The sequence below is a fragment of the Pseudomonas sp. genome (genome assembly GCF_050739935.1).
In the GTDB taxonomy this organism is placed as follows: Bacteria; Pseudomonadota; Gammaproteobacteria; order Pseudomonadales; family Pseudomonadaceae; genus Aquipseudomonas.
In genome coordinates this window covers 1-57,134 of sequence record NZ_JBOICF010000019.1, presented here as the reverse complement: position 1 = coordinate 57,134, position 57,134 = coordinate 1, and the positions used below count along the sequence as shown (strand labels likewise).

The 57,134-nt window shown below is 60.3% G+C and carries 50 protein-coding genes (1 of these 50 running past the window's edge); 19 read left to right on the top strand and 31 right to left on the bottom strand.

All coding sequences use genetic code 11. The features are described from left to right. The 8 genes from ACRER8_RS02570 to ACRER8_RS02535 form a co-directional block, all read right to left on the bottom strand. Positions 1 to 1,263 carry the 5' portion of a DHA2 family efflux MFS transporter permease subunit gene (locus tag ACRER8_RS02570; RefSeq protein WP_431744796.1) on the bottom strand. The gene continues 132 nt to the left of window position 1, outside the view, so 1,263 of the gene's 1,395 nt are visible here — the first part of the coding sequence; it begins with the start codon at positions 1,261 to 1,263; its stop codon lies beyond the left edge, outside the window. A gap of 322 nt (positions 1,264 to 1,585) precedes the next feature. Then, the gene (locus tag ACRER8_RS02565; protein WP_431744795.1) at positions 1,586 to 2,257 is read right to left on the bottom strand and encodes a TetR/AcrR family transcriptional regulator; all 672 of its coding nucleotides are present in this window, start codon (positions 2,255 to 2,257) and stop codon (positions 1,586 to 1,588) included. A gap of 172 nt (positions 2,258 to 2,429) precedes the next feature. Beyond that, positions 2,430 to 3,317, bottom strand: a complete 888-nt coding sequence (locus ACRER8_RS02560; protein WP_431744794.1) for a DMT family transporter — start codon at positions 3,315 to 3,317, stop codon at positions 2,430 to 2,432. Between the two features lie 172 nt (positions 3,318 to 3,489). Further along, the gene (locus ACRER8_RS02555; protein ID WP_431744793.1) at positions 3,490 to 5,712 is read right to left on the bottom strand and encodes an ATP-binding protein; all 2,223 of its coding nucleotides are present in this window, start codon (positions 5,710 to 5,712) and stop codon (positions 3,490 to 3,492) included. Beyond that, on the bottom strand, positions 5,709 to 6,269 hold the full coding sequence (locus ACRER8_RS02550) for a biliverdin-producing heme oxygenase (protein WP_431744827.1): 561 nt from the start codon (positions 6,267 to 6,269) through the stop codon (positions 5,709 to 5,711). Before ACRER8_RS02550 ends, ACRER8_RS02555 begins: the two co-directional genes overlap by 4 nt. Positions 6,270 to 6,638: 369 nt before the next feature. Continuing rightward, positions 6,639 to 8,264: an NADP-dependent glyceraldehyde-3-phosphate dehydrogenase gene (locus ACRER8_RS02545; RefSeq protein ID WP_431744792.1), complete on the bottom strand. Its 1,626-nt coding sequence runs from the start codon at positions 8,262 to 8,264 to the stop codon at positions 6,639 to 6,641. A gap of 197 nt (positions 8,265 to 8,461) precedes the next feature. After that, positions 8,462 to 9,490, bottom strand: coding sequence for a UV DNA damage repair endonuclease UvsE (gene uvsE / locus ACRER8_RS02540; protein WP_431744791.1), 1,029 nt, complete (start codon positions 9,488 to 9,490; stop codon positions 8,462 to 8,464). Positions 9,491 to 9,700: 210 nt separating this feature from the next. Continuing rightward, on the bottom strand, positions 9,701 to 10,402 hold the full coding sequence (locus ACRER8_RS02535) for a TerC family protein (RefSeq protein WP_431744790.1): 702 nt from the start codon (positions 10,400 to 10,402) through the stop codon (positions 9,701 to 9,703). Positions 10,403 to 10,679: 277 nt separating this feature from the next. Here ACRER8_RS02535 and msrA (ACRER8_RS02530) point away from each other — a divergent pair, with 277 nt between their 5' ends. Then, entirely contained in the window at positions 10,680 to 11,186 is a 507-nt protein-coding gene (gene msrA / locus ACRER8_RS02530) for a peptide-methionine (S)-S-oxide reductase MsrA (protein WP_431744789.1), read from the top strand. Positions 11,187 to 11,189: 3 nt separating this feature from the next. On the opposite strand, the gene ACRER8_RS02525 is transcribed toward msrA (ACRER8_RS02530), so the two are convergent. The 4 genes from ACRER8_RS02525 to ACRER8_RS02510 form a co-directional block, all read right to left on the bottom strand. After that, positions 11,190 to 12,056 carry an ABC transporter substrate-binding protein gene (locus ACRER8_RS02525; RefSeq protein WP_431744788.1) on the bottom strand — a complete coding sequence of 289 codons (867 nt, stop codon included), beginning with the start codon at positions 12,054 to 12,056 and terminating at the stop codon, positions 11,190 to 11,192. 1 nt (position 12,057) lies between these two features. Further along, positions 12,058 to 12,879 carry an ABC transporter permease gene (locus ACRER8_RS02520; RefSeq protein ID WP_431744787.1) on the bottom strand — a complete coding sequence of 274 codons (822 nt, stop codon included), beginning with the start codon at positions 12,877 to 12,879 and terminating at the stop codon, positions 12,058 to 12,060. Beyond that, positions 12,876 to 13,745 (bottom strand): ABC transporter ATP-binding protein, encoded by an 870-nt coding sequence (locus ACRER8_RS02515; RefSeq protein WP_431744786.1) that lies wholly within the window; start codon positions 13,743 to 13,745, stop codon positions 12,876 to 12,878. Before ACRER8_RS02515 ends, ACRER8_RS02520 begins: the two co-directional genes overlap by 4 nt. A gap of 189 nt (positions 13,746 to 13,934) precedes the next feature. Beyond that, positions 13,935 to 14,969 carry an ABC transporter substrate-binding protein gene (locus tag ACRER8_RS02510; protein WP_431744785.1) on the bottom strand — a complete coding sequence of 345 codons (1,035 nt, stop codon included), beginning with the start codon at positions 14,967 to 14,969 and terminating at the stop codon, positions 13,935 to 13,937. A gap of 589 nt (positions 14,970 to 15,558) precedes the next feature. Between ACRER8_RS02510 and ACRER8_RS02505 the strand changes: the two genes are divergently transcribed. Beyond that, entirely contained in the window at positions 15,559 to 16,932 is a 1,374-nt protein-coding gene (locus ACRER8_RS02505) for an LLM class flavin-dependent oxidoreductase (protein ID WP_431744784.1), read from the top strand. Between the two features lie 164 nt (positions 16,933 to 17,096). On the opposite strand, the gene ACRER8_RS02500 is transcribed toward ACRER8_RS02505, so the two are convergent. Then, a complete protein-coding gene (locus ACRER8_RS02500; RefSeq protein WP_431744783.1) occupies positions 17,097 to 18,008 on the bottom strand; it encodes a LysR family transcriptional regulator in 912 nt (303 codons plus the stop codon). Positions 18,009 to 18,107: 99 nt separating this feature from the next. Here ACRER8_RS02500 and ACRER8_RS02495 point away from each other — a divergent pair, with 99 nt between their 5' ends. From ACRER8_RS02495 to ACRER8_RS02480, 4 genes are all read left to right on the top strand, one after another. Further along, a complete protein-coding gene (locus tag ACRER8_RS02495; protein WP_431744782.1) occupies positions 18,108 to 19,118 on the top strand; it encodes a zinc-dependent alcohol dehydrogenase family protein in 1,011 nt (336 codons plus the stop codon). Positions 19,119 to 19,504: 386 nt separating this feature from the next. After that, positions 19,505 to 20,242, top strand: coding sequence for an SDR family NAD(P)-dependent oxidoreductase (locus ACRER8_RS02490; RefSeq protein ID WP_431744781.1), 738 nt, complete (start codon positions 19,505 to 19,507; stop codon positions 20,240 to 20,242). A gap of 28 nt (positions 20,243 to 20,270) precedes the next feature. Next, the gene (locus tag ACRER8_RS02485) at positions 20,271 to 21,107 is read left to right on the top strand and encodes a CmcJ/NvfI family oxidoreductase (RefSeq protein WP_431744780.1); all 837 of its coding nucleotides are present in this window, start codon (positions 20,271 to 20,273) and stop codon (positions 21,105 to 21,107) included. A gap of 520 nt (positions 21,108 to 21,627) precedes the next feature. Further along, on the top strand, positions 21,628 to 22,602 hold the full coding sequence (locus tag ACRER8_RS02480; protein ID WP_431744779.1) for an aliphatic sulfonate ABC transporter substrate-binding protein: 975 nt from the start codon (positions 21,628 to 21,630) through the stop codon (positions 22,600 to 22,602). Positions 22,603 to 22,733: 131 nt separating this feature from the next. Here ACRER8_RS02480 and ACRER8_RS02475 read toward each other — a convergent pair whose 3' ends face one another. From ACRER8_RS02475 to ACRER8_RS02455, 5 genes are all read right to left on the bottom strand, one after another. Then, on the bottom strand, positions 22,734 to 23,567 hold the full coding sequence (locus ACRER8_RS02475) for a transporter substrate-binding domain-containing protein (RefSeq protein WP_431744778.1): 834 nt from the start codon (positions 23,565 to 23,567) through the stop codon (positions 22,734 to 22,736). Beyond that, positions 23,564 to 24,325 carry an amino acid ABC transporter ATP-binding protein gene (locus ACRER8_RS02470; RefSeq protein ID WP_431744777.1) on the bottom strand — a complete coding sequence of 254 codons (762 nt, stop codon included), beginning with the start codon at positions 24,323 to 24,325 and terminating at the stop codon, positions 23,564 to 23,566. Before ACRER8_RS02470 ends, ACRER8_RS02475 begins: the two co-directional genes overlap by 4 nt. Then, on the bottom strand, positions 24,322 to 24,981 hold the full coding sequence (locus ACRER8_RS02465; protein ID WP_431744776.1) for an amino acid ABC transporter permease: 660 nt from the start codon (positions 24,979 to 24,981) through the stop codon (positions 24,322 to 24,324). The genes ACRER8_RS02470 and ACRER8_RS02465 overlap by 4 nt, the downstream gene beginning before the upstream one ends. Beyond that, entirely contained in the window at positions 24,962 to 25,627 is a 666-nt protein-coding gene (locus tag ACRER8_RS02460) for an amino acid ABC transporter permease (RefSeq protein ID WP_431744775.1), read from the bottom strand. Before ACRER8_RS02460 ends, ACRER8_RS02465 begins: the two co-directional genes overlap by 20 nt. A 236-nt stretch (positions 25,628 to 25,863) precedes the next feature. Then, complete coding sequence (locus ACRER8_RS02455; protein ID WP_431744774.1) at positions 25,864 to 26,790, bottom strand: LysR substrate-binding domain-containing protein; 927 nt, start codon at positions 26,788 to 26,790, stop codon at positions 25,864 to 25,866. A 103-nt stretch (positions 26,791 to 26,893) separates the two neighbouring features. Between ACRER8_RS02455 and ACRER8_RS02450 the strand changes: the two genes are divergently transcribed. Both ACRER8_RS02450 and tauA read left to right on the top strand, forming a co-directional pair. Continuing rightward, a complete protein-coding gene (locus ACRER8_RS02450) occupies positions 26,894 to 28,111 on the top strand; it encodes an MFS transporter (protein ID WP_431744773.1) in 1,218 nt (405 codons plus the stop codon). 166 nt (positions 28,112 to 28,277) lie between these two features. After that, a complete protein-coding gene (tauA, locus tag ACRER8_RS02445; RefSeq protein WP_431744772.1) occupies positions 28,278 to 29,264 on the top strand; it encodes a taurine ABC transporter substrate-binding protein in 987 nt (328 codons plus the stop codon). A 178-nt stretch (positions 29,265 to 29,442) separates the two neighbouring features. Here the strand turns inward: tauA and ACRER8_RS02440 are convergent, their stop codons facing one another. From ACRER8_RS02440 to ACRER8_RS02425, 4 genes are all read right to left on the bottom strand, one after another. Next, on the bottom strand, positions 29,443 to 29,748 hold the full coding sequence (locus ACRER8_RS02440) for a DUF1883 domain-containing protein (RefSeq protein ID WP_431744771.1): 306 nt from the start codon (positions 29,746 to 29,748) through the stop codon (positions 29,443 to 29,445). A 132-nt stretch (positions 29,749 to 29,880) separates the two neighbouring features. Further along, the gene (locus tag ACRER8_RS02435; RefSeq protein WP_431744770.1) at positions 29,881 to 30,573 is read right to left on the bottom strand and encodes an RES family NAD+ phosphorylase; all 693 of its coding nucleotides are present in this window, start codon (positions 30,571 to 30,573) and stop codon (positions 29,881 to 29,883) included. Next, complete coding sequence (locus ACRER8_RS02430) at positions 30,567 to 30,971, bottom strand: antitoxin Xre-like helix-turn-helix domain-containing protein (RefSeq protein ID WP_431744769.1); 405 nt, start codon at positions 30,969 to 30,971, stop codon at positions 30,567 to 30,569. Before ACRER8_RS02430 ends, ACRER8_RS02435 begins: the two co-directional genes overlap by 7 nt. A gap of 65 nt (positions 30,972 to 31,036) precedes the next feature. Continuing rightward, positions 31,037 to 31,762 (bottom strand): GntR family transcriptional regulator, encoded by a 726-nt coding sequence (locus ACRER8_RS02425; RefSeq protein WP_431744768.1) that lies wholly within the window; start codon positions 31,760 to 31,762, stop codon positions 31,037 to 31,039. Positions 31,763 to 31,919: 157 nt separating this feature from the next. On the opposite strand from ACRER8_RS02425, the gene ACRER8_RS02420 reads away from it, so the two are divergent. Continuing rightward, the gene (locus ACRER8_RS02420) at positions 31,920 to 33,131 is read left to right on the top strand and encodes a pyridoxal-phosphate-dependent aminotransferase family protein (protein WP_431744767.1); all 1,212 of its coding nucleotides are present in this window, start codon (positions 31,920 to 31,922) and stop codon (positions 33,129 to 33,131) included. A 101-nt stretch (positions 33,132 to 33,232) separates the two neighbouring features. Continuing rightward, a complete protein-coding gene (locus tag ACRER8_RS02415) occupies positions 33,233 to 34,531 on the top strand; it encodes an MFS transporter (RefSeq protein ID WP_431744766.1) in 1,299 nt (432 codons plus the stop codon). A 112-nt stretch (positions 34,532 to 34,643) separates the two neighbouring features. Here ACRER8_RS02415 and ACRER8_RS02410 read toward each other — a convergent pair whose 3' ends face one another. Then, positions 34,644 to 35,351: a CerR family C-terminal domain-containing protein gene (locus ACRER8_RS02410; RefSeq protein WP_431744765.1), complete on the bottom strand. Its 708-nt coding sequence runs from the start codon at positions 35,349 to 35,351 to the stop codon at positions 34,644 to 34,646. A gap of 97 nt (positions 35,352 to 35,448) precedes the next feature. Between ACRER8_RS02410 and ACRER8_RS02405 the strand changes: the two genes are divergently transcribed. Genes ACRER8_RS02405 through ACRER8_RS02395 form a run of 3 tightly spaced genes read left to right on the top strand, consistent with a single transcriptional unit; the run spans position 35,449 to position 39,552 of the window. After that, a complete protein-coding gene (locus tag ACRER8_RS02405) occupies positions 35,449 to 36,558 on the top strand; it encodes an HlyD family secretion protein (protein WP_431744764.1) in 1,110 nt (369 codons plus the stop codon). After that, positions 36,551 to 38,131 carry a DHA2 family efflux MFS transporter permease subunit gene (locus ACRER8_RS02400; protein WP_431744763.1) on the top strand — a complete coding sequence of 527 codons (1,581 nt, stop codon included), beginning with the start codon at positions 36,551 to 36,553 and terminating at the stop codon, positions 38,129 to 38,131. Before ACRER8_RS02405 ends, ACRER8_RS02400 begins: the two co-directional genes overlap by 8 nt. Beyond that, entirely contained in the window at positions 38,128 to 39,552 is a 1,425-nt protein-coding gene (locus ACRER8_RS02395; RefSeq protein WP_431744762.1) for an efflux transporter outer membrane subunit, read from the top strand. Before ACRER8_RS02400 ends, ACRER8_RS02395 begins: the two co-directional genes overlap by 4 nt. A 277-nt stretch (positions 39,553 to 39,829) precedes the next feature. Here ACRER8_RS02395 and ACRER8_RS02390 read toward each other — a convergent pair whose 3' ends face one another. Next, entirely contained in the window at positions 39,830 to 41,221 is a 1,392-nt protein-coding gene (locus ACRER8_RS02390; protein ID WP_431744761.1) for an aldehyde dehydrogenase family protein, read from the bottom strand. Positions 41,222 to 41,371: 150 nt separating this feature from the next. On the opposite strand from ACRER8_RS02390, the gene ptrR reads away from it, so the two are divergent. Then, on the top strand, positions 41,372 to 42,262 hold the full coding sequence (ptrR, locus tag ACRER8_RS02385) for a putrescine utilization regulator PtrR (RefSeq protein WP_431744760.1): 891 nt from the start codon (positions 41,372 to 41,374) through the stop codon (positions 42,260 to 42,262). A 17-nt stretch (positions 42,263 to 42,279) separates the two neighbouring features. Here the strand turns inward: ptrR and ACRER8_RS02380 are convergent, their stop codons facing one another. From ACRER8_RS02380 to ACRER8_RS02370, 3 genes are all read right to left on the bottom strand, one after another. Next, the gene (locus ACRER8_RS02380) at positions 42,280 to 42,966 is read right to left on the bottom strand and encodes a dihydrofolate reductase family protein (protein WP_431744759.1); all 687 of its coding nucleotides are present in this window, start codon (positions 42,964 to 42,966) and stop codon (positions 42,280 to 42,282) included. Between the two features lie 603 nt (positions 42,967 to 43,569). After that, on the bottom strand, positions 43,570 to 43,767 hold the full coding sequence (locus ACRER8_RS02375) for a YbdD/YjiX family protein (protein ID WP_346831135.1): 198 nt from the start codon (positions 43,765 to 43,767) through the stop codon (positions 43,570 to 43,572). Continuing rightward, positions 43,767 to 45,827, bottom strand: a complete 2,061-nt coding sequence (locus ACRER8_RS02370; RefSeq protein ID WP_431744758.1) for a carbon starvation CstA family protein — start codon at positions 45,825 to 45,827, stop codon at positions 43,767 to 43,769. Before ACRER8_RS02370 ends, ACRER8_RS02375 begins: the two co-directional genes overlap by 1 nt. 665 nt (positions 45,828 to 46,492) lie before the next feature. Here ACRER8_RS02370 and ACRER8_RS02365 point away from each other — a divergent pair. Continuing rightward, the gene (locus ACRER8_RS02365; protein WP_431744757.1) at positions 46,493 to 47,851 is read left to right on the top strand and encodes a cache domain-containing protein; all 1,359 of its coding nucleotides are present in this window, start codon (positions 46,493 to 46,495) and stop codon (positions 47,849 to 47,851) included. A 34-nt stretch (positions 47,852 to 47,885) separates the two neighbouring features. Then, positions 47,886 to 48,518, top strand: coding sequence for a response regulator (locus ACRER8_RS02360; RefSeq protein ID WP_431744756.1), 633 nt, complete (start codon positions 47,886 to 47,888; stop codon positions 48,516 to 48,518). A gap of 179 nt (positions 48,519 to 48,697) precedes the next feature. Here ACRER8_RS02360 and ACRER8_RS02355 read toward each other — a convergent pair whose 3' ends face one another. Next, complete coding sequence (locus ACRER8_RS02355; protein ID WP_431744755.1) at positions 48,698 to 50,191, bottom strand: sensor histidine kinase; 1,494 nt, start codon at positions 50,189 to 50,191, stop codon at positions 48,698 to 48,700. Next, entirely contained in the window at positions 50,188 to 50,928 is a 741-nt protein-coding gene (locus ACRER8_RS02350) for a response regulator transcription factor (RefSeq protein WP_431744754.1), read from the bottom strand. Before ACRER8_RS02350 ends, ACRER8_RS02355 begins: the two co-directional genes overlap by 4 nt. Before the next feature lie 193 nt (positions 50,929 to 51,121). On the opposite strand from ACRER8_RS02350, the gene msrB reads away from it, so the two are divergent. The 3 genes from msrB to msrA (ACRER8_RS02335) all read left to right on the top strand — a co-directional run bounded on the left by msrB (position 51,122) and on the right by msrA (ACRER8_RS02335) (position 54,377). After that, positions 51,122 to 51,640: a peptide-methionine (R)-S-oxide reductase MsrB gene (gene msrB / locus ACRER8_RS02345; RefSeq protein WP_431744753.1), complete on the top strand. Its 519-nt coding sequence runs from the start codon at positions 51,122 to 51,124 to the stop codon at positions 51,638 to 51,640. A gap of 150 nt (positions 51,641 to 51,790) precedes the next feature. After that, entirely contained in the window at positions 51,791 to 53,617 is a 1,827-nt protein-coding gene (locus ACRER8_RS02340; RefSeq protein WP_431744752.1) for a cytochrome c biogenesis protein DipZ, read from the top strand. A 25-nt stretch (positions 53,618 to 53,642) separates the two neighbouring features. Next, entirely contained in the window at positions 53,643 to 54,377 is a 735-nt protein-coding gene (gene msrA, locus ACRER8_RS02335) for a peptide-methionine (S)-S-oxide reductase MsrA (protein ID WP_431744751.1), read from the top strand. Positions 54,378 to 54,679: 302 nt separating this feature from the next. Here msrA (ACRER8_RS02335) and ACRER8_RS02330 read toward each other — a convergent pair whose 3' ends face one another. Together ACRER8_RS02330 and ACRER8_RS02325 are read right to left on the bottom strand one after the other, a co-directional pair. Then, positions 54,680 to 55,561, bottom strand: a complete 882-nt coding sequence (locus ACRER8_RS02330) for an NAD(P)-dependent oxidoreductase (protein WP_431744750.1) — start codon at positions 55,559 to 55,561, stop codon at positions 54,680 to 54,682. Positions 55,562 to 55,688: 127 nt separating this feature from the next. Continuing rightward, a complete protein-coding gene (locus tag ACRER8_RS02325) occupies positions 55,689 to 57,044 on the bottom strand; it encodes an MmgE/PrpD family protein (RefSeq protein ID WP_431744749.1) in 1,356 nt (451 codons plus the stop codon). Positions 57,045 to 57,134: the final 90 nt, after the last annotated feature.

The window sequence follows — 57,134 nt, the reverse complement described above, 5'->3', positions numbered from 1 at the left end:
ATTGCCATGCAGGTACATCGAACCGCGCAGCAGCAACGCAGCGATTGCCACGCCCAAGCCCATGCTGAGCTGAAAAAACATGCTGAACATGGTGGACGCATCGCTCATCTGCGGTTTCGGCACATCGGCGAAACCCAGCGTGTTGAAGGCCGTGAACTGCATCGAGCGCGACAGGCCGCCGACGAAAAGAATCAGCAGGATCATCGGCCAGCCCATCTGTTCGTCGAGCATGGCGCAGGCAGCGATGGCGATTACCCCGATGAACCCGTTGATCATCAACACTGAGCGAAAGCCCCAGCGCTGCATGATGATGCTGGTGAACGGCTTCATCGCGAGGTTACCCGCGAAAACGCCCAGTACCAGCAGGCCGGAATCGAACGCCGACAGCCCAAAGCCCAGCTGAAACATCAACGGCAGCAGAAACGGCAAGGTGCTGATGGCAATGCGAAACAGCGACCCGCCGAAAAGGCTGACACTGAAGGTGCGAATACCAATCACGCTGACGTTCATCAACGGCTCGGCACGTCTGCGCATATGCGCCCAGGCCAGTGCACCGCTGACGACACCGATTCCGGTGACCAACAGCCCCGGCCACTGGCTGTCGCGCCCTTGCCCGAGCATCTCCATGCCGTACAGCAGCGCCGTACAGGCCACGCCCAGCAGCACGAAACCGCCGAAATCGAAAGCCCGGCGACCGACTTCATTGCGGCGCGGAATCAGCACCCACGTGGCAATCAAAGCCATCGCCCCCAACGGCAGGTTCAGATAGAAAATCCACGGCCATGAGGCGTGGGTGACGATAAAACCTCCCAGCGGCGGCCCGAGTATCGGCGCGACCAGACCAGGCCAGGTAATCAGCGAAATGGCGCGCACCAGGTCCTTTTTCTCGGTCGCGCGCATGACGGCCAGCCTTCCGACGGGGACCATCATCGCTCCGCTTACACCCTGCAACACTCGCGCGGCAACAAAGGTTTCAAGACTGGAACTCACGCCGCACATCAAGGATGAAAGGGTAAACAGCACAATGGCGCCGCCGAACACCAGCCGCGAACCCAAGCGGTCCGCCAACCAGCCACTGATAGGAATGAACGCCGCAATCGCCAGCATATAGGCACTCATACCGATGTTCAGATCGACCGCCGCCACGCCGAATGTCCTGGCCATTTCCGGCAGTGCGGTCGCGATCACCGTCGCGTCGAGGTTTTCCATGAAAAACGTGACCGCGACCAGCAAAGCGATCAGCGTCGATTGGCGTTGCGACATCAGCAAGCTTCCTTGAGTGAATATGGCAGGCAGCGCTCTAGAGTAGCTGTTTCAAGGTGTTTCGCGCAGATCGAAATGACCTCAGGGATTACCGGGCTGCCGCACGCGAGGCGGCAGCACCACGGCAGCGTTTCAGGCGGTCAGGGCATTCGAATCATTTACCGGTCACAACGCTGATGCAGAACGGATGCAAGGTTTTTTCAGATCGCTTGATCTCCGATCTTCCTGCTGTACGGGACTTGTAGCAGAAGGGCTTGCTAACGCAGCATGCAACGACGCCACCGCCGGCAAGCCGTGTTGCTACAGGGACGTCACCGGAAATTCAAGGCAGCAGATATCGCGTCACCGAGTCACTCACCATCGCCCTGTGCCGCGCCTTGACCTGAGGGTCTTCCAGCTCGATCTGAAAAATTTCCGAAAAGGTATGGCGGTTGGACACGCGATAGAAACAGAACGAGCTGATCAGCATATGCAGGTCAACGGCCTGCACGCCCGACCGAAACACCCCCGCTTTCTCGCCACGACGCAGGGTTTCGTCCAGCGCCTGCAGCACGTGTTGGCTGAGCGTCCGAATCGTCGGCGATTGCTTGAGGTTCTCGCCGTTGTGAATGTTTTCAATGCAGACAATGCGCACGAAATCAACGTTGCGATCATGGTGATCGAAGGTGAATTCCACCAGCCGCTGAATCGCCGCCATGGGCTCCAGCACATCCAGTTTCAGGCTGCTCTCGGTGTGGCGGATATCGCCGTACAACTTCTCCAGCACTTCGCTGTACAGCTGTTCCTTGCTGTTGAAGTAGTAATAGATCATCCGTTTGGAGGTTTGCGTGCGCTCGGCGATGGCATCGACTCGTGCGCCCGACAGTCCTTGGGCAACGAACTCGGCGACGGCGGCCTGAAGGATGCCATCGCGGGTCTTTTCCGGGTTGTTCTTGCGGCTCTTGCGTGGCGACTCTACGGACGCTTCGAGCAGAGTCTCATCGACAGTTTTCATGCTTGGCTCACGACCACGGGGAATCGCGCAATTATGAGCCGCGGCGCCCCGTTACGGAAGCGGCATATGCCAGCATTCCATCAGTCGTTCACAGACGCGCCTTTGCGCGACTTGCGTGCGGATGAACGCGGTTAAGTCTGTGAGAGGGAATCCGACGAAGTCGGACCAAACCTCATCCCCCCTTCTTGCGCTGCTGCCAAGCCGCCGCCAGACCACTCAGACAAATAATCGCAATCCCCGCCTGTGCCGTCAGCGACGGCGCATGATTGAACACGATGAACCCCCAAAGCCCTGCAAACACAATCTGGCAATAACCAAACGGCGCCAGCAAGGCCGGCGCGGCGAACCGAAACGCCTGGGTCAGCATCAAATGCGCAACCATCCCGCACGTCCCCAGCGCCAGCATGAACGGAATATGCTTCCACTGCGGCGACTGCCAGAAGAACGGCACGATCGCACTCATCAGCAGGCTATTAAACAGCCCCGCGAAAAAGTTGCTGGTGGTCGGACTGTCATGAGCGGCGACCAATCGAGTCAACAGCTGGTAAAAGGCAAAGCACAGCGCCGAGCCCAAAGGCAGCAGTACCGCTGGGGTAAACAGCTCGCCTCCCGGATGCACGATAACCATCACCCCGCTGAACCCCACCAGCACAGCAATCCACTGCCCGCGCGACACCGTCTCCTTGAGCAACGGCACCGACAGCGCCGTCACCAACAGCGGCGCGAGGAAGTTGACCGCGGTGGCTTCGGCAATCGGGATGAACATCAGGCCGCTGGTAAACAGCAAACTGGTACCCAGCAGGCAACCAGCCCGCAACGCCTGCAAACCGGGCCGTTTGGTGCGCAGTACGCGCAGCCCCGCCGACGGCATGAAAATGCACGCCATCAGCCCGGTATGCACCACATAGCGCACCCACACCACCATCATGATCGGGTAAATGCCGGAGAGGTATTTGGACAAGGTGTCGTGACTGGAAAACAGGAACGTTGCCAGGACAATCAGTGCGATGCCCTTGAGTGGCTGGTTGACGCCGGAGAGCGGCGTGCTGGTGGTACTCATCAGCTTTCCTTTGGTCTTGCGTGGGTGCGGGTCGGCGCCCTGCCTCTGTGGGCATCAGGGTAGACACGGAAAGAATATAGACGCTGTCGTCAGATCACCAAACAAACCGCAAACATTGCCGGTTTTCCGGATGATTCGCGGCAATGACGGAATCTGACGCGCATGTCGATGTTCACGGCAATGTCGCCAACGGCACCGTAAAGCGGAACACACTGCCTACGCCCGGCTCACTGCTGGCGGTCAACTCACCACCGTGAGCCCTGACGATCCCGCGAGAAATGTACAGACCGAGGCCGGTGCCGGTCGGATTGCCCTCGCGAATGCGCCAATAACGTTCGAACACATGTGGCACCTGATCCGGGGCTATACCCACGCCGGAATCGGTAACGCTGATCACTGCGGCGTCACCTTCGATCACTGCGGCGACACTGATACGCCCCTGCCTGGGAGTGAATTTGATCGCGTTGCCAATCAGGTTCGACAACACCTGAAACATCCGCTCCGGGTCGCCCATGATTTTCAGCGTAGGCTCAGTGGCAAACGTCAGGTCGATGAACTTGCTCTGCGCCACGGGAGTGAGCAACGACCAGGCGTCCTCGAACAGTTGGCTGACTTCCACAGGTTGCGGCGAGATCGAATAGCGCCCGGCCTCGATTTTCGAGATATCGAGCAAGTCCTCCAGTAGATGCGTCATACGTGCGGTGGCGCGTTGCAAGGTTTCGATGGCCGAGTGCAGTCGTTTCGACGTGGGGCTGGCATCCGCCACCACCAGGCGCTGCATCATCCCGCATTGCATGACGATGGCTGTCAGCGGACTGCGCAGGTCATGGGAAACCACCGCGACCAGTTCATCCCGCGCGTGCACCGCATCTTTTTCGCGCAGCACCTGACGTGAAAGGTCGTACTCCAGGGCCGAGCGGCGCAGGTCCGACACCGCATACACCTCGCCAACGGTCCACTGCAGTGACGTGCCGTCGACCTGCTGCTTCCAGGCTTCAAAGGACTCCCGCGGCTGTAACCGGTTCGCTACCACGACCTTCGATGCGTCCGGATTGCCGCTCCATTGCACGTTGCCCTTGACCTCGGGGCGAAACCACAACACGGCATTGTCGACCGGCTTGGGCAGGCTGAAGGCCAACAGGCCGCTGGCGACCGATTGGTAATCGCGCGCTTCGGGAAACAGCACACTCAGGCATGAGGTTTCGACCACCGGCCCCGGTTGCTGTTGTACCCAACGCTGCAGCGACCTCACCAGCTTCGCTGGCGGGCACTGACCGAATAGCTGTATCCGGCCTTCGATGATCACCGCCGCGCCATCGGCGCCAGCCACGGCCAACAACGCTTGTGGATGCTGGATCAGCCCGTGATAGACGTCGCCGTCGGCTTCGGCCATCGCACTGGCAAGAGAGGTAAGCAGACCGCCCTTGGCCTCGCGCTGACGCTGCGCCTGCAGTTCCTCCAAGACGCTGATCTGCATCGACAACACCTGGCCGATGGTTTGGCAGGCGGCACGTAGCGCATGGGGCACTTGCAGCGGCTGGCGATTGCCGCAGCTGATCAGGCCCCACAGGCGGTCTTCCTTGAGCAGGGAAATACTCATGGATGACAGCACGCCCATGTTCTGCATGTACTGACAGTGAATCGGCGAGACGCTGCGCAGGACGGCGTAACTCATGTCCAGCGGCTCGCCGTTGTCCGGACGCAGCGCAGGGACCATCGGCACCGGCACATAAGCGGCATCGGGGATGATCCGCAACCAGTTCAGGCGGTACAGCTCGCGCGCCTGTTCGGGAATGTCGCTGGCCGGAAAAAACAGGCCTTGGTAGGTATCGAGTTCGGGGGCTGCGGATTCGGCGATGACCTGGCCATGACCCTGCTCTTGAAAGCGGTAGATCAGCACCCGGTCGTATCCGGTCAGCGCACGGATCTCATTGACGCTGATTTCATAAAGCTCAGGCAGGCTTTTCGCCGAGTGCAGGCGGCGCAGGGTCCGGCTGAGATTTTGATTCAACGATGGCGTCGGTGCCTCATCTACGGCTCGCTCCAATTCGACGAACAGCAAGCCGTCGTGGCGATGGATCAAACCATCCAGCGCCTGACCTCCGCAGCGCAAGGGCAACGGATCGAGGTCCTCCAGCGGACCGCTGGCCACCGCTTCGCGCAAGGTCTGCGCCTGATCCTCACCAAGCCATGCTGACAGCGGCTGGCCCGCACGCAGGTTATCGGTGCCGCCGAGCAGCAGAAAAGCGTTGGCGCTGGCCTGTTGTACGGTCCACGACAACTCGTCGACCGTCAGCAACACGCCGTGGGGCTGGATAGCACCGGGGATACGGATCGGCTCATCGGCGCAGTTCTGCAACAATGCGTTCAGATTCTGTTCGGTGGTGGAGGTCACGACAGCACTCCCGCGCGGTCCAGCCAACTTTCGAAGCAGGCGAAAGTGGCGCACGCTGCGTCCACCACTTGATTGTTGTGCTCAGGGTGGTCGAAGTCGGCCAGCTGTTTCAGAAAAGCTTTCCACAGGCGGCCTGTGTCACGGCCGTAGACATCGAGAAACTCGCCGCCGCTGTCGGCGTGAATTCCCAACCTGTCGGCGATGATCCGGCGCAATACCTGACCGCCCAGTGTCGCGCCTTCCATGACGTACATGATGCCGAGCAGCTGTGCCTGAGTCTCCAGAGTGGGCAACGTCATGCACAGCGGCAAGGTCCCGATCTGCGGATCGTTCAGGCCAAGCGCGCGTAAATCCTTGATCAGCGCCGCAACCTTCCGCCGCTCGGGGGCTGTGGACCGAGGGCCGAGGAATTGCTCGATTTTGCGCTGCAGCGGCGCGTGAAACCCGTAATAGGCTTCGATGATTTTCGTGTAGGTGGCGCGGTCGAGATCGGGATGAGTCAAAGGCAATCGCGCCTCCAGTGCCCTGTGTTGCGCGGCGGTGGCGGCGCGCAGCATGTGCAGAACGCTGGTGGGCAGTGCCGGGGCAGCGGTGGTGGATGTCGACTCGCAAGTAACTTCAACCAAGGGCAGCGGTATCCAGTGGGGTATGAAGAATTCGGGTACGCAGACATCCGCTGGTTCAAGGCAAATGGCTACCGCGCACACTAATGGACGCGGTGCCCGGGTGTAAACATGCGGATGGATAGCGCGACAGGTTGCGGCGCGCCCGTTCAGGCGCGTCGCAGATGGCCATTCGCTGGCGATTCACGGTATCGCCGCCTACCCCTTAGCAGTCCGCCTTGCCAGCGGCAGCGACCTTACTAACGCCACCGCCGGCAAGCCGTGCTGCTACGGAGGCTAAGCCTGAGCGATCGATGGCAGCTGTCAGAAGATGTAATCGGTGGTCAGGAAGCTCGACTCGCGGTTGTGGATGATGTCGCTGATCAATTCCTTGTTGCTCTCCTGGAACTTGGTCGCCACCAGCGTACGGATCGAGAACACGCGCAGCGCGTCATCCACCGACAAGGTCCCCTCTGCCGAGTTCTTGCGTCCGTTGAAGGGGAAGCTGTCCGGGCCGCGCTGGCACTGGGCATTTATATTGATGCGCCCCACCTGATTGGCGAACGCATCCACCAGCCGCCCGACCTGCTTGGAGTCGTTGCCGAAGATGCTCAACTGCTGACCAAAGTCCGAATCCAGCACGTATTCGATGACCGTCTCCAGGTCGCGATAAGCCACTACCGGGACCACGGGGCCGAACTGCTCCTCGTGATAGACGCGCATTTGCGGGGTTACCGGATACAGCACGGCTGGGTAGAAGAACTGATGATTGGTGGCCCCACCGCCTTCGTTGACCACTCTGGCGCCCTTGCTCACCGCATCGTCCACCAGCCCTTGCAGGTAATCGGTCTTGCCTGGCTCAGGCAGCGGGGTCAGCGAAACACCCGGTTCCCACGGCATGCCCGGCTTGAGTTGCGCCAGTTTTTCCTCGAATTTCTCAAGGAAACTGCCGACCACGTTCTCGTGCACGAACAGGATCTTCAACGCCGTGCAGCGCTGGCCATTGAACGACAGCGAACCTGTAACGGCCTCGCTGACCGCATTGTCCAGATTGACGTCGGGCAGCACGATACCGGGGTTTTTGGCGTCCAGCCCCAGCGCTGCGCGCAGACGATGCGGTTTTGGGTGGAGCTTTTTCAGGGCGCTGGCAGCCTTGTTGGTGCCGATGAAAGCGAAGACGTCGATCTTGCCGCTGGCCATCAGCGCACTGACCGTCTCGCGGCCGCTGCCGTAGATCACGTTGATCACGCCGGCCGGGAAACTGTCGCGGAAGGCTTCGAGCAATGGACGAATCAGCAGTACGCCGAATTTGGCGGGTTTGAAAACCACGGTATTGCCCATGATCAGCGCCGGGATCAGCGTGGTGAAGGTCTCGTTCAGTGGGTAGTTATAAGGCCCCATGCACAGGGTTACGCCCAGAGGGACGCGGCGGATCTGGCCGAGAGTGTCCTGTTCCAGCTCGAAACGGCTGGAGCGACGATCCAGTTCCTTGAGTGCGTTGATGGTGTCGACGATGTAGTCGCAGGTACGGTCGAACTCTTTCTGCGAGTCCTTGAGGTTCTTGCCAATCTCCCACATCAGCAGGGTGACCACGGCATCGCGCTGTTCGCGCATGAGCTTGAGGAAGGTCTCGACATGATGGATACGCTCGACAACGCGCATGGTCGGCCAGGCGCCCTGCCCTCGGTCATAGGCTTTCACGGCCGCGTCCAGCGCGGTCATTGCCGTGTCGGCGTCCATCAGGGGCGTGCTGCCCAATACCACCGATTCCAGCCCCGCATCAGTCTTCAGCGACACCGGACTGAGCACCGGCGCCAGTGGTCCTTGCCACTGACGAAGCTCACCATTGACCAGATACTCGCGCTGCTCGATGGCGGGCCCTGCGCGGAACTGCTCAGGAATTTCATCGGCGCTCGGGTACAGGTTGTCCAGGCGGTTTTGCAGGGTCATCTCTCTTTACCTCTTCCAGTCGGCAAACGTGCGAACACACTACGCCACAGCTGCGCCGGAATGAAAAGAGTTGAGATGAATGTCACGGTGGCGTGACGAAAATGGCTCGCCGAGAATCAAAATCAGACCAGGGCATGTCATACCCCGGCCTGGCGTGCTGAAAGAACGCGCGGCGTTTTTTCAGCCTCGTCCAGCCGTTAAACAGCGGAAGCCAGAAAACGCTGATAAAACCCTTCGGCAGCCAGATTCTTGTCCTTGGCTTCGAGCATGATGTCGAAGCGATCAAGGAATTGCAGGGCGTAGGTGTTGGTCCAGTCGTTCCACATGCGATCGCTGTGCAGATACAGATCGCGCTTGTTGACCACCTTCAACAGATCCTCCATTTCCAGTTTCTGCTCTGCAGTGAACCCCAGCTGCTGAAGGCTTTCCGGCGGCTGGGAGTAATGCATGACCGGCCGCACGCCACGCCAGCTTTCGATAATGCGCTCCACACGCGGATCGTCGGGCGAGATATAGCTGTTTTCGTGAATCCAGCAGTGGTGGATGTCCAGCACTACGGGCGCCAGATCCGCCAGTTGCAGGCAGTCGTCGACGCCGTAGGTTTTCTCGTCGTTTTCGAAGGTGATGCAGTTGCGCGCCACTTCTGACAACCGTGGCCATACCGCGCGCACGCCTTCGCCCCCCTGGCGTCCGGCGATATGCACGTTGCACTTGAAATCCTGAAAGCTTCGGCCGTAGCCCATCATGCGGATCATGTCGGCGTGATATTCGAACTCGGCGAGGCTGTTCTCGACCACCTCGGGGCGATCCGAGCCGAGCACGCAAAACTGGCCAGGATGGAAAGACAACCGGATATCGCCTTTACGTGCCGTTTCACCAATCATCGCAAACAGCTGCTCCAGGCGCGCCATGACGGTTCGCGCCTGGTAAAACTCTGCCACTTTCGGATGGCTATAGAACGGCAGCAGGTCACTGCTCAAACGCAGCATTCGTCTGGCCTGCGGCAGCTGCGCCACGTAGCCCAGCAGCCGAATCTGCGCGGCAAGGTTGTGCTCGACGATGTCCAGCAGCTTTTCCTGCGCCACCTGCAAGGTCACGCTGTCCATCCAGCGCAAAGTGGTGGTCCGCGGGTTATAACCGCCCTCCAGAGCCTTGAGCTCCTTGAGCGACAACTCGCGCTCGTGATGGCGATACATGCAGGCGAAACCAATGCGGGGTGTGTTCACGAATGTTCCTGGGGCGGTAGTGGACGCAGGCAAACCCTGTCTGCTTTGAAAGAAGACTTTGCCTCTAACCCGGGCGTTCCCTCGGATTCAATGCGTGGCCATTTATGGCTTGCCGGCGGTGACGGCCCCAAGCGCTACTGCCTACAAGGCCGGACTGCGGCAGCGAGGTGTTGCAGGCTCGATAACGGATGACCGTACCTGCTTTCGCGCTCAAACCTGCGGCTGATCAGCCACGTCTTGCCGCCGCGTATGCCGTCCCAGCAACAGCCCGACCGGCAGGACGACCAGCGCCGTGCCCGCGCTGGCCGCCCAGTGCACCCAGCCTTCTTGTGGCAGCCAGGCTTGCAGAACCGGCTCGCCGGCCGCCATGCCCCCGGCGATCCAGCCGATCAGCGCACCGCCGGCAGGCACCAGCCACGGCAAACGGTGCAACGCCGTCAACACCAGGCGGCTGCCCATGACGATGATCGGGATGCTGATCAATACTCCCGCCGCCACCAGATAAACGTTGCCGTCACCCGCCGCGGCCACGGCCAATACGTTATCCAGCGACATCACCACATCGGCCACGATAATGGTACGGATCGCAGTCCACAGCCGCGTGCCGCCGTCGAGGGTCTCGTCTTCGTCGTTCTGATTGGCCACCAGCTTGATGCCGATCCACACCAGCAACAGGGCGCCCACCAGTTTCAAAAACGGCAACGCCAACAGATGCACCGCACAGAACAGCAGAATCACCCGCAGCACGATAGCGCCGAGCATGCCGCCATAAATGGCCCTGGTCTGCAGCTCGCGGGGCAGACGACGGCAGGCCATGGCGATGACCACGGCGTTATCGCCCCCCAAGAGCAAGTCGATGGCGATGATCTGCGCCAAAGCGCTCCATAGCAGAGGGTCGTAAAGCCAGTTCATGGAGGTAAACCTTATCGGACAAAAAGAGGAAAGATGCCGGTCAGCAACGACACCGGCGAAACGATGGAATATACGAAGAGGACTGTCTTGGGGGCTCAATGCCTTGAAAATATCCGGCACAGGGTAACAATCGCCTCGGCAAATCACCATCGAGCGCCTCCGCACTCGCTGATGAAGGGCCTGACCAAGCGGCGCTTGCGCAGGCTCACGGCAGGCGAGCAAACTGGGTCACGAATTGAAACCAGTGCGCTCACTGCGCCACAGGAAGGATTGATCCATGACCACACAAACCGAAACCGCCCTGCTCGCTGGTGGCTGCTTCTGGGGTATGCAGGATCTGCTGCGCCGCTATCCGGGCGTGCTGTCCACGCGAGTGGGCTACTCGGGCGGCGACGTCGAAAATGCCACCTACCGCAACCACGGCACCCATGCCGAAGCCATTGAAATCGTCTTCGACCCGGCGCTGATCAGCTACCGCAGGATTCTCGAATTCTTCTTTCAGATCCACGACCCGTCGACCGCCAATCGCCAGGGCAACGACATCGGCCTGAGCTATCGGTCGGCGATTTTCTACCTGAATGAAGAACAGAAACGCATCGCCGAAGACACGGTGAAGGATGTCGATGCCTCGGACCTGTGGCCAGGCAAGGTCGTGACCGAGATCAGCCCGGCCGGCGCGTTCTGGGAAGCCGAACCTGAGCATCAGGATTATCTGGAGCGCATTCCGAACGGCTACACCTGCCACTTCATCCGTAAAGACTGGGTCTTGCCCAAGCGCGCTTGAACGTCAGTGACAGACCAGGCCGTCGCTGATCTTCATGCTGTCCACCAGAAATGCGTTGCTGTGCAGATCCCAGGCTTTCAGCTGACCGCCTTCGGACTGCCAGTCGCGCAATCCGGCCTGGAGCAGGCGCAGGCTTTTGGGGTCCGGCTCGGCGAGGTAAACCCGCGCGTCGCTGCTCGCGTCAAGGGTTTGCGGCAGCATGCGATAGAAACGCCAGTCGGGGGTTTGCAGCAGGCTAGTCAGCACTGTGCGTTCATCGGCCAGCAACTGGCAGTCGCCGGCCATGAACGCGGTCGCGGCGCGGATACCCGACACGTAGGTTTGAATCCGCGCGCCCTGTCGCTGCAGGGCGTGGGTCCAGGGGCTGCCATTAGCGACACAGACCGTCTGGCCTTCAGGCGAAGATTGCGGCGAATTGCGCAAGCTCAACAGCGCACCTTTGTCATAGGCGCGGGGCACATCGCTCAACGCTGCACGCTGACGTTCCAGTCCAGGAATGTCGAGGCTGCCCGCGATTACAGCATCCACTTGTCCCTTGCGCAGGAAGTCTGCGACGTCTTGAGATGGAATCGCTGTCAACTGCACCTTTACACCCAGATAGTGGCCCAGAGCGGTGGCCAGTTCGCTGTCCATTTCATCCGGCTCGGAAACCAGCGCTTCGGTGCTGTAGGTCGGCCTTGGATAACTGCGCACGCCCACACGAAACACCTGTTGCTCGCGTGCCTTGACCAACACCGGGCCAGGGACTTGCTCTGCGCCGTCGAGCATGGGTAACAGCCATATTGTGCACACCGCGACCGCACCGATCACGCCCGCCAGACTCCAGTGAACCCAGCCGCCGGTGAACGCAGCCGCGGGCTTACCCCGCATCTCAGCCCGCATGCTTCAGCCCGCGGCGCCAGCGGGTGAAACGCCGCTCCAGCAGTGCCAGGAGAAAGTTCAGCAGCAACCCCACTACCGCCAGCAGAAGAATGCCTGCGTACATGCTCGGAATCTGGAACACCTCCTGCGAATTGAGCGTGAGGAAGCCCAGCCCCGAGTGAGCGCCGATCATCTCAGCGGCCACCAGCGCGGTGATGCAGTAGGCGCCCGCCAGTCGCACGCCGGTGAAGATCGAGGGCGAAGCGGATGGCAGCACGATTTTCAGAAACAGGAAGCGTCGGTTGGCGCCCATCGACAGCGCCGAGTTGATCAGCAGACTGTCGACTTGTTTGACACCGCTGATGGTACTCAACAGGATCGGCCAGAACGACGCCCAGAAGATGATCGCCACCTTCGACAGTTCGCCGATACCCAGAAACAGGATGAACACCGGAAACAGCGCCAGGGCCGAGGTTTGCCGGAAGAACTGCAGCAACGGATCGAGGATCCGCTCCAGCCGTGCGAACCAGCCCATCAGAAGGCCGAGGGAAATACCGGCGAAGATCGCCAGCGCAAGTCCGGCGAGCGAGCGAATCAGGCTGGCCTGGAGGTGCTTGACCAACGCGCCGTTGCCCGCCATCTCGACGATGGCCGCCAGCACCGCCGACGGCGGGCTCAGGTAGCCGGGATTGACGACACCCAGGCGCGGCAGCGTTTCCCAGAGCGCGAGAAACGCCAGAATACCGATGGAACTGTCCAGTGCCTTGCGCGATGTCTTCACCCAGCGCGACGTGGCAGTCCGGCGCGGTGGCGGGGTCTGGGCCATGTTCATACGCCCACCCGATAGCCGCTGCGGCGTGCGACCTGCTGCCAGCTTTCGTGGCGAGGGCCTTCTTCGACCTCCAGTGCATCCGGGACCGTTCCGCCCATGCCTTCGCGTAACGAGGCCCACGCCCGTTGACGCAGATGCACGAACGCATGGCTGTTGCGCAGTTGCGGTAGCCGGGGTCGGGGAAGATCGATATCGATAATCTCTTTGATGCGCCCCGGACGTGGGGTCATGACAGCGACCCGATCGGACAGAAAGATAGCCTCGTCCAGGCTGTGGGTGATGAACACGATAGTCTTCTTGTGCAGGTCCCAGATGCGCAGCAATTCGTCCTGCAAGGTTTCGCGCGTCTGCGCATCGAGGGCCGCGAACGGTTCGTCCATCAGCAGCACATCCGGTTCGTAAACCAGCGAGCGGGCGATCGCCACGCGTTGGCGCATGCCGCCGGAGAGTTCGTGGGGGTAGCGCGAGGCGAAGCCTGTCAGGCCGACAAGGTCCAGGTATTCGCGGGCTCTTTCACGCCGCTCGGCCTTGCCGACGCCACGGATTTCCAGCCCGACGGCAATGTTGTCGAGCACCGAGCGCCACGGCAGCAAGGCATAGCCCTGGAACACCACGCCCTGATTGCGGTTGATGCCTTGCAAGGATTTGCCGTCGATTTCCAGCGTGCCGCCGGTTTTTTGCACGAGCCCGGCGAGGATGTTCAGGTAGGTGGATTTGCCGCAGCCCGATGGACCGAGAATCGCTAGAAACTCGCCCTCGCGCACCTGAAGATCGAAATCCTTGAGCACCTCTACCCGCTCGCTTTTGCCTGCTTCGTCTTGCGCTTGGTATTCCATGTGCAAGCCGGATGTGGAGATTTTGTGCACGCATGCCTCTCATCTGTTGTCTGGCGTCTATTTGTCTGCCGATACAGGACCTGTGGGAGTGAGCTTGCTCACGAATGCTTGCGTACACCCGCAGCAGATTCGGCGGCTGTCACATCCTGTTCGTGAGCACGCTCACTCCCGCGGGGGTCTTGCCTGGCTGACCGACCGCATAACGCCGAGGCTGGCGACCTACACGTTCGCCTTGGCCAGCGCATTGAACTCATTGGTGTAAACATCCTTGACCGCGACCGCACCGGGCTTGATCTTCTTCTCGCTTTCGAGGATGTCGATGTAGTACTGAATCGGCGGTTCGGTGACGACCAGGTCGTCGACGTAGGCGTAGCGTTCCACCAGTTCCAGCTTGGTGCCGATGCGCTGGGAGACGATCTTGCGGGCCTCGTCCGGGTTGGCGTTGACCCAATTGGCCGCCTTGGCGATCGCAGCGACGAAATCCTCCGTCGCTTCGGGGTTTTCCCGGATGAACTTGCCGTAGCCGCTGTACGGCGCCATGCCGCCGAGGCCCTTGTCCAGGTCGTAGTCGCTCCACAGCTTGCGCAGCTCAGGGTTGTGCTCGGCGCCGCCGGACGCGGGTGGATGGATGATCGCGATATCGACATTGCGGCTGAGCACGGTCTGCTCGCCCTGATTGTCCGGGACTACCACCCAGTTGATCTTGTCGACGTCCACCTGATGCTCGCGCAGGTATTTCTTGGTGACGAACTCGGCGCAGGCACCAAAACTGTTGAAGCCCACAGTTTTGCCTTCCATGTCCTTTGGCGTGAAGATCCCCGAATCGGCACGCACGAAATACTTCATGTGCGGCGCTTCCTGCAGGGTCTTGCCGCCAGCCGCCACTACCTTGAGGTCAAGGCCGCTGGCAATCGCCGAAATCACCAGTGGCACCATGCGCGAGCCGAAGTCGATTTCGCCGGTGCCCACCAGCGGGATGATCTGCGGCGCTGCGATCTTGCCGATGTAGTTGGGTTTGGTGCGAGTGCCTTCGAAATAACCCAGAGAGTCAGCGAGGTAGACCAGATCGAATGACGGGTTATCGGGGTATTTGAAGCTGACCACCTGATCGGAGCGCTTTTTGATCACGGCAGGCGCCGCGCTGGCGGTCTTCTCGGACTTGTCGCAGCCGGGTAGGATCAATCCTGCGGCGGCAGCCGTTCCCAGCAATGCAACGTGTTTGATGAAAGCCCTGCGGCTGTTGCGCTCTTGCATAGCGAGCTTCCTTGGTTGTTTAAATCAGGGGGTTAGAACATGAATGACGCGCACGCGCACTCCATGAATTTGCACAACCTTCAACTAACGACGGAAAGTCTTTCATATGAAGACGCGGATCGGGGCGACAATAAAGACCCGGCAGAGACAGCGTCAATAACATCCTGAAATAATCGCTATAACGTTTTCAGCTAAAGTTATTCCGTTGAATTAGACGAAGGTGGAAATAAAGTTTATCTGTATGTAGCAGCATGGCTTGCCGGCGATGACGTCCTTGAGATAGCTGCCGTCGGCAAGCGGATTGCCACGGCGAGTGAGATAGCCCTCATTTAAGAAGTGTTGCTACAGCAACAGCCATTAAACAGATATCGCACTCTCTGCGCACACTTTTCAAATAATTAAACGCCGGCCAGTGTCGTCTGACTCTTAATACAACTTCTTCGATCAGCCTAATGATCAGCGGCACATCTCTTGCAACTTCACCGCCATAACTTCTAGCTTCCTGAAGTCCATCACTCGATTCTCAAACGTTCCGATCTCCCCTTGGCGATCGCTTGCCGAATATTCATGCCTATTAAGGAGTCATTCCATGAGCAAACGTCCTGACACTCTCAAACTCGGCCTGTTCCTGCGCGCCACCGGGCATCACATCGCCGCCTGGCGCGACACGGGCTCACAGGCCGACGCGGGGATCCGCCTGGATCATTTCATCGATCTGGCGCGCAAGGCCGAAGCCGCCGGTTTTGACACGTTGTTCCTGGCTGATAGCGTTTCGGTGCGCGGTATCGATGCGCCGACCTTCGACCGGGTGATCGCGCCGAGCCTGAGTTTCGAACCACTGACCCTGCTGTCGGCACTGGCGGCCGTCACCTCGCGGATCGGGTTGGTGGCGACTGCCAGCACCAGCTACAGCGAGCCGTTCAACCTGGCCCGTCAGTTCGCCTCGCTGGATCAGATTAGTGGTGGCCGGGTGGGCTGGAATCTGGTGACCAGCAGCGACCCGGATGCCGCGAAGAACTTCGGTGGCGCTTCCGAGGGCAATCAGGCCGCCCACGCTGATCGCTACAGCCGGGCGCGGGAATTCCATGAGGTGGTCGACAAGTTGTGGGACAGCTGGGAGGACGACACACTGCTGCTGGACAAGGAAAAAGGCGTGTTCCTGGGCCGCAGCAAGCTGCACCTGACCGATCATCATGGCGAGCATTTCCATGTCCGCGGTCCGCTTAACGTGCTGCGCTCGCCCCAAGGCAAACCGGTGCTGGTACAGGCAGGGGCCTCAGAGGATGGCCGTGCACTGGCTGCCGCGACTGCCGAGGCAATCTTCGCCGCGCATCAGAGTCTGGCCGATGCACAGGCGTTTTACAGTGACATCAAGTCCCGCGCTGCCGTCCTCGGACGCAAACCCGAGCACATCAAGATTCTGCCCGGCGTGACTATCTTCACGGCACCAACCTCGGCCGAGGCCCACGCCAAGCACCAGCGTTTGCAGGACCTGGTGCACCCGCAGGTCGGGCTGAGCCTGCTGTCGGGCCTGCTCGGCGGCGTCGATCTGTCGCATCTGCCACTGGACGGGCCGCTGCCGCAGGATTTGCCCGCGACCAACGCCTCGAAAAGTCGCCAGCAGTTGATTCTGCAACTGGCCGCCGAGGGTTTGAGCATCCGTGAGCTGTACCTGCGACTGGCCGGAGCGCGGGGTCACTGGACCCTGGTCGGCTCGCCGGAAGAAGTGGTCGACCAACTGCAAGCCTGGTACGAAGGTTATGGCGCCGACGGCTTCAACATCCTGCCGCCGACCTACCCCGAAGGCCTGGACGATTTCATCGCGCTTATCCTGCCCGAACTGAAACGTCGCGGCCTGGTGCCCGCAGACGGGCCGAGCGGCAGCACCTTGCGCGAGCGTCTGGGCCTGCCCTTCCCGGCACACCCGGCGACCCTGTTGCGCGAACACTCGGTTGCTGTCTGATCGTCATCCATGATTGCCCATGTATGAGCAGGTGCCACAACCCGCGCATCTACGAGGACGGATCGTCCACGACTTTGCCGTCAATGGCACCACGCCGCTCGAACAACGGAAAATCGGCGTGGCGACAGAGTAAGTCGTACGCGCCTTACAAATCGCGATCCCACCTAACGTGGCTGATCGCTGAAATGCTCGAGCATGAAATCAATGAAGCTGTTGAGCTTGGGTGAGCGCCGACGATCGCTGAGGTAGACCAGATGCAAGGGCCGTTCGGCGAAGCTGTAAGCCGGTAGAATTCGGCACAGACGCCCGCTCTCAAGGTCGGCTTCGACCAGTGCCAATGGCAGCAGCACGATACCGAGCCCCGCCGCTGCCGCTTCTCGCAGGGCCGGGCCGTTGTCCATTTGCAGGCGGGTACGAACGCTCAGCTGCAACTCGCCCTCTTCACCGTGCAGCCGCCACAGCGCACGCTGCTTCTGCTCAACCGGGCCGTTGGCATAGCGATAGGTGATGCAATCATGCTCCTGCATGTCTTGAGGGCGCACCGGCGTTCCCCGTCGCGCCAGATAATCAGGCGCGGCGCATAGCACGAGTGGGTGGGCATGCAAGCGCCGGGCAATGATGTTCGAGCTGGGCAGCTCGCCGATGCGCACGGCGGCTTCGAAGCCTTCTTCAAGCAGATCGACCATGCGATCGGTGAACGAGATCTCGACATCGACCTTGGGATAACGCGCCATGTACAGCCTCAATGCCGCCATCAGCCGCTCCAGCCCGAAGGCATGGGGGAAACTCAAGCGCAATCGTCCCTGGGGTTCCGCTTGAGCCTCAAGCGCGACGGTTTCCGCATCCTGAACCATGCTCAGGATTTCCAGACAGCGCTCGTAGTAATGCAGCCCAAAATCGGTCAGTTGCTGCTGCCGCGTCGTGCGGTGAAGGAGCTTCATTCCCAGATGCTCTTCCAGCGCGCGCAAGTGATTGCCGATCATCGTCGGCGTCAATCCGCTGTCGTCAGCGGCGCGAGTGATACTGCCTTTGTCGACGATGCGCACGAACAGCGCCATTCCACGAAGCATGTCCATTCAGAAGTTTTTCTTGGTTGTGATCGAATATTGCGCCTATTTAACACCTTTGTTCGATGACCTAGCCTCAACACGAGACATTTATCGACGAGGCCTCCAATGAAAAGCTATCGAGTCAACGGCAACACCCCCGAGTCGCTCAATATCTGTGAAGAGCAGATGCCGACCCTGCAACGGGGCGAAGTGCTGATCGAAGTCCACGCCGTCTCGCTCAATTACCGCGACCTGGTGCTTATCGAAGGGCGCCGGCTCAAGCCAACCCTGACCATGCCGATTCCGGGCAGCGACGGCGCAGGCCGGGTGATCGAGGTGGGTGAAGGCGTCAGCGATTTCGAGATCGGCGACCGCGTGGTTGGCGCCTTCCATCCGCGCTGGTTCGGTGGCGGCAAGATAAAGGAGCGCTTTTCCGGGGTTTATGGGCGCAGCCATGACGGCTGGTTTACCGAGTACAAAGTGGTGAGCCAAGAGGCGATCGTCGCTCTCCCTGATGAGTTGACGTACGAGGAAGGCGCGACCCTGCCCTGCGCGGCCGTGACCGCATGGGTTGCGCTGACGGGACCGCAGCCGATCAAGGCTGGCGAAACCGTCCTGACCCTTGGCACCGGCGGAGTCTCACTGTTCGCCCTGCAATACGCCAAGGCCATGGGCGCCCGAGTGATCGCGACCACCTCTTCCGCGGAAAAAGCCGAACGCCTGAAAACCCTTGGTGCCGATGAAGTGATCAATTACCGCGAGACGCCACAATGGCACGAGCAGGTCCTGCACCTGACTCAGGACGAAGGCGTTCAGCGTGTGGTCGAGGTCGTCGGCCCGGCGACGATCGGACAGTCCCTCAAGGCGGCCGCCTATGACGGTGAAGTGGTGCTGGTCGGTTTTCTCGGCGAGAACGGCCCGCCGCTGACCTATTTCGACATCATGGGCAGCGGCGCTTCGCTGCGCTCCACCAGCGTCGGCGACCGGGTCGCGCTGAGGGACTGCGTGCGCGCTACAGCACAAAATACGATCAAGCCGGTCATCGATCAGGTGTTCGCCTTCGATCAGGCCCGGGAAGCGCTGGCGCATCTGAAAGCCGGACGTCATTTTGGCAAGGTGGTGGTGCGGGTGCGGTGAAGGTCGGGATCGACGGTTACCGAAAAGACGGTGTTTGGTGAGTGCATTCCTGAGCCGTTAGATGGACAGATTGCATTTCTGAGCGTTGCCGTCGTGTGAGTCGGCATTCAGCCGTAGCTGCGATCCGCCCTACTTGTAGTAGCGAGGCTTGTCGGCGGTGGCGATCTAACGGCCGTCACCGTCGGCAAGCCGTGTGGCTACAGGGACGGTGCCCTGCACGAAACCCGGCATGCCGCAAGACCTGTGGCATCGATCAGCACCCTACATTTCTCACCCGACAACCGTTAAAGCTAAATCTCAGCTATATGAATAGCACCCCAAATTCTAATCGGTCCTGAATGACCGCAGGTACAGTGGATTCCTGTTCATCCTTGCGAGTCGATTCCATGTCTGCAATTGCGAAACAAGTAGCCTGGGTCAGCGGTGTTGGCGCAGTGGAAGGTCTTGGCGCCGCCCTCGCCCGCCGCTTCGCCAGCGGCGGATTCAAAGTGGCCGTCAGTGGTCGCAGCCTCGACAAGCTCGAGGACGTCGTGCGCGGTATCCAAGCCCAGGGAGGTGAAGCTCTTGCCTTGCCCGCTGACGCCAGCAGTGAGGCAGATACCCTGGCCGCCGTCAGCAGAATTCGTGAATGGGGACAGCTACGCGCAGCCATCTTCAATGTCGGAAATTCGGTATCGGCGCCGAGCCTCGAACTCAGTACCGAACTGTTCGAGCAGACATGGAGAGCGTCGACGCTGGGTGGTTTCATTTTCGCCAGGGAGTCCACACGGCTGCTGCTTGAAGCAGGTGGCGGCACGCTGCTGTTCACCGGGGCGACGGCTTCGCTTCGCGGCAAGCCTCCGTTCGCCGCGTTCGCGGCCGCCAAGGCCGGGTTGCGCTCGCTGAGTCAGTCTTTTGCCCGGGAGTTCGGTCCGCACAACGTGCATGTGGCCCACGTGGTGATCGACGGCAGCATCAACGGCGAACGGGTTCGCAGTCACGCGCCGCAACGCCTCGAGCACTTGGGCGAGGACGGTACGCTCGCCCTGGACGACATCGCCGATGCCTATTGGTATCTGCATTCGCAGCCGCGCAGTGCCTGGACACAAGAACTCGATCTGCGGCCTTTCAAAGAACCGTTCTGAAGCGCTTCATCCACTGGAGGACTTTCACATGGGCGTTCATCAACCCAATCCGGGGCCGACATCTGTCGTCGGTGAACTCAATTACTTGCTCGACGATGGCGTGCGCCCGGTCAATTACACCTGGCCGCAACCCGATGGTCAGCCACAGCGCACCGGCACGCTGCAGCCGACCCGCGTCGACATCCACAATGCGCGCTTGCTGGCGACGCCGCCGGTACTGGATGCCCAGGGTTTCGAGCGGGTCGAGCACGCCAGCGCCGTGAGCAATCTCGAAGATGAAACGCAGGTGGTGCAGTTCTACTACGCAGAAGCCGATGCGCTGCTGCGCAAGCACACCGGTGCGGTGAAGACCGTGATCTTCGACCACACCATCCGCATCGACGAGCCGGGGCGGGAAGCGACGGGGCTGCGTGAGCCGGTACGCTATGTGCACAACGACCAGACCGAGCGCTCGGCCATTCGCCGGGTGCGAGATCATCTGCCCGCGGAGGAAGCCGAACAGCGCCTGCAAAAACGCTTTGCGATCATCAACCTATGGCGCCCGATTGGCGCGCCGATCTACACCACCCCGCTGGCGTTGTGCGATGCCAGTACTATCGAGACAGCGGATTTCATTGCCAGTGATCTGGTGTATCGGGACAAGGTGGGCGAAACCTTTTCAGTGCGCCACAACCCGAAACACCGCTGGTATTACTACCCGCAATTGCGTCCCGAAGAAGCATTGCTGCTGAAGATCTACGACTCGAAAACCGATATTGCCGCAAGGGCCGGCGCGCACACCGCCTTCGACGACCCGACCACTCCGCCGGGGGCGCCACCACGGCGCAGTATCGAGTTGCGGGCGTTGGTATTTTTTGATGAGTGAGGCTGCGCCGTGTCCCCATTCAGACACTGATCTGAGGGGACCACGGCATATCCGCCCGTTCTGTATATCCCCGCCAGAATAAAAAAACAGGTTGCCCTCTGCCTGAGGAACAACCTGTGAAAATCTAAAACCTTACACACCGCACTACCGGTTTTGCCGACCCTTCGCGCCAGATCGCGAGCAAGCTACGCGCTTACGCCGACCGGACGAAGCCCTGCATGCCCTCGAAGGATGGCAAGCGCATTCAGACCATATGCCCGGGAAAACGTCACTTCTTGAATAATCCATGATTCGACTTATCCCTTAAAAGAATATTTCGCTTGAGCGTTATCTGAAGTGGGCATAAGCGGCTGTTTTGATTTCTATCGCGGTTCGCATTGTCGCTATACGCCCGCTGAAACCCGTCGCATAAGCTAAGAACCAGAAGATATTTAAATATTGGTTTTTAGAATTCTATGATTCGTGACCGGGCGCATCCCTGCCCGTTATTCCGGCCCTTCCTCCCGAGCACCGATCGATCATGCCAATCTCAAACAACAGCAATCGCAAAATCCTTCGCCATCCTTTAATCGCAGGTATGGCCATTGCCATCGCCTGCGCACTCGCCCTGCCCGCCCAGGCTCGCGAGACAGTGCGCATCGGCTATCAGAAATCCTCGACACTGATCACTTTGCTGAAGGCTCAAGGCACGCTGGAAAAAACTTTGGGCAAAGACAACATCGACGTCAGCTGGCATGAATTCCCCAGCGGATTGCCGCTATTGGAGGCGCTGAACATTGGCAATGTCGACATCAGTGCCGACGTGGCAGATACCGTGCCGATCTTCGCCCAGGCCGCACAGGCGAAGCTGACCTATTTCGCCGAAGAGTCGGCCTCTCCCAGCGCACAGGCGATCGTAGTTTCCAAGGACTCGCCAATCCGGCAACTGTCCGATCTGAAGGGCAAAAAAGTTGCCGTGACCAAGGCTGCCGGTTCTCATTACCTGTTGATCGCCGCGCTGAACAAGGCCGGTCTGACCTTCGCCGACATCCAGCCCGCTTACCTGACGCCTGCCGACGGTCGCGCCGCGTTCGAAAACGGCAAGGTCGATGCGTGGGTGACCTGGGAACCCTTCCTCACCAGCGTGCAACGCCAACTGCCAACCCGCACCCTCGCAGATGGCGCAGGTCTGGCCAGTTATAAACGCTATTACCTGACAAGCACCGCATATGCCGGCACTCACCCGCAAGTGCTCAAGCTGGTGTATCAGCAGCTGCAGGAAGCAGGCAGCTGGATCAAGAAAAACCCGCGCGACGCCGCCCAGGTATTAGGCCCGCTATGGGGCAATCTCGACGTGGAAACCGTGGAATCGGCAAATGCCCATCGCAGTTACCAAGTCGAGCCGGTGAAGGCCGATCAGTTGGGTGAGCAGCAGAAAATCGCTGATGCTTTTTTTGCCGCCGGTCTGCTGCCCAAGGCCGTGGACGCCAAGGATGTCGGCATCTGGAAGCCTTGAGGCCAAGCCCAGTGAGAGCGAATGCATTTGCGATGCGAGGTGACAGCCGATATACATCGTCATCGGCTGAACACCCCTCGCGAATGAATTCGCCTCCACAGGTCTGCGTAAGGTGACCAGCACTCAGTCGGTCAAGGTTTCCAGTCGCCGCCTTCGACGATCACTGCCGCTGGGTCGGTGCCATCGGCCAGTTGGCTGCGAACGTATTGATCGTAGAGTTTGAGCAGGTATTTTTCCTTGCCCAGGCTGGCCAGTTCGGTGTTGACCCAGTCACGCAGTTCGACGTTGCCCTTCTTCACTGCGGGCGCGATCGGTGCCTCGTCACCCAGCTTTTGGGTCAGCACGCGGTAGCCGGGGTTTTGCTTGGCCCAGCTGAACAGCACCAGGTTGTCCTGGGCGTAGGCATCGCCACGGCCGTTGGCCAGCGCCTGCAGCGACTCGGAGTTTTTCTCGAATTTCAGCAGTTTCCAGTCCGGGTGGTTCTTGGTCAGCCAGATGTCGGCGGTGGTCCCGGTGGTGACGATGGTGGTCTTCTTCGCCAGGTCATCGAGGTTCTTCACATCGCTTTTTTCAGGCACCAGCGCCTGCACCGCGACACGCAGGTTCGGGTTGGTGAAGTCCACCACTTGGGCGCGTTCCGGAGTCACGGTCATGTTCGCCAGAATCAGGTCGACCTTGTCGCTCTGCAGGAACGGGATACGGCTCGCAGGCTCAACGACGACGAATTCGATCTTCTTCTCGTCGCCCAACAGGTCCTTGGCGAAACGACGACCCAGGTCGGTGTCGAAGCCGACGTACTCGCCTTTCTCGTCGACGAAGCCGAAGGGCGGCTTATCGCTGAAGACCCCGACGATCAACTTGTCGCGGGCCTTGATCTTGTCCAGATAGCCTTCGGCATGGGCCGCGGCGCCAGCGAGCAATCCGATGGCCAGCAATGGGTAAACGAGGGCAGTTTTAAAGTTCATCTTGCATTCCTTTTAGGCATATTTTCCACGTAGGAGAATTTCTCCAGAAACTGCTGCGCGCGTGCGGTCTGCGGGGAGCTGAAGAAGGTTTCGGGGTCGCCCTGTTCGACGATACGGCCGCCGTCCATGAACAGGATCCGGTCTGCCACTGCACGGGCGAAAGCCATTTCGTGGGTGACGATCAACAGGGTCATGCCACTGCGTGCCAGATCGAGAATCACCTCCAGCACTTCCTTGACCATTTCCGGATCCAGGGCAGCGGTCACCTCATCGAAGAGCATGACTTTGGGGTTCATGCACAGCGCGCGGACGATCGCGATGCGCTGTTGCTGGCCGCCGGACAACTCGCGGGGGAAGGCATCGCGCTTGTCCAGCAAACCGATCCGCGCCAGCAGGGTTTCGGCCTGTTGTCTTGCCTCGGCTCTTGGGCGTTTCTGTACGTTCACCGGACCCAGCAGAATGTTGTCGAGCACGCTCATGTGCGGGAACAGGTGGTAGCTCTGGAACACCATGCCGATCTGCTGGCGAACGACGCGCCAGTCGGTATTGGCCGCAAGCTCGCGACCGTCGAAGCGATAATGCCCGGCATGCCCGCCTTCCAGCCCGTTCAGGCAGCGCAGCAAGGTGCTCTTGCCGCAGCCGCTGGGGCCGAGGATGACCAGCACTTCGCCCTCTCTGACTTGCAGGTCGACGTCCTGCAACACCGGGACGTCGCCAAAACGCTTGTTGAAACCGGACAGTTCTATCAATGCACTCATGAGTGACTCCAGCGTCGCTCAAGCACACGGGATGCGGCTGACAACGGGTAGCAGACAAGAAAGAAAAACAGGAATAGAAAGCCGTAGATCAGCACCGACTCGTAAGTCCGCTCGATGATTTGCTGGCCGATCTTGATCACATCGACCACGCCGATCAGTACCGCGAGCGAGCTGGTTTTGATCAGCCGGGTGAACACGTTGATCATCGGTGGCGTCATGCGCTGCAGCGCCTGGGGCAACAACACGCGGCCATACAGACCCGGCAGCCCAAGGCCGATAGCCAGCCCCGCTTCACGCTGACCACGGGGGATAGAACGCAGCGCGCCGCGCACCACTTCGCCGGTTTCGCTGATGCCCCACAGGGACAACACCAGCACCGCGCACCAGAAGCCGGGAATGCTCCAGCCGAAGAAAATCGGCAATCCGAAGAAGAACAGGTACAGCCAGACCAGCACCGGAATGGCTCTGAAGGCTTCCAGGTAGATCAACAGAATCCTGTCCAGCCAGCCAATACCCAGATTGCGCAGTATCCCGTAGGCCAGCCCGCCGACGCTGCTGAACACGATGGCCAACAAGGAAATCCCCAGCGTACGACCGATGCCCGTCAGCAGTTGCGGCGCCGACACCCAGAGCAACTCAAGACCCGAACTGGCCATGCTGGAGCCTCCTTTCGACAACCCGCAGCAACAGCGAAAGCGGAACGAATAACAGCACGCAAAGTCCGGTCATGACCGCCAGCATTTCGTAGGTCTTGTAGTAGAGCGCGATGTAGTTCTTGGTGGTGTAGAGAATCTCCGGTACGGCCACCGCAGACACGACCGTGGTTTCCTTCAGGAGAAATACGAAATTGGCGAACAGCGCAGGCAGACTGAGAATCCCCGCTTGCGGCAGGATCACGTGGCGCAGCAACTGCCAGCGCGACAGGCCGATGGACAGCCCCGACTCGATCTGCGACTTGGGTACGGCAGCGACACCCGCGCGCAGAATTTCCGTCAGATAGGCGCCGCCGAGAAATGTCATGGCGATGATCGCCGAGGCGAAACCTGAAATCCGGATGCCGATGCTTGGCAGTGCGAAATAAATGAAAAACAGCTGGATGAGCAGCGGCGTATTGCGTGCCAGTTCGACGTACAGCCGTACCAGGCGCTTGAGAATGGGTACTTCGAACACCGCGATGGCGGCGTTGATCAAGGCGACGCAGAGCGAGGTTGCGATGGCGATCAACCCAACTTGCAGGGTGACACCGACCGCGACGAGAAACGCAGGCAATGTAGAAAGCGCAAAATCGACATCAAAACTCATGTCGATGCGCGTATTGGTGAGCGGCCTAAGAGGCGATTGGATGGGAACACTGAAACTCCTGAACGATCTGTGACGCTCTTCGAAGGAGCGTCTTGTAATGGTTCAGGGGCGATTGCAGGCTTTGTGCCATGCGTAGACGTCACGATTTACCACGCTAACATCGCCGATCGGACTGACGTAACTGTTTGTTTTACGGCCTTTTTTGTTGAGCGAGTGTTGCTGCAGCAACAGTGAACTCAGTTCGCCTCACGCACTTCCTCTTTCAACCAATCGAGAAAGGCCTGAATCGCGTAGCTCTTTTGCTTTCCCGGTGCGCACAGAAAGTAATAACCCGTTGTGGTGTCCAGTTCGTCGGTGAACAGCTTCTGCAGCGAGCCCGATTTCAGCTCATCGAAAATATGCGAAGTTCGCGCCATCGCCACGCCCAATCCACGCAGCGCCGCGTGCACGGCCATGCTGCTATGGGGCACCGTCAGCGCACAGTTGAGCGACTCGCCGCAAAGACCGTGTTTGTTCAGCCAGTAGTCCCAGGAAGGCGAAGACACCCGCTGACCATTGAGCGTGCTGCGTGAGCGCAGGATCAGCGGATACCTGAGGACGTCCGCGGGTGTGAACGATTTGCCGAGCGCTTCGATCAGCGTTGGGCTACACACCGGGAAGATCCGCTCTGCCAGAACGAATTCGGAGTACAACCCCGACCAGCTTGCGCCCTGCTCCCCGAGCTTGATCGCAAGCTGGCCGTTGGGATTTTCAAAGCGGGCAAACTCATCGGTGTTGAGCTTGAGCCTGATGTCCGGTTGCAGGTGATGAAACTTCGATAGACGCGGGATCAACCAGGTGCTGGCGAACGAGTCATGGACAAAGACTTCAAGCACCGAGCCTTCACCCCGATTGTGCTCGAAACGATCGACCAGCCGCCCCATGTCCTTGAGAAATACCCGCACCACCGGCAGCAGTTCGACGCCGTTGGGAGTGAGCTTGATGGCCCCTGCGGTGCGCTCGAAAAGTTCGATGCCCAGCAGCTCTTCCAACTGCCTGATCTGATGGCTGATCGCACTTTGCGTGACATGCAGCTCGGTGGCCGCCTGAGAAAAATTCAGGTGCCGGACGCACGCTTCGAATCCTCTCAACGAGGCCACCGATGGAAATCTTTTAAACGCCATCCGGCCCTCCCCCAAACATTCTCATACGACATGAAATCCTTTCATTGGCAGCGCGTTCCGCTGGCACGCCACAATGGTCGCACCTCATTTGCGTTGCAAACATATGACAGTTTCCACAACGGTACATAGCGTCTCCAACGCTGACAGCACAGCAAAGAAGAAAACCCTGATCGCCGCCTGCACGGCCCACGCCACTCACGACGGGCTGAGCGACCTGGTGTATGTCCTGCTGCCGGTCTGGCAGGAGATGTTCATGCTCAGTTACGTCTGGCTCAGCGTTTTAAGAAGCGCCTACGCCTTGACGCTCGCTGCGCTGCAGATCCCGGCGTCGAGCCTGTCGAGCCGAATGAAACCCGCTTATGTGCTGTCAATCGCCACGGCCATGACCGGTATTGGCTGGTTGGCAGCCGGGTTTACCGGCAGCGCGCTGGCCCTCGGCGCAGCGCTGGTGTTCGCCGGCATGGGCGCCAGCGCTCAACACCCCGTCGCCTCAGCCATGGTGTCCAGAGCCTACGCCGGAAATGCCAAGCGCCCTCTGGGGGTCTACAACTTCGCCGGCGACATCGGCAAGTCGTTGCTGCCGGCTTGTGCGGCCTTTCTGCTGACCTTTACCACCTTCCACATTACGGCCACGGTGTTCGCGGGTATCGGCCTGTTGGCAGCTGTGTTGATATGGATCTTGCTCAAAGATGTCAGACCCCATGCTGAAGCTGCGCACAAGACCCCGGCATCACGCCCTGTCGAGACGGTTGTCAAAGCAGGTCCCGGGGCGTTTCGTGTGCTGTTGTGCACGGCAGTCATGGACAGCGCGGTACGTATGGGCTTCCTGACGTTTTTGCCTTTCATAATCAAAGGCAACGGCGGCTCCCTGGCACAGGCGGGACTGGCGTTGACGCTGGTATTCATCGGTGGCGCGGTGGGCAAGTTCGTCTGCGGCTGGATGTCTGACAGATTCGGCACCCTCAACACCATACTCGTCACCGAACTGGCTACCGCCTTGCTGATCGTGGTGGTACTGGTCGCGCCCCTGCCCGTGGGGCTGGTGGCATTGCCGTTACTTGGCGCTGTGCTGAATGGGACATCGTCGGTGCTCTACGGCGCGGTTACCGATGTCGTTGACTCTACCCGGCTGGAAAAAGCGTTTTCGGCGTTCTACACCGGCACCATCGGCTCGGGTGCTCTGGCGCCGGTGCTGTACGGGTTTGCTGGGGATCATGCGGGCGTAACCTCAGCCGCCGTGATCGTCGCTGCGACGGCAGTGCTGTCGGTGGTTCCAGTCTGGCTTTACTCGCTGCGCCAGCGAGGCACCTTCAACGGCTAAACCGGGGTTGATTAACGCCTCCTACTGGTGCTGCACCGTATCTGGCGTCAGCCTAAGCTAATTCCAAAACGATATTTAAAACAAATTTCATAGAATCTTATGATCCATGCCTGACCGCCGTGCAACCGCTACGGCGCCGCATTCAAAATCAGGGCACTTCATCAAGATGATCAAGAAAAGCTGGACTGCAACCCTCTCCGTGGCGCTGGGTGTGTTCGCCCTATCTATAACCGCGCACGCCGCCGACTTGACCTTCGGCTACATCACCGGTATCGACCCGGTCAAACGCGCCATCGCTGACGGCGAGTATGAGACAGCGATCGGTCAGAAAATCGACTGGCGCCAGTTCGATGCCGGCCCTGCGGTGATCGCGGCCATGGCCTCAGGTGACGTTCAGATCGGTAATCTGGGCTCCAGCCCGCTGGCCGCGGCGGCATCGAGGAAGGTGCCGTTGGTAGCGTTCATCGTCACCTCACAGATTCAGAGCTCGGAAGCGTTGGTGGTGCGCAATGGCAGTGGCATCGACAAGCCCGAAGACCTGATCGGCAAGAAAATCGCCGTGCCTTTCGTGTCGACTTCTCATTACAGCCTGCTCGGTGCACTGAAGCATTGGAACATCGATCCGAAGAAGGTCACGATCCTCAATCTGACGCCGCTGCAGATCACCGCAGCATGGAAACGTGGGGACATCGACGGCGCCTTCACCTGGTCACCAGCGTTGGGCGAAATCCGCAAGACCGGCAAGATTCTCACCGACGCCGGTCAAGTGTCGCAATGGGGATCGCCGACGTTCGAAGTCTGGGTGGCGCGCAAGGATTTTGCGGAGAAGCACCCGGAGATCGTTGCTGATTTTGCCAAGGTGAGTCTGGCCGCCATCGCTGATTACACGGCGCATAAATCCGAATGGACGGCCGATTCCCAGCCGGTGAAGACCATCGCTCGCTTCACCGGCTCGAATGCGGCGGATGTGCCGGAGTTGCTGGATGGGTCGCACTTTCCGACTGCCGCGGAACAGAAGTCGCCCGAATTGCTGGGTGGCGGGACAGTGACGGCGATTGCCAAGACCGCGGAGTTTTTGAAGGACCAGGGCAAGATCGAGAGCGTATTGCCGGATTATTCGGCATTTGTGAGTGACAAGTTCATTGCGAAATAAACCGTAGCGGCTGGCTCTGGGAGGTTTGATCGTTCCCGAGCCGCGGGTGGTAACGCATTGATTGATGCTCTGCATCATCCTGGACGCAGAGCGTCCTGTCGGGCATTACCACGCGAGCGTGGGAACGATCAAAATACCGGATATACACGCCACTCAGCCAACTACGTCCCCCCCCCGATCAACGAGGCAACCCACTCCCCGAACGCCGAACAATCTTGATCGAATGCTTCAAGTTCGGCTTGCGCGTCACACTGATTGCCCGCTGAGTCACCGTATCGATCGTAATGTTCCAGAACCCGCTGCTGGGCACCACGATCCTCGCCGGAAAACGGTCGAACGCCCCGCCGTGGTAACTGTGCCGCCCACCATTCTTGAAACTGCGAAAATTCGCATCGCTCATCAAACGAATATTGCAGGTGTTCGAAGACTCAATAACGACGACATCACCTTCGTTCAGGTGCTCGCGATGATGGATGAATTTCATGAAATCCCAAGACCAGACTGACAAGCGGCGAGAATATCACGGCACCCGATGCCCGACATGCGACTGCGGATGGCGCACGTTCCAGGACTTAACGGCGGAAGGCAAACACAGGTTCGGTATGGATGCGACCTCTCACGCGCCTGACAGGCGATTGACACTGGTGATCCGGCCGTTCCAGATCATTTCGTAGTGGACGCTCTGATGAATCGAGGTCACATGCCGGGGCGTCAACAGCGCCCAGCAATGGTTGCCCGGTGAGCGCACAGAGTTGTAGCGCAGCCCTGCCACTGCGTCGTCCTTGAGGGTTTTGCCCAGTCGATGCGAATGGGTGTAGTCATCGGGGGCGTAGATCGGGTGAGACAGCGCCAATGCAGTGGCATCAACACTGCCCTCCTCACGGAAACGACAGGACAGGCTGCGAAACACGAAACGCTCGTAGTTCAGTTTTTCCACGGCGGACCAGTAACGCTGCTGGTGATATCGCACTTCGGCAATCGCCGTTTCCATATTGTCGGCCAGATACAGCACCCCGAAGGCGCCATCGCTAAAGCGCGAACCCGCCGCGTTCACATGGGTAAACGGTGCGGTCGCATACGCACACCCGGGTATGCCGAAAGGGATGTCTTCTCGAGGAATCAGCTCCAGCCGTCCTATCTCGTTCAACAGGCGGGGATTGGTCATGGCCTGGATCTGGTACAGCGTTTCGAACTCCTGCGCATCGGCCACATCGTTGAACAGATCGATCGGCGGGAATTTCGAATTGACCAGACGATGCGCCTGCTGCTTTTCATCCGGCAGGGCCGGCAGCGCCTCAAGCGTCACCACTGTGCGCCTCGTAGCGCATCGATGCGGCGGAAGGTTTCGTACAAGGAAATCATGTCGCCCTGGGCCATGACGTCCAGCGGCTTCCTGCCGTTGAAGAACTCGTTGTGGTTCTGCATCGTCGGGAAGCCGTAGACGTTGTCAGGGTTGTCAAAAAGGGTTCGCAGCGCCGCATGGATGTTCAAAACGAAGCTGATGCGCTGCATCTGGTCCAGGTCCAGGGCGACAGACCAGTCGCTATCATCCTGCCGCGCACGTGTGTAGGTACTTCGGGAAATGCGCAGGATTCGACAAGCCTGTTCGCTTGACGCGGTCCATTTGTCCAGTATGCGCAGGGCCGTGCGCAAGCCGACCACGCCTTGGGATCTGGAGAGTTGCGGATTGTGCAAGGCAAATGTCATGGTGGCGCCCATCAGAATCTGTAGACGCCAATCTAGACCATATGAGTCTGTAGATGCAAGCAGCGTCAGCGTCGGATCGAGGCCGGATGCTCGGCGTCAGCGCGTATCATCAGCATGATCGCGTCGCGCTTTTCCAACAAATGATGACGCAGGATACTGCTCAGCCGCTTGCCGTCGCGGGTCTGGAGCGCTTCGATCATTTCCTCGTGATCGTGCAGCGCGCGCTCCCATTTCGGTGCCTGCTGATTGGAGAGAAAGCGCAACGCCTGAATGCGCCGGTTCAGCGACAGATAGACCTGACGCAGCGCGGTATTACGCGCAGCCTGGTTGATCAGGTCGTGGATGGCGCGGTTGCGCTGGTAGTAGCCGGGCAGATCATTCTGGTTCTTGCTCACCACCATGGCGTAGTGCAGGGCCTTAATCTCGTCGAGTTCTTCGCCGGTGATGCGTTCACACGCCAGTTCTCCGGCAAATGCTTCTATACCGCTCATCAGTTCGAAGGTTTCACGGATTTCAAGCTCTGACATCCGCGCGACAGTGGCGCCGCGGTTAGGGTTGATCTCGATCAGGCCCTCTACCGCAAGGACTTTCAGGGCCTCGCGCAGTGGCGTACGTGAGATTCCGAGGGTCTCACACAGCTCGCGCTCGTTGAGCTTCCTGCCAGGGGCAAGCACGCCCTCGGTAATGAAGCTGCGCAGGTGCTCGACGACAACGTCATGAAGCCGTTGACGCTCGACCTTGAGCATTGGCCTAGCATTACCCTGCTCCGCGAATCCTTCCAAATTTTGCATACAACATCCTCTACAGCGGCGTCTGGAGTCGGCGCCTTATGCTTAAAACACTCATCAGAACCCGGATATTAGCCCAAACTTAACGTTTGACACAGACACATCGAGTGGTAATGTATTTTGCATTCAAAGTACAAAAAACAAGAAAAGGAGTCACCGTATGCTGAAGCTCGACTATCACCCGGCCGGCCGTCACTTCCTGCAGATCCCCGGTCCCAGCCCGGTTCCGGATCGCATTCTTCGCGCAATGAGCTATCCCACCATCGATCACCGTGGCCCGGAATTCGGCGAGCTGGGGCTCAAGGTGCTATCGGGCATCAAGCAAATCTTCAAGACTCAACAGCCTGTGATCATCTATCCGGCCTCCGGAACCGGCGCCTGGGAAGCGGCGCTGTGCAATACCCTGAGTGCCGGTGACGAAGTGCTGATGTTCGAAACCGGTCACTTCGCTACGCTGTGGCAAAAGATGGCGCTGAGCCTGGGCCTCAAGCCGCAGTTCATTGGCAAGCCGGGCATCGAAGGCTGGCGCGGCGGAGTCGACGCGCAGATGATCGAATCGCACCTGCGTGCCGACAGCAGTCACCGCATCAAGGCCGTGTGCGTGGTGCATAACGAGACCAGTACCGGCGTGACGTCCGACATCGCCTCGGTTCGCAAGGCGATCGATGCTGCCGGGCACCCTGCGTTGCTGCTGGTCGACACGATTTCCGGCCTGGCGTCGGCAGACTATCGTCATGATGAATGGGGCGTGGATGTCACCGTCTCAGGCTCGCAGAAAGGCCTGATGCTGCCGCCGGGGATCAGCTTCAACGCACTGTCGCCCAAGGCTGTCGAAGCCAGCAAGTCCGCAAGCCTGCCGCGCAGCTTCTGGGCATGGGACGAAATCATCGAGATGAACAAGACCGGCTACTGGCCTTACACGCCGAACACCAACCTGCTGTATGGCCTGTCCGAAGCACTGGACATGATTCTCGGCGAAGGCTTGGACAATGTGTTCAGTCGTCACAACCGGCTGGCTCAGGCGTGTCGCACGGCGGTCAATGCCTGGGGCTTGCCGATCCAGTGCGCCGATCCGGCCGTCTACAGCCCGGTGCTGACCGGCGTAATGATGCCTGAAGGGATCGACGCCGACGCCGTGCGCAAGACGATCTACGAACGCTTCGACATGTCGCTGGGCACGGGCCTGGGCAAGATGAAAGGACGCATGTTCCGCATCGGCCACCTGGGCGACTGCAACGATCTAACCTTGATGGCGACCCTGACGGGCTGCGAAATGGGCCTGCAAATGGCCGGGGTCAAATTGCAGTCCAGCGGTGTTCTGGCAGCGATGGACTATCTGGGAGGCCAATCGGTACCCCTGCGACGCGACTGATCCAAAAGGCACTGCGTCCTTCACGCAGTGCCTTGCCGCACACCCGCACTATCCCGACTCAATCGCCACCGGCGTGAACAATAAGAAACTGGAGATAGAACATGAAGCTGTTACGTCTGCGCCCCACCACGGTGGTGCTCTTCATGCTGTGCGCCATGTATTTCATCACCTACCTGGACCGCGTTAATGTCAGCACGGCCGCAGTGGGTTTCGGCGCCGAATTCAACCTCAGCAAAACCCAGATCGGACTGGTCTTTTCTGCCTTTGCTTACCCCTACCTCGTGTTCCAGATCATCGGTGGCTGGGTCAGTGACCGTTTCGGCGCCAAGCGCACGCTGGTGGTCTGCGGCCTGATCTGGGCAGCCGCCACGGTGCTGACCGGCCTTGCCGGCGGCTTCGTTTCACTGCTCGTGGCTCGTGTGCTGCTGGGCCTGGGTGAAGGTGCGACCTTCCCCGCGGCGACGGCGGCGATGTCGCGCTGGGTGGCCAAGGATCAACGCGGTTTCGCCCAAGGCATCACCCATGCGTTCGCACGATTGGGCAATGCGCTGGCCCCGGCAGCGATGATCGCGATCATGGCGGCATATGGCTGGCGGGAATCGTTTTATGTCTGCGCGGGCATCAGCTTTGTCTGGGTCATGCTGTGGATGCTGGTATTCACCGAACATCCGAAGGATCACCCACGCATCTCGCAACAGGAACTGGAAGTGCTGCCGCCGCCCAAACCCAAGAGCAAGATTGCCCTTCCCTGGGGTCGTCTGTTCAAACGCATGGGGCCCGTCACTATCGTCTATTTCTGTTATGGCTGGACACTCTGGTTGCTGCTCAGCTGGGTACCGATGTATTTCATGAACATGGGTCTGGACCTGAAAAATACGGCGATTTTCTCCTCTACCGTATTCTTCGGCGGCGTTGTCGGCGACACCCTCGGCGGGATCGTCAGCGACCGGATCTACAAACGCACGGGCGATTTGAACAAGGCGCGCAGTCGGATGGTTGCGATATGCCTGTCGCTGACCCTGGTCGCTCTCGTGCCGCTGATGTTCACCCATGACATGTATGTGTCCCTGGGCTGCCTGGCGGTGGCGTTCTTCTTCTCGGAAATGACCATCGGCCCGATGTGGGCCATTCCCATGGACATTGCCCCGGACCACTGCGGTACGGCCAGCGGCATGATGAACACAGGCTCGGCGATGGCGGCGATCGTCAGCCCTGTGGCGGCCGGCCTGTTGATCGACAAGTTCGGCAATTGGCAGTTGCCGTTTCTGGTCAGCATCGTATTGCTGGCGATCGGTGTGGTGCTGTCGTTCCGCATGCGGCCAGAGAACAAGTTCGATTACGGGAACCCTGTACGCCCCCAGATGCCTGAGGCGACTGCCGCCGTGGTTGCCAATAAATGAAAAAATACCTGTAGCAGCCCGGTTTGTCGGCGGCGGCGAGTTCAATAACGCGACCGCCGGCAAGCTGTGCTGTTACAGGTTGAGTGAAGCCGGTTCAACCGGGCCACACTCGTCAGCAATGCCCATCTCTCTGCCTGACCAATCCCTCAAGGGTGAATCGCGCCTGGGTCAGGACCACCTCGCGCACCAGCTCCATTTCCTTTTGGTCGATCGCCGTCCACTTCAGCGCTTCGAGCAACTTGGGCTTCTGCACTCTGAACGCCAGCCCCTGCGTGAACAGTGCCATCGAGTGAATCACTGTGCGCTCATCTTCAACTTCGAGCCCGGCCAGACGCGCGATTAGTTGGCGAACCACGTCGCCAATGCGTTTTTTGAAGCGGTCGTCGAAAGCCGTCGTCGCGCTTTCGGGGCATAGACCCGCCTGATGTCGATCTAAAAAGGCACGCCAGGCGTTGGTCTGCGGACTGTCCTGGATGGTCGTAACCACCGAGCTCAAAATGCCTAACGAAACGTCGATCAGCGCCTGATCGCTGATGTCGACATCGGCCAGGGCCTGCTCTGCCACGTCGACCGTATCGCCCATTTTTTGCCACAGCAGCGTGATCAAGTGTTCGACGCACGCCAGGTAGAGGCCTTCCTTGCCGTCGAAGTAATATTGCAGGGCAGGTGAATTCACGCCAGCAACGTTGGCGATATCCCGGGTCGATGCGCCGTCGTAACCGCGCTCGCCGAACACCGCAACGGCTGCCTCGATCAGGCGTGCGCGAGTTTCTTCACCGCGCTGATAACCACCTTCGGCGGCAGGTTTGTGTCGCGCCATATGCAGCTCCTTTCAGTACCCGGCCAAAATATACCACTTGACAAAAAATCGCGAAAAAACGAATTTATTCCGACTGATATAAATTCGGAGCGACCTGATGTCCGCTGCACAACCCTCCCCTCAGGTCATTCCTGAAGAAACCGTCAATGGCCAGCGCGGCAAGGCCCGACGGATACTGCTTATATTGGGCGCTGCAGCACTCTTGATCGGGCTGGCCTGGGGCGTGTGGTGGTGGCTCACCGGGCGCTTCATTGAAACCACCGACGATGCCTATCTGCAGGCTGACAGCATCAGCGTCGCGCCGAAGATCAGCGGCTACGTGGGCGACGTGCTGGTCTTGGACAACCAGACCGTCAAGCGCGGCGACATACTGGTGCGGCTGGACGCACGCAAATACCAGGCGGTCAGCGATGAAGCGTCGGCCACGATTGCGGCGCGCTCGGCCGACCTGGCCAAGGCCGAGGCGGATCTGGTACAGCAGGACTCGACGATTGCCGAAGCACGTGCACAGCTGCAAGGCGCAGAGGCCGACGCCAGACACGCTCAAACCGAAGTCGCCCGCTATGCGCCACTGGCACGCTCGGGAGCCGAACCGGAAGAACGACTTGCGCAGTTGAACAACGAACTGGCCCAGGCGCGCAGTACGGTCGCGGCGAAGCAGGCTGCGTTGCGCTCCAGCCAGACACGCTCCGGCACCTTGCAGGCTCAGCTCAAACAGGCGCAGGCGCAATTGGGGGTGGCCAAGGCCAGCGAGGCGCAGAGCCAGCTGGATGTCGATGACGCGGTCATCCGCAGCCCGCTCGATGGCCGAATCGCCGATCGCGGGGTCCGGGTCGGTCAATACGTGCAGCCCGGTACTCGACTGATGACGGTGGTGCCGGTGAACGCGATTTACCTGACCGCCAATTACAAGGAAACCCAGATCGGTGACATGCGCGCCGGCCAGACGGTGACCGTGCATATCGATGCGCTGCCGGGGCGCGACCTGCATGGCCACATCGACAGCCTGGCCCCCGGTACAGGGGCTCAGTTCGCGCTGCTGCCGCCATCCAACGCCACCGGCAACTTTACCAAGATCGTACAACGGGTGCCGGTGCGGATTGCGCTGGACATAAGCGATGATGTTAGTCCGGCGCTGGTCCCGGGTCTGTCCGCGACAGTGGAAGTGGATACCCGCACCGACAAGGCAGACGCCAGTCATGGCTGAAGCGACGCTGACCGATCTGCCCCCCGACAAGCCGCGCAACGCGTCACTGACTGACTGGATCGCTGTGGCTGCAGGCTCGTTGGGGGCTTTGCTGGCGACACTGGACATTTCGATCACCAACTCGGCGCTGCCGCAGATCCAGGGTCAGATTGGCGCGACAGGCACCGAAGGCACCTGGATCGCCACCGGCTACCTGATGTCGGAAATCGTCATGATTCCCCTCGCCGCCTGGCTGACGAGGGTGTTCGGCCTGCGCCGCTTTCTGATCGGCACGGCATTGATGTTCACGTTCTTTTCGCTGTTCTGCGGGCTGTCTTCGAGCCTCAGCGCGATGATCGCCGGGCGCATCGGCCAAGGCTTTGCCGGAGGCGCAATGATCCCCACCGCGCAGACCATCGTCCGTACACGCCTGCCGCCCCATCAGCTGGCAATCGGCACCACGCTGTTCGGAATGACCGCGATTCTGGGGCCGCTGATGGGGCCAGTGGTTGGCGGCTGGCTGACGGAAAACATCAACTGGCGCTGGTGCTTCTTTCTCAATCTGCCCATCAGCATCGCGCTGATTACCTTGCTGCTGACTGGCCTTCCCGCCGAGAAGATGAATCTGGAGCGCTTCATCAAAGCCGACTGGCTGGGCATTGTCGGGCTGGCGATGGGGCTCAGTTCGCTGACCGTGGTGCTGGAAGAAGGCCAGCGCGAGCACTGGTTCGACTCACTGCTGATCATCTGGCTGAGCATCGCCACGGTGGTCGGTTTCTTCCTTATTGCCGTCGGCCAAGTCAGGTCGAGTACGCCCATCCTGCGTCTGCAACTGCTGCTCAACGCCAGCTTCGGCAGCGTGTTGCTGATTGCCACGGCAGTGGGTGCGGGGCTGTATGGCACGGCTTACCTCGTGCCGCAATTCCTCGGCATTCTGTCGGGCTACAACGCGCAACAGTCAGGCTCGATCATGCTGCTGTCGGGCATTCCGGCGTTCTTGTTGATGCCGGTGCTGCCGAGAATGCTAGGCCGCTATGACATGAGACTGATGGTCGGCTTAGGCCTGTTGCTGTATTGGGGCAGCTGTTTTCTCGACACGCAACTGACCTCCGAAAGCGTCGGCCACGATTTCGCACTCTCGCAGTTGCTGCGCGGGTTCGGACAGATTCTGGTGATGATGCCGCTGAGTCAATTGTCCATGCGTTCGGTCGAGACCAAAGACGCGGGGGACGCTGCAGGGCTCTACAACATGTCGCGCAACCTGGGTGGCACGTTGGGCCTGGCGCTGCTCGGCGTGCTGATGGACCGGCGTAGTCACTTCCATGACGATGTGTTGCGCGAAGGCATCCTGGCCAACAGTCAGCTGGCGCAGGATCACATGGCGAGCGACACCGCGAGTTTTCTGGCCCAGACCGGCGATCCTTCCACTGCGCAACTGCAAGCGTTCATGCAACTGGCCAACGACATCTCGCAGCAAGCCTCGGTGCTGGCCTACAACGACGCGTTCCATGTGCTGGGCCTGGCCATGCTGGCTTGCCTTCCTCTGATCTTCATTCTGAAAAAGCGCGCGGCGCTGGCAGGCTCACGAAAATGATTGCTCGTTCATTCCCCCTCATCCTGACCGCCGGACTGCTCTGTGCCTGCACCGTCGGCCCGGATTACCACGGTGCGCCTGATGTCGCGCCGAAAACCCTGGCCGCAGGACGTCTGCCGCACGCCGACGACAGGGTATCGAGGGAACCAGCGGTCGCGCAGTGGTGGCAGTCGCTGGGAGACCCGCAGCTCAATGAACTGATCAGCCAGGCCCTGCTCAACAGCCCGGACATCGCCACGGCGCAGGCGCGCCTGCGGCAATCGCGCGCCAGCCTCAACAGCGCCGACGCCGATCTGCTGCCAAAAATCAGTGGTGATGCCGCGATGCTCAAATTGCGCTCTCCCGACACGTCGGCGCTCGGCGGCAGCAACGGCGGCGGTGGTCGCGGCCCGTTGACGCTCTATCTCGCCGGATTCGATGCCAGTTGGGAAGCCGACCTGTTCGGCGGCAATCGGCGCGCAATCGAAGCGGCGCAAGCAGAAGTCGAATCGTCCCAGGCGAGGCTGGCGGATGCCCAGGTGCAACTGGCGGCCGAAGTGGTGCAGACCTATGCCGATCTGCGCGATCAACAGGCGCGGTTGGCACTGGTGGACGCCAGTGTCAATATCGAAGATCAAGCGCTGGACCTCACCCGCCAACGGCGCGGCCGGGGCGTTGCCTCGCAGCTGCAACTGGAACAGGTGCTGACACAGGCGGAAAACACCCGCGCCCAACGTCTGCCGCTGCAAGCTTCGATCGTCGAGTCGGTGGATCAGTTGGGCTTGTTGTGTGGCCTGGAGCCTGGCGAGCTGGATGCCCGGCTCGACACTGCGCGGCCGCTGCCGTCGATCCCCGGCGAGGTGCCGTTCGCCGACCCAGCGGCCATTCTCAAGGCGCGTCCTGACATCCGCGTGGCCGAGCGTGCCCTGGCTTCGAGCAACGCACAGATAGGAGAAAAGCAGGCGGATTGGTTCCCCAAACTCAGCCTCATGGGCGACTTGTCGTTCTCGGCCGCCGATCCCGGCCACCTCGCGCGCAAGGACAACGGCACGTGGTTGCTACTGCCGCGACTGACCTGGAACATCCTCGATTTCGGTCGCGTGGCGGCCAGCGTCGAGGGCGCGCGAGCCGGGCATGACGAAGCCCTCGCGCAGTATAAAAGTGTGGTCTTAAGCGCGCTGCGTGATGCCGATGTCGCCCTCGCTCGTTACGGCCATCAGCGGGAAAACGTGGTCTTGCTGCGCAACGTCGAAGCATCGGCGGTGCGCGCTGCCGATCTGACCCGACAACGCTACCGAGCGGGCACCGCCAGCACTCTGGACTGGCTCGACGCCGAGCGCACTCGATACCAGGCGCAGGAAAGCCGGATCTCCGGCGATGCCGCGCTGCTGAAGGACTTCGCCTCGCTGCACAAATCGCTGGGGCTGGGCTGGACGCTATGACCGCCTGCACTTCACGATGCAGTGCCCCGCCGCGAGCGCGTTATCGTGGCGCTCCCCGGCGGGAAAGCCGCTCTCGCGGGCGTTCAACGCTAGATTGTGGACGTTCGTGGAATCGCTGCGCCGGCAAACCACGCTGCTACAGTCCTGCGGCGTACCGGGTGTTGGCGCGCAAGCTCACCCTGTAGCATTCCGGCTTGCCGGCGGTAGCGATCTCGCGAATGTTACCGCCGACAAGCTGGGCTGCTACAGATCTGTTAATTGCCTGAGCACCTGAGATTTACCGCCGATCCAACCAGACCGTCTGCGCGTTACAAAACTCGCGAATCCCGAAATGCGACAACTCCCGGCCAAAACCACTTTTCTTCACGCCACCAATCGGCACACGCGCATCGGATGCCGTGTAACCATTGATAAACACCCCACCGGTTTCCAACCGCGCAGCGATATCACGGGCTTTTTCCACATCAGCCGACCACACGCTGCCCGCCAGACCGAACTCACTGTCATTTGCCAACTCCACCGCATGCTCTGCATCGCGCGCAACGATCAGGGATGCCACCGGACCAAACAACTCCTCCTTGAACGAAGTCATACCGGGACGCACATCGGAAAGAATCGTCGGCGCATAGTAATTTCCCTCGCCAGCGATTTTCTCCCCGCCAAACAACAACGTTGCACCTTCGCTCAACGTTTTCCGGACCTGCTCGTGCAACTCGTCACGCAAGTCGTGACGCGCCATCGGGCCGAGGTAGTTCTCTTCGTTCAACGGATCACCGAACTTGAGCGCCTTGACCGCTGCCACGAACTTCTCGGTAAACGCCGGCAGCACACTTTCCTCGACGATGATGCGCTTGGCAGCCACGCAAATCTGCCCACTGTTCTGATAACGGCCAATCGTTGCCGCTTTCACCGCCTCATTCAGATCCGCGTCGGCCAGTACGATAAACGGGTCGGAACCGCCGAGTTCCAGCACGCATTTTTTCAGTGCAGCGCCCGCTTGCGCCGCAATGGCGGAACCGGCGCGAACGCTGCCGGTGACCGCGACGGCGGCGATTCGCGGATCGGCGATTGCCGTGGAAACGCCCTCGTTACCGACGTTGATCACCTCGAACACGCCCTCCGGCAAACCGGCTTCAGTCCACGCATCACGCAGCAGATAGGCGCTGCCCATGACGTTTGGCGCGTGCTTGAGTACGTAGGTATTACCCGCGAGAATCATCGGAATCGCCCCGCGCATGACCTGCCAGATCGGGAAGTTCCATGGCATGACCGCCAGGATCGGCCCGAGCGGCAGATAGTCGATATAGGCCTTGTCGTTTTCCACTGAAGTCTTTTCCGCAGCCAGCACGGCCGGGCCATTTTCCGCGTACCAGTCGCAGGTCACGGCGGTCTTTTCCACTTCGCCACGGGACTGGGCAATTGGCTTGCCCATTTCCGCGGTCATCATCTGCGCCAGCGCTTCGGCGTTTTTGCGCAGCACTTTTGCGATCTTGCGCAGTTGTTCGGCACGAACACTGACTGGCTCTTTGCGCCAGGCCGCGAAACCGGTAGCAGCCCGGTTCAGGGACTGTTCGAGATCAGCGGCGTGGTCGAACGGGTATTCGGCGATCACTTTGCCGGTGGCCGGGTTCAGCGAAATGGCGTGCGACTGGGATGCGTGTTGCGACATGACCAAAGTCCTCCTGTAAGGGTTGATCTTCACCGCCGGGCTGACGCCCGTTGCTGAAGTCCTGGGACCACGATAGGCTCTCGGAAAAATTTCCGATAATGAATAATTATCAAAAATACATTCTCTAAACGTGAACGATTGAGAGCGCCCATGGACCTGACCCAACTCGAGCTGTTCAAGGCCATCGCCGAAGAAGGCAGCATCACCGCAGCCGCTCAACGCCTGCACCGCGTGCCTTCCAACCTGACGACCCGGATCAAGCAACTGGAGCAGGAATTGGGCGTCGATCTGTTCATCCGCGAGAAGTTGCGTTTGCGCCTGTCGGCCACCGGTTGGACCTTCCTTGACTACACGCGGCGCATCCTTGAATTGGTGGAAGAAGCCCGGCAGGCGACGTCAGGCTCCGAGCCGCAGGGCGCATTCTCGCTGGGCTCGATGGAGAGCACGGCAGCGGTGCGCATCCCTTCCCTGCTCGCCGAATTTCATCAGCGCTACCCCAAGGTCGAGCTGGACCTTTCGACCGGCCCCTCTGGCGACATGATCGATGGGGTGCTCTCCGGGCGGCTCAGTGCAGCATTTGTCGATGGTCCTCTGCGCCATCCAGAGCTGGAGGGTATCGAACTGTTCGAAGAGGAAATGCTGCTGATCACCGCAGCCAGTCATGAACCAGTGACGCGGGCGCAGGAGGTGAGCAGCAAGACGGTGTATGCGTTTCGTCAGAACTGCTCGTACAGACGGCACTTCGAGGCTTGGTTCAAGGCGGACATGGCAACCCCCGGCAAGATCTTCGAGATGGAGTCCTATCACGGCATGCTCGCCTGCGTCACGGCAGGCGCGGGCGTGGCGATGGTGCCGCGCAGCATGCTCGAAAGCATGCCGGGGAGTCGCAATGTTCACGCTTATCCGCTGAGCGAGGAATTTCGCTATCTCAACATCTGGCTGACCTGGCGGCGCGGCGTGCGCTCCCCGGCACTCAACGCCTTCATCGATCTGGTGCAGAGCGCGGTGGCGCCCGACGCCGTACCATGCCTGGCGAATTAAGCGCTTGAGCCCTTGTTTCAGCCCTTCTTATAGCGCAACCATACCGCCCCGCCTTCCTGCACCTCGGCCGAGGATAAAGTCAGATGGGCAGGTTGCTTCCAGACATCGGCAGAGACTTCGAACGACGCCGGGTGCTCGCCCCTGCCATCCACCAATGGCAGGATCAGCACGCTCACTTCGTCTACCAGACCAGCGTTGACGAACGAGCCGCTGACGTGGGGGCCGCCTTCGACAATCAGCCGTTTGCAGCCCAGCTCCTTGCCCAGAATCTCGATCACTTGTTTGAGGTCGATGTCGCTTTTACCGGCGAAGATGTACGACACGCCCACCGATTGCAGGTAGGCCAGGTAATCGTCCGCAACGTCTTCGGTGAGCACTTCAACCACGTGCGAACCAAGGGCCTCGTTTTTCTTCCAGGCGACCTTGCCATGTGGGTCGATTGAGATCGCGTAGGTCTCGGCGTTACGTTCGACGAAGTGATGCGTGCGGGCGATGGGCGCTTTCGCCAGGCCTTTGGGATAGCCGTCGTCGTGAGCGATCTCTTGCATCGTCACTCGACCGCAGATCCAGGCGTCGAACTCAAAGGTCTGGGCCAGCTTCTCGTACAGATCGCCAGCGGCTTTCTTGAACGCGCGATCCCAGCCGTCAGTGAGGGCGTGACCGTCCAGCGACGACATCATGTGGCAGATGACATAAGGCTGCATGGGAAACTCCATAGGTGGATGAGCGATGTAGAACCGACCCGGAATGCGGCGCGATAGTTCAGCGCATTGCGACCGGCTCATCGACGCCCCAGCCCTTGCCTCGCCACCATAACGCAGGAGTATTCCGGCCGATCAGCGCGAGTGGCGAGCGTCGCTTGCGACGGTCTCGGTGCGGGCAGGAAAGGCCGCGACCCGGCATCGTCTAAAGGGGCCGTTGGCAAACCGGACTGCGACAGAGGATTGGCTAGGCCCTGAAAGGCACAGCCCAGAGCCCGCCAAAGCCTGCATCATTCGCGTTAATGACCACCATAAGACCGATTGTCTTCAGGTTTTCCCGGGCTCGCGTAACATCGCCCCATCACTTACCGCCCCATGACTGACACGGACTACCGACCATGACGATTCACCTGATCAACGCCGCCGTCCTCACCGTCGTCACTGTATTCCTGGTCAACCGCGCCTTCGCGCTGTACGACCTGGTGAAGGCAGCAACGGTTTCCGAGCACCTCTGAAACGGTCTCGCCATTTCGCCTGCGCTCGGTTCACGCTTTTGATTCTGCCCGAAGGAATGTCTGACTCCCCTGAAAGCTGCGATTCAGCCAATCAACAGCATTTCGGACCGGCCTTGCCGCCGTACCGCGCATCCTGGCGCTCTCGAAAGAACGCCTCATACGACATCACGGGCTGATCCGGATGAGTCTTTTGCATGTGCTCGACATAGTTGTCGTAGTCAGGCATGCCCACCATAAGGCGGGCCGCCTGCCCGAGGTATTTGCCGAGGCGACTGAGGTCATTGAACATCAGCGCGTTTCCGGCATCGCCTGAAACGGCGCTTCCTTGTCGCTGCGCTCTTTCTTGACCCACGCCGCACGACCGACTTTCACCGCATAGAACAGAATGCTCAGGACCACGAACAGGAACAATGCGGTCAACGCGGCGTTGGTGTAGGCGTTGAAGATCACGTGTTGCATCTGATCGACAGTCTTCGCCGGCGCAAGGATCTGACCGGCATCCGCCGCAGCGCTGTATTTCTTGGCCAGCGCCAGAAAACCTACCGCCGGGCTCGGGTCGAACAGCTTGATGAAGCCTGCGGTCACGGTGCAGATAAGCAGCCACGAAGCCGGCAGGATGGTGACCCAGACGTACTGCTGACGCTTCATCTTGATCAACACCACCGTCGCCAGCATCAGCGCGATACCGGCCAGCATCTGGTTGGAGATACCGAACAGCGGCCACAGTGTGTTGATGCCGCCCAGCGGATCGACCACACCCTGGTACAACAGATAACCCCACAACGCCACGCAACCGCCGGTACCGATCACGTTAGCGGTCCAGGACTCAGTGCGTTTCAGGGCCGGGACGAAGCTGCCCAGAAGATCTTGCAGCATGAAGCGACCGGCGCGGGTCCCGGCGTCAACCGCGGTCAGGATGAACAGCGCTTCGAACAGGATCGCGAAGTGGTACCAGAACGCCATGGTGTCCTGGCCTGGCAGCACCTGATGCAGGATCTGCGCGATACCGACAGCCAGGGTCGGAGCGCCGCCAGCGCGGGCCAATACGGTGTTCTCGCCGATGTCCCTGGCCACCGCGGTCAAGGTGTCTGGCGTGATAGCGAAGCCCCAGCCAGAGATGGTTTGCGCGACCGCAACCACATCGCCGCCGACCACCGCCGCCGGGCTGTTCATGGCGAAGTAGACGCCCGGATCGATGACCGATGCGGCAACCATCGCCATGATCGCCACGAAGGACTCCATCAGCATGCCGCCGTAACCGATGTAACGAGCGTTCTTCTCGTTATCCAGCAGTTTGGGCGTGGTGCCTGAGGAGATCAGCGCGTGGAAACCCGACACAGCACCGCAAGCGATGGTGATGAACAGGAACGGAAACAGCGCGCCTTTCCAGACCGGACCGGTGCCGTCGGTGAATTGAGTCAGGGCCGGCATTTTCAGCTCGGGCGCCAGGATCAGAATGCCGATCGCAAGGGCGACAATGGTGCCGATTTTCAAGAAGGTCGACAAATAGTCACGCGGTGCCAGCAGCAGCCAGACCGGCAGCATGGCCGCGACGAATCCGTAACCGATCAGCATCCAGGTGATCTGGATACCGGTGAAGGTAAAGACATGGGCCCACTCGGGGCTTGCCGCGACCTGACCACCGGCCCAGATCGACAGCAGCAACAGCACGACGCCGATGATGGAGATTTCACCGATACGGCCCGGGCGCACATAGCGCATGTACACGCCCATGAACATCGCGATCGGGATGGTCGCAAGCACCGTGAACATGCCCCACGGGCTTTCGGCCAGGGCCTTGACCACGATCAGTGCCAACACCGCGAGGATGATGATCATGATCAGGAAGCAACCAAACAGGGCGATAGTGCCTGGCACGCGACCCATTTCTTCGCGGACCATGTCACCCAGCGACCGGCCATTGCGGCGTGTGGACAGGAACAGGATCATGAAATCCTGCACGGCCCCTGCCAGCACTACTCCGGCAATCAGCCAGAGGGTGCCGGGCAGGTAGCCCATTTGCGCGGCCAGCACCGGGCCCACCAGCGGACCGGCGCCCGCGATTGCCGCGAAGTGGTGGCCGAAGAGAATGTGTTTGTTGGTCGGAACGTAATCAAGACCGTCGTTGTTCAGTACCGCCGGTGTGGCCCGGGTGGGGTCCAGTTGCATGACGTGATTGGCGATGAACAGGCTGTAGTAGCGGTACGCAACCAGATAAATGGCGACGGCGGCGACGACAATCCAGAGTGCATTGATGGTTTCACCGCGGCGCAGCGCGACGACACCCAAGGCGCATGCCCCAAGGGCAGCAACGGCGAACCAACCCAGATGTTTGGTCAGTCGGGTCATTGTGGGTCTCCTGCCCAAGCTCATGGCTTGCGGCGTAATTGTTATTGTGCGATCCGGGGTAACGGAGCGTCGCCACTATCCGCGCTGATGTCAGCAAGAGAAATTCGTATTACTACGGTTTCGACTGCGTAGTTCTACGCAGATACAGTCGGCGATGCGATTCCTTGTGAGAGCGAATTCATTCGCGGAAAATGGTTCAGACGATACATAGATGTCGGCTGTACCGGCCTCTCGCGAATGAATTCGCTCCCACGGTTTTTGATCTGCGCAAGCCCTTGCCCGGCGGCGACACCTGCCTCTGTGGGAGCGAATTCATTCGCGAAAAATGGTTCAGGCGATACATAGATGTCGGCTGTACCGGCCTCTCGCGAATGAATTCGCTCCCACGGTTTTTGATCTGCACAAGCCCCTGCCCGGCGGCGACACCTGCCCCTGTGGGAGCGAATTCATTGGCGAAAATGGATCAGGCGATACATAGGTGTCGGCTGTACCGGCCTCTCGCGAGTGAATTCGCTCCCACGGTTTTTGATCTGCACAAGCCCTTGCCCAGCGGCGACACCTGCCTCTGTGGGAGCGAATTCATTCGCGAAAAGATGTTCCGGTCATCCCGGATGTTCATGCTGTAATACCGCCCACAACAAACCCGTCGCGCCGGACACCCTCGCATGCAACTCAAACACAAGATCGTCGCCCTGGGCATTCTGCCGCTGATTCTGGCTGTCTCGGTGATCTGCGCGTTGGTCATCGTGCAGAACCAGCGTCTGGGCGAGCAGCAGGCCCAATTAATCGAAGACAGCATTCTGGCCAGCAAACGCGCGGAGTTGAAAAACTACGTAGAGATGGCCATGAGTGCTCTGGCGCCGATCTACGACAGCGGCCGCAACGACGAGCAGACCAAGCAGCAGGTGCTCGAAGAACTGGCCAAACTGAGTTTCGGCATCGACGGCTATTTCTTCGTCTATGACCAGAATGGCCGCAACCTGATGCACCCTCGGCAAGCTGCGCTGGTGGGCCAGGATTTGTGGAACATGACCGACCCACAGGGCCTGTTGGTGATCCGCGCCCTGCTGCAAAGCGCCGAATCCGGCGACGGTTTCCAGCATTACGCCTGGGAGAAGCCTTCCACCGGCCAGATCACCGACAAGCTCGCCCGAGTGGTCATGCTCAAGCGTTGGGGCTGGATGCTCGGCACCGGCATCTACCTTGAAGACGTCGAGCGCGCCACGCAGCAAGCGCGTCAGGAAGTCGCTCGCGGCATCTACGCGACCATGCTCGACATCGGCGGCGTAGCATTGATCGCCGTGCTGCTGGTGTTCGTCTGCGGCGTGACCCTCAATGCCAGCGAACACCGTCTGGCCGACCGCAAGCTGCAGATGCTCAATCAACGCATCATGAATCTGCAGGAAGAGGAACGCTCACGCCTGTCGCGTGAACTGCACGACGGCATCAGCCAGGTATTAGTGTCGATCAAGTTCCAGTTCGAACTGGCCGGGCTGCAACTGGAAGGCAACGATCAGCGTGGGCTGGACACTTTGCGTCAGGGTACCGAAAGACTGGGGGAAGCCATCGGTGAGATCCGCACCATTTCCCACGACCTGCGCCCTTCTCTGCTCGACACCCTCGGCCTCGCAGCGGCCGTCACCCAACTGGTGGCCGAATTCGAACAACAGACCGGGCTGACCATTCATTACACCCACAACCTGAGCAACCTCAAACTGGCCGAAGGCGCGCCTGTGGCGTTGTTTCGCATTCTTCAGGAAGCGCTGACCAACATAGAGCGCCATGCTCATGCGCAGAATGTCTTCATCGATCTGCAGGGCACCAAAAAGCAGGTGCAATTGACGGTTCGTGATGACGGCGTGGGCTTCCGGGTCGACGTCGAGCGCTTGCAGGAGATACAGGGCGGCATCGGTTTGCGTAATATTCGCGAGCGCGTCGAGCATTTCCATGGTCAGCTCAACCTCTACTCGGCACCTGGGCACAGTGAGCTGACCGTGACCATGCCGGTAACCGTCGCAGCATGATGACTTTTATCCAGACAGGAATCGCACCCCGCCCATGAGCGCCACCCAGCCCATTCGTATCGCCCTGGTCGACGACCATTCCCTGGTTCGCGACGGCGTACGCGCCCTGCTCTCGACCCGGCCGCTGTTCGAGGTGGTCGGCGAAGCCGAAAACGCTGCGCAGGCGCTGACGATGTGCGAAGCACTCAAGCCCGACATTCTGTTGGTGGACATCGGCCTGCAGGACATGAATGGCCTGGAATTGACCCAGCTCATTCGCCAGCGCTGCCCGGCGATCAAGATTCTGATCCTGAGCATGTACGACAATCAGGAATACGTCGTTACCTCGATTCGGGCCGGGGCCAGCGGTTATGTGCTGAAAAACGCGCCGTCACGCGAGATCGTTGCAGCGATCGAGGCGATTGCCACCGGCGGGACGTTCTACAGCGCCGAAGTGACGCTCAAGCTGGTGTCGAAGAAGACCGACGAAAACGAACTGACGCCGCGCGAAGTGCAAGTGCTGGTCGGGCTGGCGAAGGGGCTGGACAACAAGACCATCGCCCGGGATCTGGCAATCAGCGTCAGAACCGTCGAGACCCACCGTCTGAGCATCCGCCGCAAGCTCAAGGTCGACAAACCGGCGGGACTGGTCAAATACGCAATGGAGCATGGGTTGTTGTTGCCGTGAGCCCAGCGACACCTCTGATTCCCGAGAAACACAGAACCTGTGGGAGCGAATTCATTCGCGAGACGGCATTTCAGGCGCGAGAAAGGTATCGACCGAAACGGCCCCTCGCGAATAAATTCGCTCCCACAGTGGGTTTGCGTCCGCCTGTGGGGTTGGAGTCAATAGCCGCGACGAGGCGGTTATTCCTTCGGCAACACCTGCTCCGCCGTCTCCTGATCCGCTGGCAATGCAAATTTGAACGTCGCGCCCTGTCCCGGTACATCGAGCAGCTCGATCCGGTGCCCGTGCAATTGCAGAATCTGATGCACGATACGCAGCCCCAACCCGCCATCGCGCCGCGCGCCGCCAATGTTGAACGGGCGCAGAAACAAGCCTTCGCGCAGTTCGGGGGCAATGCCTGGCCCGCTGTCACTGACCGTCACTTCGACGAAGCGCCCCTTGGGTAGCAGCGACACCTTTACTTCCCCGTCGGCAGGCGTGTGCCGCAAGGCATTGTCCAGCAGGTTGGTCAGTACCCGCTCGATCAACCCCAGATCCGCATGCACGCCTGGAATCGACGGGGCAAAGTTTGGCGTCAGGGTCACGGCCTTGGCTTCGGCGCTGAGCTCGAACTTCTGGAAGATGTCCTGCACCAGGTCGGTCAGCGAAAAACGCTCCACCACCGGCACCACGAAACCATGCTCCAGGCGCACCAGCTCCAGCAGCGATTGCGCCAGGCCGCCGACCTTGCGGCTCTGATCCAGAGCGATGCCCAGATAACGCCGCCGCTCCTCGATACTCAGGCTGGCATCCTTGACCGAGAGCACTTCCAGATAACCATGCAGGGAAGCCAGTGGCGTGCGCAGGTCGTGGGAGATGTTCGCCACCAGCTCGCGGCGGTCCTGGCTCTGGCGCGTTAGGGTCTGCCACTGTTCGCTCAGGCGGCGCTGCATCTGCTTGAACGTCGCGTCGAGCACCGCGATTTCGTCATGCCCCTGCCGCATGGGTTCCACGGTCGAGGCAGGCAGGGCGACCGGCGCCGCATTGATGTCGAAGCGACCCACCGAATCGGTCAGGCGACGCAACGGCCGGGTGATCCAGCCGAACGCGGCAAGACCTGCCAGCAGACACAACAAGGCGATCAGACCGATTGACCACAGTGCCGTGCTCAAGGCCTCGCTGGTGGCGCCGCGCTCGGCAAAGCGGTCGTGGGCTTCGCCCAGCAGCACCACATAAAGAAAGCCCGCCGGCCTGCCCATGACCATCAGAGGCGCGGCGCTAAAAACCTTGCGCGCGTCCATGCTGCGCGGATCATCACCCAAAATGGGCAACGGATCGCCAGCCAGCAGCCTGCGAACCGGCGCCAGATCGACACGATCACGCAGCACCCGGTCCCTGGGCGCGGCATCGCCGACGATCTTGCCGTCGCCGTCCAGCAGATACACCTCCACGCTAGGGTTGACCAGCATCAACTGGCTGAACAGTTCGCGCACCGCATCCGGTTTCAGGCCATTGGCGTCCATCAGTTGGGTGTCGCGGGCGATGTGCTGCGCAAGATCCCGGGACAGCCCCTGCACGACCTCAAGCTCGTGCATCTTGTTGGAGCGCACCTGCAACCACACCGATGTGCCGCAACAGACCAGCAGCAACAGTGCAAAGACCAGTGACAATCGCTGGGTCAGGGTCATCTTCACGAGGCGTCCCCCGGTTTTTCTCCAGCGCCGTCCCCGAGGGCAGCGAATTTGTAACCGCGTCCCCAGACTGTGAGGATGCGCAACGGCTGCGCCGGATCTGCCTCGATCTTGGCCCGCAGGCGATTGATATGGGTGTTGACGGTGTGCTCGTAGCCTTCGTGGTTGTAGCCCCATACCGAGTTCAGCAGGTCCAGCCGGGAGAACACCTTGCCGGGCTGGCGGGCGAAGAAGTACAGCAGGTCGAATTCTCTTGGCGTCAGATCCAGCAGTCGGCCTTCAAGCGATGCTTCGCGGGTCAGCGGATCGATGAACAGACCGCCACCTGACAGACTCCCCGCCTCCATCTTCAGGTTGCGGGCCATGGCGTCCACCCGGCGCAGCAGCGCCTTGACCCGCGCCACCAGCTCCATCATGGAGAACGGTTTGGCCAGGTAATCGTCGGCGCCCAGTTCGAGGCCGAGAATCCGGTGCATCTCGCTGGAACGGGCGCTGGTGATGATGATCGGCGTGTAGCGGGTCATGGCCCGGGCACGACGACAGATTTCCAGACCATCGACGCCGGGCAGCATCAAATCGAGGATCAGCGCATCCCAGCCGCCCTGCTCCAGAAGATGCAGGCCCTTCTCGCCGTCGGCACTGTGTATGACTTCAAAGTGCTCGTCCCGCAAATGCAGGCAAATCAGGTCGGCGATATGGCTATCGTCTTCTACCACCAGAATGCGTTTGGGCTGATCCATGGAAAGCAAACCTTGCCGGCGCTGAGTGCGCGATGTCGCCATTGTGCCGATTTTAACCACGGTCAGTTATCACGAATTGTTTAACTCTCGGTGAGGATTCCGGGAACAGGCGGCGCCTAGTCTTGCTTCATCAGGTCACAGCTTCATCGCATCAAAGCGCTATCCCGCACGGGCCGTGCCAAGGAGACATTTCATGCTTTCGAGAAGACAGTTCATGGTGCTGAGCAGCAGCGTCGGCGTGGCGGCCATCGCGCTTGGGGTGCTGCCCAAATTTGCCGATGGCCAGACCATCGTTCCTCAGGACGCACCGGTTGGCACGTTCGAAGTCAGCCACAGCGACGCCGAGTGGCACGCGCTGCTCAATGACGATCAGTTTCAGGTGCTGCGCCGCGAGGCCACTGAACGGCCTTACAGCAGCCCGTTGAACGACGAGCACCGCAACGGCACGTTTGCCTGCGCCGGCTGCCAGTTGCAGCTGTTTTCCTCGACCACGAAATTCGACAGCCATACCGGCTGGCCGAGCTTCTGGGCGCCGCTGGACGACGCCATCGCGATCCGCACCGACACCTCGTTCGGCGTACTGCGCAAGGAAGTTCATTGTCGCCGCTGCGGCGGGCATCTGGGCCACGTCTTTACCGATGGGCCCAAGCCAACGGGATTGCGTTACTGCATGAATGGTTTGGCGATGACGTTTGCCGAACAGAAAAGCTGAGAACGCTTTACACCTGTGGGAGCGAATTCATTCGTGAAAAATGGTTCAGGCGACATAGACGTGTCGCATGAACCACCGCATCGCGAATGAATGCGCTCCCACAGATGACGCGCCTTTTTCCAGATCGTTAACCTGAACGGACCCATTCCCATGCTTCTGATCATCCTCGCCTACCTTGGCGGCGTGCTGACCATCGTCAGCCCATGCATTCTGCCCGTTCTGCCGTTCGTGTTTGCCCGCACCGGTCAACCCTTCGTGCGCAGTGGTCTGCCGTTGCTGGTGGGCATGGCCGTGACCTTCGCATTGGTGGCCACACTCGCGGCAGTAGGCGGCGGCTGGGTGGTGCAGCTCAACCAATATGGCCGTGGTCTGGCGCTGATCTTCGTCGCACTGTTCGGTCTCACCTTGCTGCTGCCGAAACTGGCCGAGCGTCTGACTCGCCCTTTGGTCGCTGCCGGTAGTCGGCTGTCGGAGAACGCAGGGGCGGATGCCAGGCCGAGTCCCTGGGCCTCATTCATGATCGGCGTCGCCACCGGCCTGCTCTGGGCACCCTGCGCGGGCCCGATTCTGGGTCTGGTGCTGACCGGCGCTGCCCTGCAAGGCGCGAGCATCGGCACCAGCCTGTTGCTGCTCGCCTACGCCGCTGGCGCCGCGACCTCGTTGGCGCTGGCGCTGCTCTTGGGCGGCAAGGTGTTCAGCGCGATGAAGCGCTCGCTGGGCGCAGGCGAGTGGATTCGTCGCGGTCTGGGCGCTGCCATGCTGGCCGGCGTCGCGGCCATCGCGCTGGGGCTGGACACCGGTATTCTCGCCCGTGTTTCGACGGCCTCCACAGGCGGGCTTGAACAGTCTCTGGTCGGTCGCCTGACCGGTAATGACGCGCAATCCCAAGGCGGCAACCTGCTGCAAGGCGGCGCGATGATGGCGCAGAACATCCCCGGCAGGGATGAGACTGGCGCCCGCATGCAAGCGTCGGGGGCGATGATGGCGGCCAAAAACAGTACACAGAGCCTGCCCGTAGAAGGCCAACTGCCGTCGCTCAACGGCGCGGTGCAGTGGTTGAATTCGGCGCCGCTGACAGCCGAGCAGCTCAAGGGCAAGGTGGTGTTGGTCGACTTCTGGACCTACTCATGCATCAACTGCCTGCGCACCCTGCCCTACGTCAAAGCCTGGGCCGACAAATACCGTGATCAGGGCCTGGTGGTGATCGGCGTGCATGCCCCTGAATTCGCCTTCGAACGCGACGTGAAAAACGTCACCAAGGCCATGGCCGATCTGGGTATCAACTACCCGGTGGCCATCGACAACGACTACAAGATCTGGCGCGCCTTCGATAACCAGTACTGGCCAGCCCACTACTTCGCCGATGCCAAGGGTCAGATTCGTTACCACCACTTCGGTGAAGGCGCCTACGACGAATCCGAGCGCGTGATTCAGGAGCTGCTGCGCGAAGCCGGCAATAACCAGATCAGCAGCGACCTGATCGATGCCAATGGCAATGGCGTACAACAGGCGGCAGACATGGGCGAGGTCAAATCGCCGGAGACCTATCTGGGCTTCGAGCGCGCCGAGAACTTCGTTTCTCCCGGTGGCGCAAAAGGTGACCGCGTGGCCAGCTACAGCACGCCGCAAAGTCTGGCGCTGAACGACTGGGGGCTGGACGGCCAGTGGAACATCGCCTCGGAACGCGCCAGCCTGAGCGCACCGAACGGCAAGATCGTCTACCGCTTCCACGCCCGTGATCTGCACCTTGTGCTGGGCCCTGGCAGCGACGGCAAACCGGTGCGCTTCAAAGTCCTGATCGACGGCAAGGCACCCGGTGATGCCCACGGCACCGACGTCGCGCCGGATGGCAGCGGCACCGTAACCGAACAGCGCCTGTACCAACTGGTGCGCCAGGCCGGCGATGTCGCCGATCACACTTTCACCATCGAATTCAGCGATCCGGGCGTGTCCGCCTACGCCTTCACCTTCGGTTGATTCGTCACGTTAAGGAGTGTCAGACATGAAAAGGTTCAACGTCTCAAGCCTCACTGCTGCACTGCCCGCCTGGCGTCGTACGGGCCTGCGTCTGCTGGTCGGGGCCATGCTGCTGCAGACCGCCGCCTGCTCGTTCGCTGGCGAAGATGCGGTGAGCATCGCTCCACCGCAGAAGGACGAGAGGGTCAGCGTTTCAGGCACCGAAACGGCCGTATTGGCAGGCGGCTGCTTCTGGGGTGTTCAGGGGGTGTATCAGCATGTACAGGGAGTGAAGAAGGTGGTGGCGGGCTATGCCGGAGGCAAGGCCGATACAGCTCAATATGAGCACGTAAGCGAGGGCGATACGGGGCATGCCGAGTCGGTAGAGATCACCTTCGACCCATCGCAGATCAGCTACGGCACGCTGCTGCAGATCTTCTTCTCGGTGGCCCATAACCCCACCGAACTCAATCGCCAGGGTCCGGACCACGGCACGCAATACCGCTCCGCGATCTTCCCGGAAAGCCCCGAACAACAAGCGGTGGCGCAGGCTTACATCGCACAGCTCGACACGGCGAAATCGTTCAATGCGCCGATCGTTACGAAGATCGAGCAATACAACGGGTTCTATCCGGCGGAAAACTATCACCAGAACTTCCTTACCACCCATCCCACCTACCCGTACATCGTGATCAACGACCTGCCGAAGGTCGGGCAGCTGAAACAGCTGTTCGCCGAGCGCTACAGTGAACAGCCAGTGTTGTTGAAAACGTCCATGTAAGGCGCGGCGTCCGTAAATCGCTGCCAGCAAGCCGGATGGCTAAAGGAGACAGCGTGTACGCAGAATCCCCGGCACACCACAAAGCCCGTAGGAGCCGGCTTGCTGGCGAACGGCGCGTCAGACGACGCAGCTGTGAGTGACGTAGCGCGTTCGCCAGCAAGCCGGCCCCTACAGTAGATCGGGGGTGCAGAGAAGAATGTGTTCGGCATCAAAAATGCGGATAAACACACGCCAATCAGGCGGACGATCCGCTGGTTGTGACCCGCGCGCGCTAGCGGTCCCATGTTGGCGGCAAGACTGACTCAGCGATTGGACCAGCCTTCCACCGTACGCACCAGTTCGGTCAGATCGCGATCGCCGCCGTCCTGTTGCGCAGCGACATTCCATAATTGCCGCGCGGCGTTGCCCAACCACATTGGGACGCCCAGGGCCTGACACTCCTCGATCGCCAGGCCGATGTCCTTGCATACGCTGGACTGCGGAAAACCGAAATCGAACGTGCCGGGTAATACGTGTTTGGGGAATTTATCCAGGGTTGCACCGTTCTTGCCGCTGCCCGCATTGATCACCGACACCATCACTTCGGGGTCCAGGCCGCCTTTGACGCCAGCGACGAACGCTTCACTGGTGATCGCGAACGCGGTTGTCGAGAGCATGTTGTTCAGCAACTTGAGCAACTGGCCCTGGCCCGGCTGTTCACCAACGATGAACACCTTGCCGAACACATCGAACAGCGGGCGCACCCGCTCGACCGCCGCAGGCTTGCCCGCCACCATTAGCGCCAGGCTGCCTTTTTTCGCACCGGCGGCGCCTCCGCTTACCGGCGCGTCCACGGTGTCGATGCCCTTCGCCGCAAGACCGCTGGCGACTTCCTGCTCGGCACGCGAACCAACGGTGGAAAGGTCCACCAGAATGCGCACCGAACGGCCCTCGATAATGCCCTCCGGTCCCAGCGCCACGGCCTTGAAAATCGCCGGGCTCGGGAGGCTGGTGAAGATGATCTCGGCGCTGTCGGCGACTTCTTTCACGTTGGCGGCGACTCGTGCGCCCAACGCGGCCAGTTCATCCAGCGCGCCCTGATCCTTGTCGTAGATCACCAGCGCATGACCCTGTTCCAGCAGGCGCCGCGCCATGGGCCGCCCCATGACGCCCACGCCGATAAAGCCCAGTTGTTGATTGCCCATGATTCGTTACCTGTCAGTTGAAGTTATCCGTCGTTCAAGCTGTCCATTGCCACGCCGCGCGCGTCTTCTGTAGTCGCAGCGTTTGGAGGTGGCTGACTCAAGACCGCTACCGTCGGCAAGCGGACCGCTACAAAGGGGTCGCGTTACACATGGCCAGACGCATCAGCGTTCCGGCATCGGTCGACTGTTCCAGCGCCCACAGCGCGTCCAGCAATGGTTGTGGGTCGCATCCGGATCGGCCATAGGCAGCCAGTTCACGCAATTTGTCTTGCAAAAACTCATCGCTCAGCGGTGCGCCAAGGCTGCCCAGTGAAAGCTCGACGGTGCGGCTCAGGGTTTCCCGAGACGCGAAGAAAATCTCGACGGTGGCGGAGTCCACCGAATAGCGCGGGTCATCGTTGAATTGCAGCCGTCCATACAGCTCACGCAGCCGCGGATCATTCACTGCTTCGTCAGTGAATTCGGCCAGCCCCGCCCTGCCCGTTGCCAGACTGACCGCGACGGCATGCTGCGCGCTGACCTGGGATTGCCTGCCCAGTCGAATGTCTGGCCGATCAGTGCGCTGGCGTAACAAAGGGTGGCCGGTCAGCTCGACGCGCAGGATGTCCTCCAGCGTCCAGTCGCGATCCCTGGATAACGCCAGACACGCCTGAATCACCGGATTGAGCACCACGCCACAGGGATAGGGCTTGTAGGTATTGGCCAACAAGGCCCAACGCTCGCCGAGGCCAGCGCTGACCTCTTGAAAGCGTGGCTGCTCGCCAAAGACCTTGAGGAAACCACGCTCGCCTTCCAGAGGCTGATCCGGCCCGGCAAAGCCATGCTGGGCCAGTAACGCCGAGAGCAGGCCATTACGCGCGGCATTGCCGACGCCGATGCTCTTCGCCGCGCTGCCCAGCGTTTCCACCAGACCACCCGCCTGGGCGCTGGCACTGCCGAACGCCCAGACCAGCTGGCGGGCGTTTAGACCGAGTACTTTGCCGACCGCTGCGGCCGCACCGAATAGCCCGCAAGTCGATGTAATGTGCCAGCCGCGACTGTAGTGCTCTGGCGAGATGGCCATGGCCAGACGACACTCGACCTCGACGCCCAACACGAACGCCAGCAGCAGTTGCTCACCGCTGACAGCCTGGGTTTCGGCCAGCGCGAACAGCGCGGCAGCCACAGGCGCCGTGGGGTGAAGGATGGTCGGAATGTGCGTGTCGTCGTAGTCGAACACATTGGCGCTCATGGCGTTCAGCGAGGCAGCGTTGAGCATGTCCATGACCTCGCCGCGGCCAACCACATGGGCCTGGCCGCCAGCGTTGAAACGTGAGAACAGCCTCGCCGCTGTTACCACGTCGGGATCGCTGCAACCGGCAAGCGATACCGCGAAGTAGTTGACCAATGCGCGCTTGGCTTCATGCCGAACATTGGCGGGGATGTCGGACCATGTGGTGTGTTCGATGAATGTCGCCAGTTGATGGCTCAAAGTTTGGCTCATGGGTTATCCCGTTGTTGAACGTATACACAGTCGCTGATCACTTGTAGGCGTCGGCTTGCTGGCGAATGCGGTGGGTCAGCTACAGATGAG

What these genes read in the sequence shown, in the direction of transcription:
- ACRER8_RS02565 (WP_431744795.1), bottom strand. Translation starts at nt 2,257, where the DNA reads ATGAAAACTGTCGATGAGACTCTGCTCGAAGCGTCCGTAGAGTCGCCA.
- ACRER8_RS02560 (WP_431744794.1), bottom strand. Translation starts at nt 3,317, where the DNA reads ATGAGTACCACCAGCACGCCGCTCTCCGGCGTCAACCAGCCACTCAAG.
- ACRER8_RS02550 (WP_431744827.1), bottom strand. Translation starts at nt 6,269, where the DNA reads ATGCTGCGCGCCGCCACCGCCGCGCAACACAGGGCACTGGAGGCGCGA.
- ACRER8_RS02545 (WP_431744792.1), bottom strand. Translation starts at nt 8,264, where the DNA reads ATGACCCTGCAAAACCGCCTGGACAACCTGTACCCGAGCGCCGATGAA.
- ACRER8_RS02535 (WP_431744790.1), bottom strand. Translation starts at nt 10,402, where the DNA reads ATGAACTGGCTTTACGACCCTCTGCTATGGAGCGCTTTGGCGCAGATC.
- msrA (WP_431744789.1), top strand. Translation starts at nt 10,680, where the DNA reads ATGACCACACAAACCGAAACCGCCCTGCTCGCTGGTGGCTGCTTCTGG.
- ACRER8_RS02525 (WP_431744788.1), bottom strand. Translation starts at nt 12,056, where the DNA reads ATGCGGGGTAAGCCCGCGGCTGCGTTCACCGGCGGCTGGGTTCACTGG.
- ACRER8_RS02520 (WP_431744787.1), bottom strand. Translation starts at nt 12,879, where the DNA reads ATGAACATGGCCCAGACCCCGCCACCGCGCCGGACTGCCACGTCGCGC.
- ACRER8_RS02510 (WP_431744785.1), bottom strand. Translation starts at nt 14,969, where the DNA reads ATGCAAGAGCGCAACAGCCGCAGGGCTTTCATCAAACACGTTGCATTG.
- ACRER8_RS02505 (WP_431744784.1), top strand. Translation starts at nt 15,559, where the DNA reads ATGAGCAAACGTCCTGACACTCTCAAACTCGGCCTGTTCCTGCGCGCC.
- ACRER8_RS02500 (WP_431744783.1), bottom strand. Translation starts at nt 18,008, where the DNA reads ATGGACATGCTTCGTGGAATGGCGCTGTTCGTGCGCATCGTCGACAAA.
- ACRER8_RS02495 (WP_431744782.1), top strand. Translation starts at nt 18,108, where the DNA reads ATGAAAAGCTATCGAGTCAACGGCAACACCCCCGAGTCGCTCAATATC.
- ACRER8_RS02490 (WP_431744781.1), top strand. Translation starts at nt 19,505, where the DNA reads ATGTCTGCAATTGCGAAACAAGTAGCCTGGGTCAGCGGTGTTGGCGCA.
- ACRER8_RS02485 (WP_431744780.1), top strand. Translation starts at nt 20,271, where the DNA reads ATGGGCGTTCATCAACCCAATCCGGGGCCGACATCTGTCGTCGGTGAA.
- ACRER8_RS02480 (WP_431744779.1), top strand. Translation starts at nt 21,628, where the DNA reads ATGCCAATCTCAAACAACAGCAATCGCAAAATCCTTCGCCATCCTTTA.
- ACRER8_RS02475 (WP_431744778.1), bottom strand. Translation starts at nt 23,567, where the DNA reads ATGAACTTTAAAACTGCCCTCGTTTACCCATTGCTGGCCATCGGATTG.
- ACRER8_RS02470 (WP_431744777.1), bottom strand. Translation starts at nt 24,325, where the DNA reads ATGAGTGCATTGATAGAACTGTCCGGTTTCAACAAGCGTTTTGGCGAC.
- ACRER8_RS02465 (WP_431744776.1), bottom strand. Translation starts at nt 24,981, where the DNA reads ATGGCCAGTTCGGGTCTTGAGTTGCTCTGGGTGTCGGCGCCGCAACTG.
- ACRER8_RS02460 (WP_431744775.1), bottom strand. Translation starts at nt 25,627, where the DNA reads ATGAGTTTTGATGTCGATTTTGCGCTTTCTACATTGCCTGCGTTTCTC.
- ACRER8_RS02455 (WP_431744774.1), bottom strand. Translation starts at nt 26,790, where the DNA reads ATGGCGTTTAAAAGATTTCCATCGGTGGCCTCGTTGAGAGGATTCGAA.
- ACRER8_RS02450 (WP_431744773.1), top strand. Translation starts at nt 26,894, where the DNA reads ATGACAGTTTCCACAACGGTACATAGCGTCTCCAACGCTGACAGCACA.
- tauA (WP_431744772.1), top strand. Translation starts at nt 28,278, where the DNA reads ATGATCAAGAAAAGCTGGACTGCAACCCTCTCCGTGGCGCTGGGTGTG.
- ACRER8_RS02440 (WP_431744771.1), bottom strand. Translation starts at nt 29,748, where the DNA reads ATGAAATTCATCCATCATCGCGAGCACCTGAACGAAGGTGATGTCGTC.
- ACRER8_RS02430 (WP_431744769.1), bottom strand. Translation starts at nt 30,971, where the DNA reads ATGACATTTGCCTTGCACAATCCGCAACTCTCCAGATCCCAAGGCGTG.
- ACRER8_RS02425 (WP_431744768.1), bottom strand. Translation starts at nt 31,762, where the DNA reads ATGCAAAATTTGGAAGGATTCGCGGAGCAGGGTAATGCTAGGCCAATG.
- ACRER8_RS02420 (WP_431744767.1), top strand. Translation starts at nt 31,920, where the DNA reads ATGCTGAAGCTCGACTATCACCCGGCCGGCCGTCACTTCCTGCAGATC.
- ACRER8_RS02415 (WP_431744766.1), top strand. Translation starts at nt 33,233, where the DNA reads ATGAAGCTGTTACGTCTGCGCCCCACCACGGTGGTGCTCTTCATGCTG.
- ACRER8_RS02410 (WP_431744765.1), bottom strand. Translation starts at nt 35,351, where the DNA reads ATGGCGCGACACAAACCTGCCGCCGAAGGTGGTTATCAGCGCGGTGAA.
- ACRER8_RS02405 (WP_431744764.1), top strand. Translation starts at nt 35,449, where the DNA reads ATGTCCGCTGCACAACCCTCCCCTCAGGTCATTCCTGAAGAAACCGTC.
- ACRER8_RS02400 (WP_431744763.1), top strand. Translation starts at nt 36,551, where the DNA reads ATGGCTGAAGCGACGCTGACCGATCTGCCCCCCGACAAGCCGCGCAAC.
- ACRER8_RS02395 (WP_431744762.1), top strand. Translation starts at nt 38,128, where the DNA reads ATGATTGCTCGTTCATTCCCCCTCATCCTGACCGCCGGACTGCTCTGT.
- ACRER8_RS02390 (WP_431744761.1), bottom strand. Translation starts at nt 41,221, where the DNA reads ATGTCGCAACACGCATCCCAGTCGCACGCCATTTCGCTGAACCCGGCC.
- ptrR (WP_431744760.1), top strand. Translation starts at nt 41,372, where the DNA reads ATGGACCTGACCCAACTCGAGCTGTTCAAGGCCATCGCCGAAGAAGGC.
- ACRER8_RS02380 (WP_431744759.1), bottom strand. Translation starts at nt 42,966, where the DNA reads ATGCAGCCTTATGTCATCTGCCACATGATGTCGTCGCTGGACGGTCAC.
- ACRER8_RS02375 (WP_346831135.1), bottom strand. Translation starts at nt 43,767, where the DNA reads ATGTTCAATGACCTCAGTCGCCTCGGCAAATACCTCGGGCAGGCGGCC.
- ACRER8_RS02370 (WP_431744758.1), bottom strand. Translation starts at nt 45,827, where the DNA reads ATGACCCGACTGACCAAACATCTGGGTTGGTTCGCCGTTGCTGCCCTT.
- ACRER8_RS02365 (WP_431744757.1), top strand. Translation starts at nt 46,493, where the DNA reads ATGCAACTCAAACACAAGATCGTCGCCCTGGGCATTCTGCCGCTGATT.
- ACRER8_RS02360 (WP_431744756.1), top strand. Translation starts at nt 47,886, where the DNA reads ATGAGCGCCACCCAGCCCATTCGTATCGCCCTGGTCGACGACCATTCC.
- ACRER8_RS02350 (WP_431744754.1), bottom strand. Translation starts at nt 50,928, where the DNA reads ATGGATCAGCCCAAACGCATTCTGGTGGTAGAAGACGATAGCCATATC.
- msrB (WP_431744753.1), top strand. Translation starts at nt 51,122, where the DNA reads ATGCTTTCGAGAAGACAGTTCATGGTGCTGAGCAGCAGCGTCGGCGTG.
- ACRER8_RS02340 (WP_431744752.1), top strand. Translation starts at nt 51,791, where the DNA reads ATGCTTCTGATCATCCTCGCCTACCTTGGCGGCGTGCTGACCATCGTC.
- msrA (WP_431744751.1), top strand. Translation starts at nt 53,643, where the DNA reads ATGAAAAGGTTCAACGTCTCAAGCCTCACTGCTGCACTGCCCGCCTGG.
- ACRER8_RS02330 (WP_431744750.1), bottom strand. Translation starts at nt 55,561, where the DNA reads ATGGGCAATCAACAACTGGGCTTTATCGGCGTGGGCGTCATGGGGCGG.
- ACRER8_RS02325 (WP_431744749.1), bottom strand. Translation starts at nt 57,044, where the DNA reads ATGAGCCAAACTTTGAGCCATCAACTGGCGACATTCATCGAACACACC.